Annotated in this window: 55 protein-coding genes and 3 pseudogenes (1 of these 58 cut by a window edge); 23 read left to right on the forward strand and 35 right to left on the reverse strand. The window is 71.1% G+C overall.

What is annotated here, in order from left to right; genetic code table 11:
* Positions 1-72: 72 nt before the first annotated feature.
* Positions 73-951 carry a helix-turn-helix transcriptional regulator gene (locus tag I4Q55_RS45835; RefSeq protein WP_206789252.1) on the reverse strand — a complete coding sequence of 293 codons (879 nt, stop codon included), beginning with the start codon at positions 949-951 and terminating at the stop codon, positions 73-75.
* A gap of 200 nt (positions 952-1,151) precedes the next feature.
* Between I4Q55_RS45835 and I4Q55_RS45840 the strand changes: the two genes are divergently transcribed.
* Positions 1,152-1,949: an SAM-dependent methyltransferase gene (locus I4Q55_RS45840; protein WP_206789250.1), complete on the forward strand. Its 798-nt coding sequence runs from the start codon at positions 1,152-1,154 to the stop codon at positions 1,947-1,949.
* 21 nt (positions 1,950-1,970) lie between these two features.
* Here I4Q55_RS45840 and I4Q55_RS45845 read toward each other — a convergent pair whose 3' ends face one another.
* Positions 1,971-2,351, reverse strand: a complete 381-nt coding sequence (locus I4Q55_RS45845) for a sterol carrier family protein (protein ID WP_206789248.1) — start codon at positions 2,349-2,351, stop codon at positions 1,971-1,973.
* Positions 2,352-2,407: 56 nt separating this feature from the next.
* Here I4Q55_RS45845 and I4Q55_RS45850 point away from each other — a divergent pair, with 56 nt between their 5' ends.
* From I4Q55_RS45850 to I4Q55_RS45870, 5 genes are all read left to right on the forward strand, one after another.
* Positions 2,408-3,118: a type VII secretion system-associated protein gene (locus tag I4Q55_RS45850; RefSeq protein WP_206789580.1), complete on the forward strand. Its 711-nt coding sequence runs from the start codon at positions 2,408-2,410 to the stop codon at positions 3,116-3,118.
* A 98-nt stretch (positions 3,119-3,216) separates the two neighbouring features.
* Positions 3,217-4,023 carry a lysozyme gene (locus I4Q55_RS45855; RefSeq protein WP_206789246.1) on the forward strand — a complete coding sequence of 269 codons (807 nt, stop codon included), beginning with the start codon at positions 3,217-3,219 and terminating at the stop codon, positions 4,021-4,023.
* Positions 4,024-4,216: 193 nt separating this feature from the next.
* On the forward strand, positions 4,217-5,086 hold the full coding sequence (locus tag I4Q55_RS45860; RefSeq protein ID WP_206789244.1) for a lysozyme: 870 nt from the start codon (positions 4,217-4,219) through the stop codon (positions 5,084-5,086).
* 174 nt (positions 5,087-5,260) lie between these two features.
* A complete protein-coding gene (locus I4Q55_RS45865) occupies positions 5,261-6,154 on the forward strand; it encodes a hypothetical protein (RefSeq protein ID WP_206789242.1) in 894 nt (297 codons plus the stop codon).
* Between the two features lie 4 nt (positions 6,155-6,158).
* Entirely contained in the window at positions 6,159-7,238 is a 1,080-nt protein-coding gene (locus I4Q55_RS45870; protein WP_206789240.1) for a pentapeptide repeat-containing protein, read from the forward strand.
* Between the two features lie 108 nt (positions 7,239-7,346).
* Here the strand turns inward: I4Q55_RS45870 and purL are convergent, their stop codons facing one another.
* Entirely contained in the window at positions 7,347-9,653 is a 2,307-nt protein-coding gene (gene purL / locus I4Q55_RS45875) for a phosphoribosylformylglycinamidine synthase subunit PurL (RefSeq protein WP_374194438.1), read from the reverse strand.
* Positions 9,654-10,055: 402 nt separating this feature from the next.
* Here purL and I4Q55_RS45880 point away from each other — a divergent pair, with 402 nt between their 5' ends.
* From I4Q55_RS45880 to I4Q55_RS45890, 3 genes are all read left to right on the forward strand, one after another.
* Positions 10,056-11,690 carry an ABC transporter ATP-binding protein gene (locus I4Q55_RS45880; RefSeq protein WP_206784507.1) on the forward strand — a complete coding sequence of 545 codons (1,635 nt, stop codon included), beginning with the start codon at positions 10,056-10,058 and terminating at the stop codon, positions 11,688-11,690.
* The gene (locus I4Q55_RS45885) at positions 11,687-13,432 is read left to right on the forward strand and encodes an ABC transporter ATP-binding protein (RefSeq protein ID WP_206784506.1); all 1,746 of its coding nucleotides are present in this window, start codon (positions 11,687-11,689) and stop codon (positions 13,430-13,432) included. Before I4Q55_RS45880 ends, I4Q55_RS45885 begins: the two co-directional genes overlap by 4 nt.
* A 66-nt stretch (positions 13,433-13,498) precedes the next feature.
* Complete coding sequence (locus tag I4Q55_RS45890) at positions 13,499-13,927, forward strand: pyridoxamine 5'-phosphate oxidase family protein (RefSeq protein ID WP_206784505.1); 429 nt, start codon at positions 13,499-13,501, stop codon at positions 13,925-13,927.
* 91 nt (positions 13,928-14,018) lie between these two features.
* Here I4Q55_RS45890 and purQ read toward each other — a convergent pair whose 3' ends face one another.
* Positions 14,019-14,696, reverse strand: a complete 678-nt coding sequence (gene purQ / locus I4Q55_RS45895) for a phosphoribosylformylglycinamidine synthase subunit PurQ (protein ID WP_206784504.1) — start codon at positions 14,694-14,696, stop codon at positions 14,019-14,021.
* Positions 14,693-14,932: a phosphoribosylformylglycinamidine synthase subunit PurS gene (gene purS, locus I4Q55_RS45900; protein ID WP_013230759.1), complete on the reverse strand. Its 240-nt coding sequence runs from the start codon at positions 14,930-14,932 to the stop codon at positions 14,693-14,695. The genes purQ and purS overlap by 4 nt, the downstream gene beginning before the upstream one ends.
* Before the next feature lie 155 nt (positions 14,933-15,087).
* Here purS and I4Q55_RS45905 point away from each other — a divergent pair, with 155 nt between their 5' ends.
* Positions 15,088-16,656 (forward strand): GMC family oxidoreductase, encoded by a 1,569-nt coding sequence (locus I4Q55_RS45905; protein ID WP_206784503.1) that lies wholly within the window; start codon positions 15,088-15,090, stop codon positions 16,654-16,656.
* A 28-nt stretch (positions 16,657-16,684) separates the two neighbouring features.
* Here I4Q55_RS45905 and I4Q55_RS45910 read toward each other — a convergent pair whose 3' ends face one another.
* The 3 genes from I4Q55_RS45910 to I4Q55_RS45920 form a co-directional block, all read right to left on the reverse strand.
* Positions 16,685-17,857: an MFS transporter gene (locus tag I4Q55_RS45910; protein WP_206784502.1), complete on the reverse strand. Its 1,173-nt coding sequence runs from the start codon at positions 17,855-17,857 to the stop codon at positions 16,685-16,687.
* Between the two features lie 250 nt (positions 17,858-18,107).
* Positions 18,108-19,604, reverse strand: coding sequence for an aldehyde dehydrogenase family protein (locus I4Q55_RS45915; protein WP_206784501.1), 1,497 nt, complete (start codon positions 19,602-19,604; stop codon positions 18,108-18,110).
* A gap of 35 nt (positions 19,605-19,639) precedes the next feature.
* Positions 19,640-20,785, reverse strand: a complete 1,146-nt coding sequence (locus I4Q55_RS45920; protein WP_206784500.1) for an MFS transporter — start codon at positions 20,783-20,785, stop codon at positions 19,640-19,642.
* A gap of 61 nt (positions 20,786-20,846) precedes the next feature.
* On the opposite strand from I4Q55_RS45920, the gene I4Q55_RS45925 reads away from it, so the two are divergent.
* A complete protein-coding gene (locus tag I4Q55_RS45925) occupies positions 20,847-21,779 on the forward strand; it encodes a DUF5937 family protein (RefSeq protein WP_206784499.1) in 933 nt (310 codons plus the stop codon).
* 44 nt (positions 21,780-21,823) lie between these two features.
* Positions 21,824-22,459 carry an MBL fold metallo-hydrolase gene (locus tag I4Q55_RS45930; RefSeq protein WP_206784498.1) on the forward strand — a complete coding sequence of 212 codons (636 nt, stop codon included), beginning with the start codon at positions 21,824-21,826 and terminating at the stop codon, positions 22,457-22,459.
* Between the two features lie 17 nt (positions 22,460-22,476).
* On the opposite strand, the gene I4Q55_RS45935 is transcribed toward I4Q55_RS45930, so the two are convergent.
* A complete protein-coding gene (locus tag I4Q55_RS45935) occupies positions 22,477-23,424 on the reverse strand; it encodes an SDR family NAD(P)-dependent oxidoreductase (RefSeq protein ID WP_206784497.1) in 948 nt (315 codons plus the stop codon).
* Between the two features lie 92 nt (positions 23,425-23,516).
* Between I4Q55_RS45935 and I4Q55_RS45940 the strand changes: the two genes are divergently transcribed.
* Positions 23,517-24,173, forward strand: coding sequence for a TetR/AcrR family transcriptional regulator (locus tag I4Q55_RS45940; RefSeq protein WP_206784496.1), 657 nt, complete (start codon positions 23,517-23,519; stop codon positions 24,171-24,173).
* A gap of 19 nt (positions 24,174-24,192) precedes the next feature.
* Here the strand turns inward: I4Q55_RS45940 and I4Q55_RS45945 are convergent, their stop codons facing one another.
* From I4Q55_RS45945 to I4Q55_RS45955, 3 genes are all read right to left on the reverse strand, one after another.
* Positions 24,193-24,897 carry a DUF2334 domain-containing protein gene (locus I4Q55_RS45945; RefSeq protein WP_206784495.1) on the reverse strand — a complete coding sequence of 235 codons (705 nt, stop codon included), beginning with the start codon at positions 24,895-24,897 and terminating at the stop codon, positions 24,193-24,195.
* Positions 24,898-24,963: 66 nt separating this feature from the next.
* A complete protein-coding gene (locus tag I4Q55_RS45950) occupies positions 24,964-25,428 on the reverse strand; it encodes an NADPH-dependent FMN reductase (RefSeq protein WP_206784494.1) in 465 nt (154 codons plus the stop codon).
* Positions 25,349-26,353, reverse strand: coding sequence for a phosphoribosylaminoimidazolesuccinocarboxamide synthase (locus tag I4Q55_RS45955; RefSeq protein WP_206784493.1), 1,005 nt, complete (start codon positions 26,351-26,353; stop codon positions 25,349-25,351). The genes I4Q55_RS45950 and I4Q55_RS45955 overlap by 80 nt, the downstream gene beginning before the upstream one ends.
* Before the next feature lie 47 nt (positions 26,354-26,400).
* Here I4Q55_RS45955 and I4Q55_RS45960 point away from each other — a divergent pair, with 47 nt between their 5' ends.
* On the forward strand, positions 26,401-27,207 hold the full coding sequence (locus I4Q55_RS45960; protein WP_206784565.1) for an S-adenosyl-l-methionine hydroxide adenosyltransferase family protein: 807 nt from the start codon (positions 26,401-26,403) through the stop codon (positions 27,205-27,207).
* Here the strand turns inward: I4Q55_RS45960 and I4Q55_RS45965 are convergent.
* The 10 genes from I4Q55_RS45965 to I4Q55_RS46010 all read right to left on the reverse strand — a co-directional run bounded on the left by I4Q55_RS45965 (position 27,090) and on the right by I4Q55_RS46010 (position 36,087).
* Positions 27,090-27,971 (reverse strand): MOSC domain-containing protein, encoded by an 882-nt coding sequence (locus I4Q55_RS45965; protein WP_206784492.1) that lies wholly within the window; start codon positions 27,969-27,971, stop codon positions 27,090-27,092. The two genes, I4Q55_RS45960 and I4Q55_RS45965, sit on opposite strands and share 118 nt — an antisense overlap.
* Positions 27,972-28,025: 54 nt before the next feature.
* Positions 28,026-28,733 carry an MBL fold metallo-hydrolase gene (locus I4Q55_RS45970; RefSeq protein WP_206784491.1) on the reverse strand — a complete coding sequence of 236 codons (708 nt, stop codon included), beginning with the start codon at positions 28,731-28,733 and terminating at the stop codon, positions 28,026-28,028.
* A gap of 46 nt (positions 28,734-28,779) precedes the next feature.
* Complete coding sequence (locus I4Q55_RS45975; protein WP_307793098.1) at positions 28,780-29,520, reverse strand: amino acid ABC transporter ATP-binding protein; 741 nt, start codon at positions 29,518-29,520, stop codon at positions 28,780-28,782.
* Complete coding sequence (locus I4Q55_RS45980) at positions 29,517-30,281, reverse strand: amino acid ABC transporter permease (protein ID WP_206784490.1); 765 nt, start codon at positions 30,279-30,281, stop codon at positions 29,517-29,519. Before I4Q55_RS45980 ends, I4Q55_RS45975 begins: the two co-directional genes overlap by 4 nt.
* Before the next feature lie 6 nt (positions 30,282-30,287).
* Positions 30,288-31,067: an ABC transporter substrate-binding protein gene (locus I4Q55_RS45985; protein WP_206784489.1), complete on the reverse strand. Its 780-nt coding sequence runs from the start codon at positions 31,065-31,067 to the stop codon at positions 30,288-30,290.
* Positions 31,068-31,074: 7 nt separating this feature from the next.
* Complete coding sequence (locus tag I4Q55_RS45990) at positions 31,075-31,839, reverse strand: ABC transporter substrate-binding protein (protein WP_206784488.1); 765 nt, start codon at positions 31,837-31,839, stop codon at positions 31,075-31,077.
* A gap of 1 nt (position 31,840) precedes the next feature.
* Complete coding sequence (locus tag I4Q55_RS45995) at positions 31,841-32,659, reverse strand: ABC transporter substrate-binding protein (RefSeq protein ID WP_206784487.1); 819 nt, start codon at positions 32,657-32,659, stop codon at positions 31,841-31,843.
* Between the two features lie 114 nt (positions 32,660-32,773).
* Positions 32,774-34,201, reverse strand: a complete 1,428-nt coding sequence (gene purB / locus I4Q55_RS46000) for an adenylosuccinate lyase (protein ID WP_206784486.1) — start codon at positions 34,199-34,201, stop codon at positions 32,774-32,776.
* 46 nt (positions 34,202-34,247) lie between these two features.
* Positions 34,248-35,393, reverse strand: a complete 1,146-nt coding sequence (gene dgoD, locus I4Q55_RS46005) for a galactonate dehydratase (protein ID WP_206784485.1) — start codon at positions 35,391-35,393, stop codon at positions 34,248-34,250.
* Positions 35,394-35,409: 16 nt separating this feature from the next.
* Positions 35,410-36,087, reverse strand: coding sequence for an SDR family NAD(P)-dependent oxidoreductase (locus I4Q55_RS46010; RefSeq protein ID WP_206784484.1), 678 nt, complete (start codon positions 36,085-36,087; stop codon positions 35,410-35,412).
* Positions 36,088-36,174: 87 nt separating this feature from the next.
* Between I4Q55_RS46010 and I4Q55_RS46015 the strand changes: the two are divergent.
* The 3 genes and pseudogenes from I4Q55_RS46015 (at position 36,175) to I4Q55_RS46025 (ending at position 38,520) form a co-directional block, all read left to right on the forward strand.
* Positions 36,175-36,769 (forward strand): annotated as a pseudogene (locus tag I4Q55_RS46015) (bifunctional 4-hydroxy-2-oxoglutarate aldolase/2-dehydro-3-deoxy-phosphogluconate aldolase).
* Positions 36,762-37,766, forward strand: a complete 1,005-nt coding sequence (locus I4Q55_RS46020; protein ID WP_206784483.1) for a beta-propeller fold lactonase family protein — start codon at positions 36,762-36,764, stop codon at positions 37,764-37,766. Before I4Q55_RS46015 ends, I4Q55_RS46020 begins: the two are co-directional and overlap by 8 nt.
* Positions 37,767-37,815: 49 nt before the next feature.
* Positions 37,816-38,520 carry a FadR/GntR family transcriptional regulator gene (locus tag I4Q55_RS46025; RefSeq protein ID WP_206784482.1) on the forward strand — a complete coding sequence of 235 codons (705 nt, stop codon included), beginning with the start codon at positions 37,816-37,818 and terminating at the stop codon, positions 38,518-38,520.
* Here the strand turns inward: I4Q55_RS46025 and I4Q55_RS46030 are convergent.
* Genes I4Q55_RS46030 through I4Q55_RS46040 form a run of 3 tightly spaced genes read right to left on the reverse strand, consistent with a single transcriptional unit; the run spans position 38,502 to position 40,369 of the window.
* Complete coding sequence (locus tag I4Q55_RS46030; RefSeq protein ID WP_206784481.1) at positions 38,502-39,116, reverse strand: TetR/AcrR family transcriptional regulator; 615 nt, start codon at positions 39,114-39,116, stop codon at positions 38,502-38,504. The genes I4Q55_RS46025 and I4Q55_RS46030 overlap by 19 nt on opposite strands.
* Positions 39,117-39,150: 34 nt before the next feature.
* Entirely contained in the window at positions 39,151-39,867 is a 717-nt protein-coding gene (locus tag I4Q55_RS46035; protein ID WP_206784480.1) for a hypothetical protein, read from the reverse strand.
* Complete coding sequence (locus tag I4Q55_RS46040) at positions 39,860-40,369, reverse strand: SigE family RNA polymerase sigma factor (protein ID WP_206784479.1); 510 nt, start codon at positions 40,367-40,369, stop codon at positions 39,860-39,862. Before I4Q55_RS46040 ends, I4Q55_RS46035 begins: the two co-directional genes overlap by 8 nt.
* A 137-nt stretch (positions 40,370-40,506) precedes the next feature.
* Between I4Q55_RS46040 and I4Q55_RS46045 the strand changes: the two genes are divergently transcribed.
* The 3 genes from I4Q55_RS46045 to I4Q55_RS46055 all read left to right on the forward strand — a co-directional run bounded on the left by I4Q55_RS46045 (position 40,507) and on the right by I4Q55_RS46055 (position 43,024).
* Entirely contained in the window at positions 40,507-41,529 is a 1,023-nt protein-coding gene (locus tag I4Q55_RS46045) for a low specificity L-threonine aldolase (protein WP_206784478.1), read from the forward strand.
* A gap of 17 nt (positions 41,530-41,546) precedes the next feature.
* Positions 41,547-42,125 (forward strand): HAD family phosphatase, encoded by a 579-nt coding sequence (locus I4Q55_RS46050; RefSeq protein WP_206784477.1) that lies wholly within the window; start codon positions 41,547-41,549, stop codon positions 42,123-42,125.
* An 86-nt stretch (positions 42,126-42,211) separates the two neighbouring features.
* The gene (locus tag I4Q55_RS46055; protein ID WP_206784476.1) at positions 42,212-43,024 is read left to right on the forward strand and encodes an SAM-dependent methyltransferase; all 813 of its coding nucleotides are present in this window, start codon (positions 42,212-42,214) and stop codon (positions 43,022-43,024) included.
* Positions 43,025-43,027: 3 nt separating this feature from the next.
* On the opposite strand, the gene I4Q55_RS46060 is transcribed toward I4Q55_RS46055, so the two are convergent.
* The 10 genes and pseudogenes from I4Q55_RS46060 to purD form a co-directional block, all read right to left on the reverse strand.
* On the reverse strand, positions 43,028-43,216 hold the full coding sequence (locus I4Q55_RS46060; protein WP_091304819.1) for a hypothetical protein: 189 nt from the start codon (positions 43,214-43,216) through the stop codon (positions 43,028-43,030).
* Between the two features lie 97 nt (positions 43,217-43,313).
* Positions 43,314-44,495, reverse strand: a complete 1,182-nt coding sequence (locus I4Q55_RS46065; protein ID WP_206784475.1) for a pyridoxal phosphate-dependent aminotransferase — start codon at positions 44,493-44,495, stop codon at positions 43,314-43,316.
* A 9-nt stretch (positions 44,496-44,504) separates the two neighbouring features.
* Positions 44,505-44,720, reverse strand: a pseudogene (locus I4Q55_RS46070) (transglycosylase SLT domain-containing protein); the annotation flags it as partial.
* Between the two features lie 1,707 nt (positions 44,721-46,427).
* Positions 46,428-46,682, reverse strand: a pseudogene (locus tag I4Q55_RS49935) (WXG100 family type VII secretion target); the annotation flags it as partial.
* Positions 46,683-46,752: 70 nt separating this feature from the next.
* Positions 46,753-47,064 (reverse strand): hypothetical protein, encoded by a 312-nt coding sequence (locus I4Q55_RS46080; protein ID WP_206784474.1) that lies wholly within the window; start codon positions 47,062-47,064, stop codon positions 46,753-46,755.
* Positions 47,065-47,197: 133 nt separating this feature from the next.
* Positions 47,198-47,956: an ESX secretion-associated protein EspG gene (locus I4Q55_RS46085; protein WP_206784473.1), complete on the reverse strand. Its 759-nt coding sequence runs from the start codon at positions 47,954-47,956 to the stop codon at positions 47,198-47,200.
* Positions 47,957-47,958: 2 nt separating this feature from the next.
* On the reverse strand, positions 47,959-49,533 hold the full coding sequence (locus I4Q55_RS46090) for a hypothetical protein (RefSeq protein WP_206784472.1): 1,575 nt from the start codon (positions 49,531-49,533) through the stop codon (positions 47,959-47,961).
* A 9-nt stretch (positions 49,534-49,542) separates the two neighbouring features.
* Positions 49,543-50,109 carry a DUF3558 domain-containing protein gene (locus tag I4Q55_RS46095; RefSeq protein WP_206784563.1) on the reverse strand — a complete coding sequence of 189 codons (567 nt, stop codon included), beginning with the start codon at positions 50,107-50,109 and terminating at the stop codon, positions 49,543-49,545.
* A gap of 16 nt (positions 50,110-50,125) precedes the next feature.
* Positions 50,126-50,506 (reverse strand): hypothetical protein, encoded by a 381-nt coding sequence (locus tag I4Q55_RS46100; protein ID WP_206784471.1) that lies wholly within the window; start codon positions 50,504-50,506, stop codon positions 50,126-50,128.
* 124 nt (positions 50,507-50,630) lie between these two features.
* Positions 50,631-51,905 (reverse strand): phosphoribosylamine--glycine ligase, encoded by a 1,275-nt coding sequence (gene purD / locus I4Q55_RS46105; protein WP_206784470.1) that lies wholly within the window; start codon positions 51,903-51,905, stop codon positions 50,631-50,633.
* A gap of 217 nt (positions 51,906-52,122) precedes the next feature.
* Here purD and I4Q55_RS46110 point away from each other — a divergent pair, with 217 nt between their 5' ends.
* The 3 genes from I4Q55_RS46110 to I4Q55_RS46120 all read left to right on the forward strand — a co-directional run.
* Positions 52,123-53,259 carry a glycerophosphodiester phosphodiesterase gene (locus tag I4Q55_RS46110; RefSeq protein ID WP_206784469.1) on the forward strand — a complete coding sequence of 379 codons (1,137 nt, stop codon included), beginning with the start codon at positions 52,123-52,125 and terminating at the stop codon, positions 53,257-53,259.
* Positions 53,260-53,296: 37 nt separating this feature from the next.
* On the forward strand, positions 53,297-54,232 hold the full coding sequence (locus I4Q55_RS46115; protein WP_307793097.1) for a serine hydrolase domain-containing protein: 936 nt from the start codon (positions 53,297-53,299) through the stop codon (positions 54,230-54,232).
* A gap of 70 nt (positions 54,233-54,302) precedes the next feature.
* Positions 54,303-55,711, forward strand: partial view of an amino acid permease gene (locus I4Q55_RS46120; RefSeq protein ID WP_206784468.1) — the 5' portion only. Its footprint extends 127 nt past the window's final position; 1,409 of the gene's 1,536 nt are visible here — the first part of the coding sequence; the start codon lies at positions 54,303-54,305; the stop codon falls past the right edge of the window.

A 55,711-nucleotide genomic window follows, 5' to 3' on the forward strand; every position in this document is an offset into this window, starting at 1 on the left:
TTAACCGCTACGCCAAGTTACCGGTCGGCGGGCAGTCGCCGGCACCGCCGAACCGGGTACAGGCAAGGGTTTCTAGATCTCCTGGCGGCGCTTCGCGAGCATCGCCCGGCTCCGCTCCGGAGTCTCCGCGTCGACGGCCAGCATGTCGAGCGCGCGGCTGTACTTTTCGATCTCTTCGCGCTTCTCGATGTAGTGCGCGCCCGTCAGGTACTCGACGTAGGCGATGTTCGGCAGTTCCGGCTCGCCGAACCGCAGCAGTGAAAAGGCGTGCTCCGCGGAAAGGCCGCTGCTCTCGTACGGCAGCACCTGGACCGACACGTGCGGCAGCGCGCTCATCTCGAGCAGGAACTCGATCTGCTGCTTGAGGACCTTCGCGCCCCCGATCGGCCGGTGCAGGACCGACTCGTCGAGCACCATCCACACGCGGGGCGCGTCCGGCCTGCTGAACATCTTCTGCCGTCGCATCCGCAGCGCGACCAGCTGGTCGACGCGCTCGTCGGCCATGTCCGGCCGACCGTGGCTGAAGATCGCCCGCGCGTACGGCTCGACCTGCAGCAGGCCCGACACGTAGATCGGCTCCCAGATCTGGATTCGCGCCGCGGCTTCTTCGAGGCCGACGAGGTCGGTGAACCAGTTCGGCATGGTGTCGCCGAAGCGCCGCCACCAGCCCGGCTCGTTCGACTGCTTGACCATGTCGAGGAACGCCCGGCGCTCGGCCGGGTCGTCGACGCCGTACATCGTCAGCAGGTCGGTGACGTCGCGTTCCTTGAACCCGACCCGGCCCAGCTCCAGCCTGCTGATCTTGGACTCGGACCCGCGGATGTTGTATCCGGCCTGCTGACGGGTGATGCCGGCTTCTTCGCGGAGCCGGCGCAGCTGCGAGCCGAGGATCATGCGGCGCGCCGTGGGGCCGATGTTCTGTTCACCTGCGGACGCGTTCACCGCGTTCATTCCCGGCCCTTCCGCGCTCACGTCACCAGGGGGTTCTAGCCCGACTACCGAAAGTACACGTTGGGCCGTCCTGCGCAAAGAGGTGACCCGGTTTACCGCATGCGTGTGGAGTCCTACTCTACGTAGAGTACGAGACTTTCGACACAGAACTTGCGAGGTTCAAGATGCCCGACGCCGCGACCCGGACCGAACGAGTTCCTGTGGGGGTCGACCCGACCCGAGCGAGCATCGCGCGCGTGTACGACGCCTTCCTGCTCGGGAAGGACAACTACGAGATCGACCGGGAGGTCCTGCACAAGGTGCAGAAGGCCGCCCCGGAGGCGCAGGACCTCGCGTTCGAAAACCGCGGGTTCCTGATCCGCGCCTGCCGCTTCCTCGCCAGCCAGACGGGGATCACCCAGTTCCTCGACTGCGGCTCCGGCCTGCCGACCGCCGAGAACACCCACCAGGTCGTCCAGCGGATCAACCCGGAGATCAAGGTCGTCTACATCGACAACGACCCGGTGGTGCTCGCCCACGGCCGCGCGCTGCTCGAGGAGAACGAGAACACCCACTTCGTCGCCGAGGACATCTTCGAGCCGCAGCAGATCCTCGAGAACGAGGTCGTCCGGCAGCACATCGACTTCTCGCAGCCGGTCGCGTTCCTCCAGCTGGGCACGCTGCACCACTACAACGGCCCGCACGAGCGGCCGGCGGAGATCATGAAGGAGTACGTCGACGCGCTGCCGTCGGGCTCGTTCGTGGCGATCTCGCACTTCTTCGACCCCGAGGACGAGGACTCCGCGACCGCCCGCAAGATGGAGGACTTCTTCCTGCACAGCCCGATGGGCTCGGGCACCTTCCGGACGCAGAAGGAGATCGAGGACCTGTTCCCCGGGCTCGAGATGGTGCCCCCGGGCGTCGTGCGCTGCGCCGACTGGTGGCCGGACGGCCCGCGGCTCAAGGAGCTCAACGTGGCCCAGCGGACCATCGCGGGCGGGATAGGCCGCAAGCCGTAGCTCCTGTCCCGGCCCCGTCCGTCAGAGCCGGACGAGGGGGAGCCAGTGGGACAGGTCGGCCCGGGTGCCCGACGCGGACACCCGGCCGGCCGCCACGGCCGTGGTCCAGTCCAGTTGCCCGGTGGCCAGTTCGAGCCACGTGCGCGGGTCGGTCTCGATCACGTTCGGCGGGGTGCCCCGGGTGTGCCGCGGCCCCTCGACGCACTGCACCGCGGCGAAGGGCGGCACGCGCACCTCGACCGTCCGGCCCGGCGCGTCCGCCGCGAGCGCGCGCAGCGACAACCGGACCGCCGCGGCCAGTTCCGGGCGCGCCGGATCGGGCGCATCGCCCTGCAACCACGGGGAAACCGCCAGCACCGCCGCACGTAACTGTCCGGGGTCGACCGAACGCGAAGAGGCCATGGGCAAACAGTAGAGTGGCGCACCAAGACTTGGCAGGTACACCCGAGAACGTGGGGATGACGATGGCGCAGCGGGACGAGGCGGATCGGATGGTTTCGCAGCAGCCCACCGGAAGCGGAGCCGATCGCCCCGGCGGCAGGCACGGCAAGCACAACCGCGCCGCGCGTCGCGACGGCCGGCAGGCGCGGCGCTCCGGCAAGCAGGGAACGACGCCCGAGATCACCGAGGAAATGCGCGCGAACGCCCGCGCCAACCCGAACAGCTGGCTCTACGTCATCGACGAGGCCTTCGACCCGAACGGCCCGGTGCCGTCGTGGGCGGTCGTCGGCGCCTACCCGGTGAACGACGCCGGCGACGTCGTCGCCGACTTCCACCCCAACGACCGCTACCGGCCCTCGCCCAAGGCGCTCGGCTTCCCGGAACCGGCGAACGACCTCGAGCACCTGCTGCAGCTCGTCCGCACCGAGCACCGCCCGCCGTCGGACCTGCCGAAGGTGGTGCTCGACGCGACGCTGTTCGTCTACGCGATGTCGCCGGTGCAGCGGACCGTCATCGGCTTCCACAACACCGACGGCCGGGTCATGGTGCCCGCCTACACGCGCAAGGCGCTGGTGCCGCGCGAGTGGCCGCACGCGCGGGCCGTGCTCGGGCGCGACATCGTCGACCTGCTCGGCGGGCACCCGGTCGCGATCAACCCGCACGACCTCATCACGGCCGTCGTGCCGGCCGAGCACCTGATGAAGGCCATCGCCGACGAACGGCGCTGACCTGCGGGTCCCACTCCATCGAGTGATCATCGACTCGCCGATCCGGCGGCGCCGGTGCATCGTGAGGCTGAAGAAGTCTCACGAGATCGGTGGGGAGCATGAGGGTGAAAAGACGTTCGCTGCCCTTCGCCGCCGTCCTCGCGTCCGTCCTCCTCGTGACCGGGCAGGCGCCGGCGAAGGCCGACGACATCTACGCCGGGGCCCAGGAGCACTTCGCGGGTTCTCAGATCGCCAAGGTCGAGGGCGTCGGCGAAGCCCCCGGCGTGCTGTACGGCGGTGACGACCAGCAGCTCGGGCACGACGTCAGCGGGCACCAGGGTCCGGTCGACTGGCGGGGCGCGGCCGGCTCGGGGGCCAAGTTCGTCTACGTCAAGGCGACCGAGGGCACCGGCTTCGTCAACCCGCAGTTCGCGCAGCAGTACAACGGCTCCTACAACGTCGGCCTGATCCGCGGCGCGTACCACTTCGCCCGGCCGGACATCTCCGACGGCGCGGCGCAGGCGCGGTACTTCCTGGCCCACGGCGGCGGCTGGTCGGCCGACGGCAAGACCCTGCCCGGCGCGCTCGACGCGGAGTACAACCCGTACGGCGAGACCTGCTACGGCAAGGACGCGGCGGGCATGGTCGCCTGGCTCCGCGCCTTCTCCGACACCTACCGCGCGGCGACCGGCCGTCCCCCGACGATCTACACGTCGACGAGCTGGTGGAAGCGGTGCACCGCGAACAACGGCGGCTTCGGCGCCAACCCGCTCTGGATCGCGCGCTACAACAGCTTCGTCGGCGAGCTGCCCGCCGGCTGGGGCGTGCACACGATCTGGCAGTTCGCCGACCGCGGCACCCTGCCCGGCGACCAGAACTGGTTCAACGGCTCGGCGGACCGGCTGCGCGCCCTCGCACTGGGCTGAACGGCCCAGCATTTCCAATAATAGGTGTTAACCTGTCACCAATTAACGATCTTCTTCCCGGGAAAATCACCCACACGTATACCCAATTTCACGGAACTGAGTGACAAACGCCACTTCGTCCTCAACAATCGTGCTCGAGCGGCTACCTGCAGTAAGCCGCTCATCGCGAGGGTATCTGTGAAGGGATCCAACGATGTCCACATCCCGAAGAGGGCGGCTGTTCGCTGCCCTGGTCGTCCCGGCCACGCTGCTCCTGCTCGGCAGCTCAGCCCAGGCGGCGACCTTGTCCCCCGAAGTCGACCCCGTGGCCGCGATCAACGCGGACATCGCACAGCACAACCACGATCTGGGGTCGCAGATCCGGCGCGTCGAAGGCGACAAGTCGACACCGGACACGCAGAAGGCGGCGCAGCAGCCGCAGCCCGGCCAGGCCATCCCCGGCCAGGTGCTGGCCACGGTGGCCGGCATGGACGTCGCCAGCTACCAGGGCAACGTCGACTGGGCGTACTGGTGGAACCAGGGCAAGCGGTTCGTCTGGACCAAGGCCACGGAGAGCACCAGCTACACGAACCCGTACTTCGCCCAGCAGTACAACGGCTCCTACAACCAGGGCTTCATCCGCGGCGCCTACCACTTCGCCACGCCGAACACCTCGAGCGGCGCGGCGCAGGCCAGGTACTTCGTCGCCCACGGCGGCGGCTGGTCGAAGGACGGCAAGACGCTGCCGGGTGCGCTCGACATGGAGTACAACCCGTACGGCTCGACCTGCTACGGGCTGAGCAAGGCGGGGATGACGTCGTGGATCCTCGACTTCCACGACACGTACAAGTCCCTGACCGGGCGCTGGCCGGTCATCTACACGTCGACGAGCTGGTGGAGCCAGTGCGTGAGCGGTGACTTCTCCAGCACGGCCCCGCTGTGGGTCGCGCGGTACGCGTCGTCGGTCGGCACGCTGCCTTACAACTGGGGCTTCTACACCGTCTGGCAGTACACCTCGAGCCCGCTCGACCAGGACACCTTCAACGGTGCCTACGACCGGCTCCAGGCACTGGCCAACGGCTGATCCATCCCCCGACCGGCTCCCGGTCGTGACGGTTTCGCGCCGCCACGACCGGGAGCCGGTTTCATGCCGTACCGTCCGAGCTTGCAGAATGCTGCAGTCACGTCCTGGGGAACCGCACGCGTCCACCGGACGTCGGAAGCGCACGAACCCCCAGCGCCCGGAAGGCATGGACCGATGACCTACCCGCCTCAGCCGGGCCAGCCCGGCCAGCCCGACCCGTACGGCCAGCCGCAGTCCGGCGGCGTCCCGCAGCAGCCGTACCCCCAGCAGGGCGGGTGGGACCCCAACCAGCAGCAACAGCCGTACCCGACGCAGCAGTACCCGCAGGGCTGGGACCCGAACCAGCAGCAGGGGTACCCCGCGAACCCGCAGCCGACGTGGGGCGACCCGTACGCGCAGCAGCAGCAGCAGTCGGCGTGGGCGGACCCGAACGCGCAGCAGTACGGCCAGCAGGCCTGGGACCCGAACGCGGCAGGCCAGGTGTCCGGCTGGGACCCGGCGACCGGCGGCTACTCGCAGGGCTTCGGCGGGCCGCCCGCGCCGCCGAAGAAGAGCAAGACCGGGATGTGGATCGCCATCGGCGCCGCCGTGGTCGTCGTGCTCGCCCTGGTGGGCATCACGGGTTTCGTCGCGCCGGGCTTCTTCCTCTCGAAGGACGACACCAACACGGCCGCGCCCCCGTCGTCGAGCACGTCGGCCAAGCCGTCCCCGTCGAAGCCGACGTCGAAGAAGCCGACGACCTCGGCCACGAAGCCGCCGTCCGGCAGTGACGGCGGCAGCTCGGACGCCAAGGCCGTGCTGCAGGGCTTCATCGACAAGCTGAACGCGGGCGACAACAACGGCGCCGTCGCGCTGGGCTGCGCGGACTCGAAGGAGCTGCTCACCTCGTGGCTCGAGACGTTCCTCAAGCCGCCGCTGCAGCTGCAGCTCGGCGACGTGCCCGCCGACAAGTACCTGGTCGAGGGCGAGGTCACCGGGACGTCCGCCGGCAAGCCGGTCAAGGGCACGCTGAGCGCGACGAACTTCGACAAAAAGGGCTTCTGCGTCAGCACCATGCTGGTGTCCTGAGCCGGTGAAGCTGTGGCGATCGCCGCTGGCGTGGACGTTCCTCGCGTCGGTGGTGCTGCTGCTGGGGGTCGGCGGCTGGCTGCTGGCCGACCCCGCCACCAGCCGCAGTGACGCGCTCAAGACCGGCGGCCTGGCCGGCGGCGCGATCGTGGCGCTGTACGCGCTGTGGCTGAACGACCGCCGCCGCCGGGTCGAGGAGCGGCGGCAGGACATCGAGCGGCAGCGCCACGAACTCGAAGCGCAGCGGGCGGAGCAGGACCGCGAGCGGGTGGCGGACGAGCGGTTCGCGAAGGCGGTCGAGCTGCTCGGCCACACGGCCGACCAGGTGCGCGTGGGAGCGCTGCACGCGCTCGCGGGGTTGGCGCGGAGCCGGCCGGACTACACGCAGACGGTGCTGGACGTGCTGTGCTCGTACCTGCGGCGGCCGTTCGAGCACGCTCGCTACAGCGATCCGCTGAAGGACGGCAGTCCCGAAGAGGAACGCGAACTCACGGTCCGCCTCACGGCCCAGCGGCTGATCACCGAGCTGCTGCCCGGCCGCGACGACCCGGGCCCGGCCTACGACCTGGACCTGACCGGCGCGGTGCTGGAGTACCTGGACCTGTCGGGCAGGCTCGTCGGCGGCCTGCTGCTGCGGCACGCGTCGCTGCGCAGCACCACCAACTTCAGCGGCTGCCGCTTCACGGGCCGCGTCTACCTCACCGCGGCCGGCACCGGCGACGGCCGGCTGGTGGGTTACTTCCGTTGCCGCGGTGCGGTTTTCGAGAGCCACGCGTGGTTCAGTGGCACGGAGTTCGCGGAGACCGCGGAGTTCACCGACACGACGTTCGCCGGGCGGACGACGTTCAAGGACGCGAAGTTCGCCGGCGACGCGGTCTTCTCCGGCGTTGCCGCTTCGGACTCGCTGGACCTGCGGCGGACTTCGTTCGAAGGCCAGACCGATCTGCGGTTCGCCTCGCTGCCCGAGTCGGTTTCGCTGTACAACACGCTGGTGCGGGCCGAGAAGGACGTGCGGTTGCCGGAAGCGTGGAGGCTCGAAGAACTACGCGACGGGGCTGCCCGGATCGTCGCCGAAGCGGGCTGAGCAGCCCCCGTTTTCCACGCTACCGGAGGGCACCGACAGTTTCCGGTGCTCGCTTGACCGGGGTGGGGGGGGGGGGCCCCGCCGGGCGGCCCCCCCCCCCCCCCCGGCTCAGTCGAACAGGGCCGGGAGCGTGCGCTCCCAGGCCTCGCGCAGCTCGTCGAGCGTGAACTCCGTGATGCCCTGCAGCTCCAGCGTGCCCGACTCCGGGTCGACCACGCCGGTCTTGCGCCACGGGAGGCCGCGCGCGGTGCACATCTCGGTGAAGCGGAGTTCTTCCGTGCGCGGGACCGCCACCAGCACGCGGCCGGCGGACTCGGAGAACAGCTGGACGAACGGGTCCTGACCGTCGTCCAGGAACACCCGGGCGCCGCACTGTCCGATGAGGACGGTCTCGACCAGCGTCTGGATCAGGCCGCCGTCCGACAGGTCGTGGGCCGCCGAGATCATGCCGTCGCGGGAACCCGCGACCAGGACCTCGCCCAGCAGCTTCTCGCGGGCCAGATCGACCCTTGGCGGAACGCCGCCGAGGTGGCCGTGCAGCTCGCGGGCCCACGCCGAACCGTCCAGCTCGTCGTGCGTTTCCCCCAGCAGCAGCAGGGTTTCGCCGGCTTCCGCGCCGATGCCGGTCGGGATGCGCCGGGTGACGTCGTCGATCACGCCGAGGACACCGATCACCGGCGTCGGCAGGATCGCCGTGTCACCCGTCTGGTTGAAGAAGCTGACGTTGCCGCCGGTGACCGGGATGCCCAGCTCGACGCAGCCGTCGGCGAGGCCGTGCACGGCCTGCTCGAACTGCCACATCACGCCCGGGTCGGTCGGGGCGCCGAAGTTCAGGCAGTCCGACACCGCCACCGGCGTCGCGCCGCCCGTGGCCACGTTGCGGTAGGCCTCCGCCAGCGCCAGCTGCGCGCCGCGGTACGGGTCGAGGTAGACGAACTTGCTGTTGCAGTCTGTCGCCACCGAGACACCGCGGCCGGTGGACTCGTCGATCCGGATCATGCCCGAGTCCGACGGCTGGGCCAGCACGGAGTTGCCGCGCACGTACCGGTCGTACTGCGACGTCACCCATTCCTTCGACGCCTGGTTCGGCGACGAGATCAGCTTGAGGACGTCCGCGCGCAGCTCGTCCGGAGTGGACGGACGCGGCAGCTTCGCGGAGGTGTCGGCGATCAGTGCGTCCTGAGTGGACGGACGCTCGATCGGCCGGTCGTACACCGGGCCCTGGTGGGCCACCGTGTGCGCCGGGACGTCGACGACGACCTCGTCGTGCCAGGTGATGACCAGGTGCTCGCCGTCGGTGACCTCGCCGATGTCGGTGGCGATGACGTCCCACTTGCGGCAGACGGCCATGAACGCCTCGACGTTCTCCGGCGCGACGACCGCGCACATGCGTTCCTGCGACTCACTGGAGAGCACCTCGGCGGGCGTCATCCCCTTGGCGCGCAGCGGAACGCGGTCGAGGTAGATGTGCATGCCGCCGTCGCCGGCCGCGGCCAGCTCCGACGTCGCGCAGGACAGCCCGGCGCCGCCGAGGTCCTGGATGCCGACGACGAGCTTCTGCGCGAACAGCTCGAGGCAGCACTCGATGAGCACCTTCTCGGTGAACGGGTCGCCGACCTGGACGCTCGGCAGCTTCTTGCGGCCCGACGCCGACTCGTCACCCGAAAAGGTGTCACTCGCCAGGACGGAAACGCCACCGATGCCGTCGAGGCCGGTGCGCGCGCCGAACAGGATGATCTTGTTGCCGGTGCCGGACGCGAAGGCGAGGTGCAGGTCTTCGACGCGCATCGCGCCGACGCACAGGGCGTTCACCAGCGGGTTGCCGGAGTAGGAGGGGTCGAAGACGAGCTCGCCGCCGATGTTCGGCAGGCCGAGGCAGTTGCCGTAGCCGCCGACGCCGGCGACCACGCCGGGCAGCACGCGCTTGGTGTCGGGGGCGTCGGCCGGGCCGAACCGCAGCGCGTCGGCGACCGCGAGGGGCCGCGCGCCCATGGCCATGATGTCGCGGACGATGCCGCCGACCCCGGTCGCGGCGCCCTGGTAGGGCTCCACATAGGACGGGTGGTTGTGGCTCTCCACCTTGAAGGTGACGGCCCAGCCCTCGCCGATGTCGACGACGCCGGCGTTCTCCCCGATGCCGGCCAGCATCTTGGCCTTCATCTCGTCGGTGGCGGTCTCCCCGAAGTAGCGCAGGTGCTTCTTGGAGGACTTGTACGAGCAGTGCTCGCTCCACATGACCGAGTACATGGCCAGCTCGGCGTCGGTGGGCCGGCGGCCGAGGATTTCCCGGATGCGGGCGTACTCGTCATCCGCGAGGCCCAGTTCGCGATATGGCTGGGTGTGCTCCGGGGTCGCCCCGGCGCGCTCGGTGGTGTCAACGGTGCTGGTCACGGTGTCCGTGTCAGGGTTCGCCACGGCCGTCAGGATACGTGCCGGGCCCGGCCACCCCGGACACTGGGCCACCGAAGCCGGACACCCCGCGGCCGCTGTGACCGAGCCGACATTCGAGGCCCGGCCGGAGCGCCCCAATGTGGCCTTCGGTGCGCTCAACGCACCCAAGGTGGCCTTCGGTGCGCTCAACGCACCCAAGGGTGGCCTTCGGTGCGCTCAACGCACCCAAGGTGACCTTGGGGCGCTTGGGTGGCGAGCTTGTGGACAACCCGGGGTGCGCTCGGGGCGCGCGGGCCGGAATTGTCGGTGGGCGCGAGTAACGTTGAAACCGGGGGTCCCCCAAGAGGGCGGGGCACCCGGCGGTGCCCGGCGAGGCGCCCGAAAATCGGTCGCCTTCCTCCCGGGGTCGGCTTACCGTCGAGAATCGTGCTTTCCGCCACGTACCCCTTTCCGCCGCTGCGGCTGCCCGCGCGGCCGACCGCGAGCCGCTTCCTGCTCGCCGTGTTCCGAGCCCGGCTCGGCTCGGTGCTCGGCGCGGCCGCGATCGGTGTCGTCTGGGCGCTGCCCGGTGCGCTGCTGCCGCTGGTCGTCGGCCAGGGCATCGGCGCCATCGGCGCGCACGACGGCGCGGCCGTCTGGCGCTGGGCGCTGGCTGCGGCCGTGCTAGGACTCGTCCAGACGGTCTTCGGGACCTGGCTGCACTTCCTCAACTACGGCCTGTGGCTGCACGGCGCCGGAACCACCCAGCGGACCGTGTCCGCCCACACCACGCGCGTCGGCGCCGGGCTGCGCGAGCAGACCACCACCGGGAACCTCGTCGCCGTCTCCACGACGGACGTCAACCACATCGGCAACACCGTCGAGATGACCGGCCGCGCGGTCGGCTCGCTGCTGGCGTTCGTCGTGGTCGCGGTGTGGCTGGTCTCGACGTCGCCGCTGCTCGGCGTGGTCGCGCTGGTCGGCGTGCCGGTCGCCGTGCTCGGCATCGGACCGCTGCTCGCACCGCTGCAGAAACGCAAGGCGAAGCAGCGCGAGAAGCGCGGGGACGTCAACGCGCTCGGCGCCGACATCGTGTCCGGCCTGCGGATCCTGCGCGGCATCGGCGGCGAGCGGCGGTTCTTCGCCCGCTTCCGCGAGACGAGCCAGCGGGTGCGGCAGGCCGGCGTCGAGGTCGGCAAGGCCGAGGCGTGGCTGGCCGCGGCGGAGGTCGCGCTGCCCGGCCTGGTCACCGTGGTGATCACCTGGCTCGGCGCGCGGCTGGCCGTGGCCGGCTCGATCGGCATCGGGCAGCTGGTGGCCTTCTACGGCGTTTCGGCCTTCCTCATCTGGCCGGTCAACGCCGCGACGGAGGCCGTCGGCTCGATCACCTCCGGACTGGTCGCGTCGCGGAAGGTGGTGACGCTGCTGGCGATCCGCCCGAAGCTCGCGGACCCGGAGACGCCGGTGCCGCTGCCCGAGGGCCCGCTGGAACTGGTGGACACCGAGTCCGGGGTCCGGGTCGCGCCGGGCCGGCTGACGGTCGTCGACTTCGGGGCCGGCGGCGAAGCGGTGGCCGACCGGCTGGCGCGGTTCGCCGATCCGGCCGAGGGCGAAGAAGTGCTGGTCGGCGGGGTCCGGGCGGACCACGTCGCGCTCGCGGAGCTGCGGCGGCGGATCGTCTACGCGCACAACCAGGACATCTGGTTCTCGGGCGTGCTGCGCGAACAGCTGGCGCCGGCGCGGCCGGGCGGCGTCAGCATCACCGAAGCGCTGTATGCGGCCGACGCCGACGACATCGTCGACGCGCTGCCCAACGGCGTCGACGAGGTGATCGGCGAGCGCGGCCGCGAGGTGTCGGGCGGCCAGCGGCAACGGCTGAACCTGGCCCGCGCGCTGGCGACCGACGCCGACGTGCTGGTGCTCGACGAGCCGACGTCGGCGGTGGACGCGCACACGGAGGCCCGCATCACCGAACGCGTCGCCGAGCTGCGGCGCGGCCGGACCACGGTGGTGTTCAGCCAGAGTCCTTTGTGGACACATGTAGCGGACGAGGTCTTCACGGCGAAGGCGGTGACAGTATGAAGCGGCTGCCCACGGCGGCCCGGCGGGACGTCCGCCGCTGGGCCTGGCAGACGGCGAAGGCCCACAAACGCGAGTTCGGCCTGCTGCTCGGCTCGCTGGCCGTGGCCACGCTGATCGGGCTGGCCGGGCCCCAGCTGCTCGGCGCGCTGGTCGACGACGTCGCGGCCGGCACCACGACCGGGCACGTCGACGTGCTGGCGGCGGTGTTCGTCGGCATCCTGCTGCTGCAGGCGGTGGCGCGGAAGATCGCGCGGATGCGCGGCGCGGTGTTCGGCGAGCTGGTGCTGGCCGAGACCCGCGAGGAGTTCGTCGGCACGGCGTTGCAGCTGCCGCTCGGCACGGTCGAGGCGGCGGGCACCGGCGACCTGCTCAGCCGGGCCACCACCGACCTCGGCCGGATCGACCACGCGGCACGGTTCGCCGTGCCGCAGATCCTGGTCGCGGCGGTGACCGTGGTGTTCACGATCGTCGCGATGATCGTGACGTCGCCGCTGCTGTCGCTGGGCCTGCTGGTCGCGCTGCCGCTGCTGGTGCCCGTGAACGTCTGGTACCAGCGGCGGATCCCGGCGGCCATGCAGTGGATGCTCGACCGCTGGGCCGACCTGACCACCAGCGTCCACGAGACCGCGGAGGGCGCGCGCACGACCGAGGCGCTCGGGCTGACCGAGCGGCGGATCGACGCCGCGTACGACGCGCTGGACCAGAGCATCTACGGCGAACGCCGGATGCGGGCGCTGCAGCTGCGGTGGCTACCGTCGCTGGAGATCAGCTACGTGCTGCCGCTCGCGGTGATGCTGCTGCTCGGCCTGCTCGCATACGCACAGGGCTGGGCCGGGCTCGGCGTGATCACCACGATGCTGCTGTACGTGCAGGGCATGGCGGCGCCGCTGAACGAGGCGCTGTTCTGGCTCGAGGACCTGCAGGTCGCGGCGGCCGCGGCCCGCCGGATCCTCGGCGTCCGGTCGGTCGCGGTCGAGGACGCGCCGAAGGTCGACGAGGTGCCGCGCGGGCGGGACATCGACGTCCACGACGTCCGGTTCAGCTACACCGCCGACCGCGAGGTGCTGCACGGCATCGACCTGCGGGTGCCGCGCGGCGAGCGGCTGGCGATCGTCGGGCCGTCGGGCGCGGGCAAGTCGACGCTCGGCCGGCTGCTGGCCGGCATCGCGGCGCCGTCCGCGGGCTCGGTGCGCATCGGCGGGCAGGACGTCTCGGCCCTGGCCGACGACGTGCTGCGCGGCGAGGTGCTGCTGCTGACCCAGGAGCACCACGTGTTCTCCGGGACACTGCGGCAGAACCTGGCCCTGCCGGCCCGCCGGGCGGGTGGTGACTGGACGGACGACGAGCTGACGGCGGCGCTGGCGTCGGCGGGCGCGTCGGACTGGGTCGCCTCGCTCCCTGCCGGGCTGGACACGAAGCTGGGCTCGGGCGAGCACCCGGTGCCGGCGGCGATCGCGCAGCAGCTGGCGCTGGCCCGCGTGGTGCTGGCGGACCCGCACACGCTGGTGCTCGACGAGGCGACGTCGCTGCTGGACACGGGCTCGGCCCGGGACCTGGAGCGGTCGCTGAACAGCGTGCTGGAAGGGCGGACGGTGATCGCGATCGCCCACCGCCTGCACACGGCCGCGGCGGCCGACCGGGTCGCGGTGGTCGAGGGCGGCCGCATCACGGAGCTGGGCCCGCACGAAGAGCTGCTGTCGGCGGGCGGCTCGTACGCCCGGCTCGTGGCGGCGGCTTCGTAGTCCGGAATGTCCGAAGTGCGCGACGTGTTGCTCCCCGGGTAGGCGACCTTCTACCTGGGGAGTGACATGTCGTCGTTCGTGATGACCGCGGCGGAACGCGAAGAGTTCCTGAGTGGCGCGCACGTGGGAGTGCTCGCGGTGGAGCGGTCCGGCCGGGCCCCGCTGGCCGTGCCGGTCTGGTACGACTACGAACCCGGCGGCGAGCTGCTGATCTGGATGGACCGCGACACGGTCAAGGACCGGTCGATCCGCGCGGCAGGCCGGTTCAGTTTGGTGGCCCAGGACGAGAACCCGCCGTACAAGTACGTGACGGCCGAGGGCCCGGTGGTGGCGAACGACGAGCCCCCGACGCGCGAGCAGGCACTACGCATCGCGAAGCGCTACTGGCCTTCCGACCAGGCGACGGCGTACGTCGACTCGGCGCTGGGCGAGAAGTCGGTGCTGGTCCGGATGCGCCCGGAGAAGTGGCTGTCGAACGACCAGAGCAAGAGCTGACAAGAACCGGGGCTGTGGACAACTGAAGTCCACAGCCCCGGAACTGTCGGTGCGCGCCGGTAGCATGACTACCGGGGGGCGCGGCCCGACCTCAAGCCTTCACGAGCGCGTCCACCGCGCTGAAGAACATGCCGAGCCCGTCGTCCGACGGCCCGGTCAGCGCGTCGATCGCGTGCTCCGGGTGCGGCATCAGCCCGACGACCCGGCCGTTCTCGCTGCGGATCCCGGCGATGTCGTTGCGCGACCCGTTCGGGTTGCCGCCGACGTACCGGAACACCACGCGGCCCTCGCCCTCGAGCTCGTCCAAAGTGGACTGCTCGGCCATGTAGCAGCCGTCGATGTTCTTCATCGGGATGAGGATCTCGGCGCCGGTGTCGTAGCGCGTGGTCCACGCCGTTTCGGTGTTCTCCACCCGCAGCCACTGGTCGCGGCAGATGAAGTGCAGGCCCTGGTTGCGGATCATCGCGCCCGGCAGCAGACCGGCCTCGCACAGGATCTGGAACCCGTTGCAGATGCCGAGCACCGGCATGCCCGCGCGCGCCGCCTCGATCACCGGCGTCATGACCGGCGCGAACCGGGCGATCACGCCCGCGCGCAGGTAGTCACCATAGGAGAAGCCCCCGGGGACGACCACCGCGTCGACGTCACGCAGGTCCTCGTCCGCGTGCCACAGCGGCACGGCCTCGCCGCCGGCGTAGCGGACCGCGCGGGCCGCGTCGCCGTCGTCCAGCGTGCCGGGGAAGGTGATGACGCCGATGCGCGCGCTCACGCGTCCACCCGCGTGATCGTCCACTGCTCGATGACCGGGTTCGCGAGGAAGCCTTCGGCGATCTTCTCCAGCGTCGCGTCGTCGACCGTGTCGTCGACCTCGATCTCGAAGTGCTTGCCCTGGCGGATCTCGGTGATCCCGGTGAACCCCAGGCGGCCGGCGGCGCCGAGCGCGGCCTGTCCCTGCGGGTCGAGGATTTCGGGCTTCGGCATGACGTCGACGACGACTCGGGCCACGGCAGGCTGCTCCTTATTCACGCAGGTCGTGGGTACCCCGCGAGCATAGTTCACCCTCTCGACCCCCTGGCGGGGCCCACCGGGAAACCTAGACTGGCCCGGGGCGCGGCGCTGCGCCATGATGAGTCGTTGACACCTCGCCAACAGGAGGCACCGTGGCCGTCCAAGACTCCTACGACTACGTCATCGTCGGCGCCGGCAGCGCGGGCTGCGTGCTGGCGAACCGGTTGACCGAAGACCCGGCGGCCCAGGTCCTGCTCCTCGAAGCGGGCGCGGCGGACACCGCGGACGAGATCCACATCCCGGCCGCGTTCGCGTCGCTGTTCAAGACCAAGTGGGACTGGAACTACGAGACGGTCGAGCAGAAGCACACGGGCAAGACGTCGTACTGGCCGCGCGGGAAGATGCTGGGCGGCTGTTCGTCGATCAACGCGATGATCTACATCCGCGGCAACCGCGCCGACTACGACGGCTGGCGCGATTCACACGGCGCCGAGGGCTGGGGCTGGGACGATGTCCTCCCGTACTTCAAGCGCGCCGAGGGCAACCAGCGGCTCGGCGGGCCGCTGCACGGAACGGACGGGCCGCTGCACGTCGAGGACCGCCGGTTCACCCACGAACTTTCGCACGCCTGGGTCGATTCGGCCGTCGCGTGGGGACTCAAGCGCACCGACGACTTCAACGGCGAGAGCCAGGAAGGCGCCGGCGTCTACCAGGTGACGTGCAAGAAGGGCCGCCGCTGGTCCACCGCGGACGCCTACCTGCGCCCGGCGCTTTCGCGGCCGAACCTGACCGTGAAAACGTGCTCGCCCGCCACCCGCGTCGTCTTCGAGGGCACCCGCGCGGTTGGCGTGTCCTATTTGGACAACGGCGTGGAGCAGACAGTGCACGCGTCGGCCGAGGTCATTCTTTCGGGTGGTGCCGTCAACTCGCCGCAGTTGCTGATGGTGTCGGGCGTCGGCCCCGCCGAGCACCTGCGCGAACTCGGCATCGACGTCGTCGCCGCGCTGCCGGGCGTCGGCGAGAACCTGCACGACCACCCGGCGTGCGGGATCATCTGGTCGACCCGCGACACGACCGACCTGGTCGACGCGGCCTCGCTTTTCGGGTTGGCGCGCTACCAGCTTACGCGACGCGGCCCGTTGACGTCGAACATCGGCGAGGCGGGCGCGTTCTACCCGACCACGGACGGGCTGCCGGCGCCGGACATGCAGATCCACGTGGCGCCGACGTTGTTCTACGACAACGGTTTGCGCGAGCCGACGGTTCCCGGGTTCACGTCCGCGGCGACGCTGGTGGACGTCGCCAGCCGCGGCCGGCTGCGGCTGAAGTCCGCGAATCCGTTGTGGAAGCCGGAAATCGACCCGGCCTACTACGCCGAGCCGCGCGACATGGAGACGATGATCGCGGGCTTGCGGGCGTTGATCGAAATCGGGCAGGTGGGGCCGTTGCGGCGGTTCCTGGACAAGCCGTTCCTGCCGTTGCGGCACGACTTGAGTGATTCCGAGCTGGCGGAGCACATCCGGGAGAAGACGCAGACGCTCTATCACCCGGTCGGGACCTGCTCGATCGGGTCGGTGGTCGATCCGCAGCTGCGGGTGCAGGGGGTGGAGGGACTGCGGGTGGCCGACGCGTCCGTGATGCCGGTGGTGCCGCGGGGGAACACCAACGCGCCGACGATCATGGTGGCGGAGAAGGCGGCGGACCTGATTCGGGGGCGATGAGGGCGGGCCGCGGCCCCCGGTATCCAGTTTAGCGGCGGGTACCGACAGTTCCGCGGGTGCGGAGCCCGGCCACGGCGAGGACCGCCAAGGCCAGCAGCCAGAGCGTCGCCAGCGACAGCGGCATGCCCACGTGACCGAGCCAATCGATCGCGACGCCGGAGTACGGGGGGCCGGCGATCCCGCCGAGCCCCCAGACGATGGCGAACGCCGTGTTGCCCAGCAGCAGGCCGGCACCTTCCAGCCCCGCACCCAGCATGGTGAGCGCCAGCGGGTACCCGGCGAAGGCCAGCCCGCCCCACACCGCGACCAGCGGCCAGAACACCCAGGGCACCCCCACCGCCCAGGGCAGCGCCAGCGCCCCGGCCGCGCCGGCGGACAGCGAAAGGACCAGCACCCTTCGAGGGCCGATCCGGTCCGCCAGCCGGCCAAGCGGGTACTGGAACAGGACCTGCCCGACGAGCAGGACCGTCAGCGACAGCGCGGCCGACCGCGGGGAAAGCCCTTCACCGAGCAAGTAACCGGGCAGGAACTGCAGCGTGACGCCGTCGAACACCGACACCGACACCACCGCCACCAGCAGCACCGACAGCCTGGCCAGCAGGCTCCGGACCGGAATCGCGCCGCTCGACACCATCCGCGGTACCCGGGCCCGCGCCGCCCACAGCGGCACCACCGCGAGCAGCGGGCAGGCGACGGCGACCGCGAGCGGGACCAGCGGATCGGTGCCGGCCACCGCCATGACGGCGGGCCCGACCGCGAATCCCAGCGCCATCACCGAGGTGTAGGCGGCGACCAGCTGTCCCCGTCGCGGCCCGGCAGTGGCCTCGCAGATCCACGTCTCGCCGAGGACGAACATCGTGACCGAGCAGGAGCCGACGGCGAACCGCACCACGAACCACAGCGCGAGGTCGTCGGAGGTCGCGAGGACGGCGAGCAGGACCGCGATGGCGACCGAGGCGGTCACCATCGCCCGCCACGGCGAGACGACCCGCAGCAGGCGGGGGATCAGCGGTGCCGTCAGGACCATGCCCAGCGGGGTCATCGCGCCGTTCGCCCCGACGACGCCCCTCGGCAGGCCACGCTGTTCGAGCAGCAGCGCCAGCAGCGGGTAGGTGATACCGAGCGTGATTCCGAATACCGCGATGACGACGATGGGCGCGGCCACCGCAGGGCTGGGGCGAGCGGGAGCCGAAATCGTCATCGGCGGATGCGGGACGAGTTCACAGTGTGCTCCTTCGGCGGGAAAAGGCACCTTTCGAGTTACCCCGCCGAGAGTCTTACACTTTTGTTTCCGCAGGTCAGCGGCATACGTAGTTCTTCAGCGCTTCGCGCGGAAATCCGGGAAAATCGCGGACCAGATATCGTTGAAACGCAATTCGCGCATTCGTTTCCGCGAATCGACGAAGGCCGCCATCGGGGGTAAACCCGAGGCGGCCTTCGGTGTCGGTCGATCAGCGCTTTCCGTGGAGGATGGTCACCAGCTTGGCGACCAGCGCGTCCGTCGATTCCTTGCGGCTGAACGATGTCAGCGTCAGCGGCGCCGTGAAGCGCTGACGGGCGATCGCCTTGGTGCGGGCGAACTCGCGCAGCCCTTCCGGGCCGTGGATCCGGCCGAAGCCCGAGTCACCCACGCCACCGAACGGCAGCGACGCGATCCCGGCGAACGACAGCGGTGCGTTGATCGCCGTCATGCCCGTGCGCAGCTTCTCCGCCAGCTCCACGCCTCGCGACTTCGAGAACACCGTCGACCCCAGGCCGTACTTCGTGCTGTTCGCGCGCTCCACCGCTTCGTCCATGTCACGGACCTTCGCGATCGTCACCGTCGGGCCGAAGGTCTCCTCCTTCACCGCCTCGGAGTCCTCCGGGACGTCGACCAGCACCGTCGGCTGCGCGTACCGGTCGCCCACCGCGTCCTCGCCGCCGATCACCGCCTTGCCGCCGCGGGACAGGGCGTCCTGGATGTGGCGCTTGATCACGCCCAGCTGGGACGGCATCGTCACCGGGCCGTACTGGGCCGCCTCGTCCGAGCCCGCGCGGACGTCCTTCGACTTCTCGACCACCTTCGCCACGAACTCGTCGTGGACCTTCTCGTGGACGTACACGCGCTCGACGCCGATGCACGTCTGGCCCGAGTTGGAGAACGCGCCCCACACCGTGGCGTCCGCCGCCGCGTCGAGGTCGGCGTCCGCGTCGACCAGCACCGGGTCCTTGCCGCCCGCCTCGATGACCACCGGGGTCAACGTCTCGGCCGCCGCCGCCATGATGCGCTTGCCCGTTGCCGTCGAGCCGGTGAACGCGATCTTGTCGACACCCGCGGCGACCAGCGCCGCGCCCGTCTCACCGAAGCCGGTGATCAGCTGCAGCACCGGGTGCTCCGGCACGATCTCGGCGAACGCGTCGACCAGCCACTTGCCGACGCCCGGCGTGTACTCGCTCGGCTTGAACACCACCGCGTTGCCCGCCGCGAGCGCGTACGCGATCGAGCCCAGCGGCGTGAACACCGGGTAGTTCCACGGGCCGATCACGCCGACGACGCCCAGCGGCTGGTACTCCACCGTCGCCGCCTGGTTCGACATCAGCAGGCCCGCCGAGCGCTTCTGCTTGCCGAGGATCTTCTTCGCGTGCTTGCCCGCCCACGCGATGTGCTCGATGGCCAGGACGCTCTCCAGCTGCGCGTCGGCGATCGGCTTGCCGGTCTCGTCGCGGACCACCTGGCACAGCTGCGGCAGCCGCCGCGTCAGCACGCCCTTCCAGCTCTTGAGCCGCTCGGCGCGCCCGGCGAAGCCCAGGCCGGCCCACCACTCCGCCGCGACGCGCGCCCGTTCGACAGCCGCCTTGACGTCCTCCGCGGTGTGGATCGGGTAGGTTCCGACCACCTCGTCGGTCGCCGGGCTGAGCGAGTCGAAGGTCTCGCCGACCGTCGTCGGCTTCGGCTGGACGGCAGTCATCGGCGTCTCCCGTAGGTCGAGGGGTCAGGCCCAGGTTACGACGTTACTGACACTGTGCCAATAGCTCGTGCGGGCTTCACCACCAGCATTCCACCGGCGATCGCCGCGGCAAAGGCACCGAACACCGGGGCGAGCCACAACGGCAGCACGCCGACCGCCAGCGAGCCGAGCCCGAAACCGCACGCCTGCACGGTGAAACTCAGCGAGAACCCCGCTGACCTGCGGTTTTTCGGCAGCAGACGCTGCAGGTTCACCGACGTCGCCGCCACCAGCGGCCCGGTGCACCCCCCGATGACGGCCACCGACGCGAGCAACCCGGGCCAGCCGAGGTCGGCGGCGAGCACGAGGCCCCCGGCCACGAACCCGCCGAGGAACAGCCGCGGGTCGCCGGTCTTCCCCCGCCACGCGTAGAGCGCGCTGCCTGCGATGCTCGCCCCGCTCAGCACGGCGATCACCACGGGCGCCGCGGTCGCCGGCGCACCCAGGCGCTGGACCAGGGGCAGCGGCGCCACCTCGATCGTCGACAGCAGGAGCCCGACGGTGAACGCGCAGGCCAGCCACGGCAGGTAGGTGATGAGCCGTGCCGCCGGGACGTCGTCGCCGGATTCCGCCCGATCGGGCTCAGCCGCGCGGCGCGGGACGAGCACGGCAGCCGCCACACAGGCGACGGCCATGGCGGCGACCGGGACGAACGTGCCGGCCAGGTCGAGCAGCGCGACCAGCGCCGGGCCGCCGATCAGCACGCCCTCGAGAATCATCGCGTCGACGGAGATCGCGCGAGGCAGCAGCGCGTCGTCGACCGTGTCGGCCAGCAGCGTCCGGAAGCCGCCGGACAACGCGCCCGCGAAGACGCCGGGCAGGAGGACGAGCGCGAGCAGCACGGCGTTCGGCGCGCGGTTCGCGGCCGCCACGGCCAGTACGACGAACCCGACGGCCGTGACCAGCAGCAACGCGGGGAGGCCGCGGGCCGGGCCGACGCGGTCCAGCAGCCGCCCGACCGGCACGGCGCCGGCCATCTCGGCGACGACGAAGACCGACATCAGCACGCCGCCCAGCCGGTAGGACCCGGTCGTGGCGGTGGTCAGCAGGGTGAACGCGAGCGGCGCCATGGTCGCCGGCAGCCGGGCGAACTGGACGCCCGCGGACCAGCGCCAGTACGCGCGGTGGGTGAACAACGACATGCGCACACGCTCGCGCGCCTCGGCCTTGCGGCACACTGATTCGGGTGAGAGCGAATCAGTCATGATCGAGCTGGTCCTGACGGCGGCCGGTGCGCAACGCGTCCGCTTCGCGATCTCGCCGCTGGAGGAGGTCCTCGGCGCGATCCAGACGTTGCTCGGCGTCCGCGCGCACCCGACGCACCTGCCGTGGCTGTCCGGCGTGCCCGACGTTCCCGAGCTGGCCGCGGTCCTGAGCGCCCGGCACTACATCACCGAGTTCCTGAGCCCGCCGCCCGATGGTCCGGAGACGACCGCCGAAGCGCAGCTCGAGGTGGTCCGCGCGACGCCGCCGGCGCAGGTGGCGCTGGAACTGGGCATGGTCGACGCGGACCTCTCCCACCTGCCCGCCGACCCGGCGGCCGCGCGCGACCTGCTCGCCGGCCAGCTCGAGACGGTGTGGAACGCCCTGCTCGCCCCCGAGTGGCCCCGCCTGCGCGAGCTGCTGGCGGCGGACATCGCGTTCCGGACGCGGCAGCTCGGCTCGGGCGGGCTCGCAGGCATGCTGGCAGAGCTCCACCCGCGCGTCCGATTGTCGGGGACGTCGGTGCTGGTCGACGTCCGGGCCCGGGAACGGCTTTCGATCGACTCGCGGGGCCTGCTGCTGATTCCGGCGGTGTTCGCCTGGCCGAACGTGGGCGTGGTGACGGTGCCGCCGTGGCAGGTTTCGCTGCTGTACCCGGCTCGCGGCGTGGCCGCGCTGTGGACTTCGTCCGCGGCCCCGCCGGAACCGCTGGCCGAAATCCTCGGCCGGACTCGGGCGTTGCTGCTGACGACCCTCGACCGCCCGGCGGCCACGACCGAACTGGCCCGCCGGCACGACCTGGCGCCGGCCACGGTTTCGGCGCACCTGACAGCGTTGCGCGGAGCGGGGTTGCTGGCCTCGGAGCGACGTGGACACCGGGTGCTGTACCGGCGGACGGAGCTGGGCGACGCGTTGCTCACCGGGAAGCTCTGAGCGGGACTAGGCTGGAGTTGTTCACTCGCAAAGGAGAACCATCGATGCGTATCGTCCATTTCGGACACGCCTGCGTACTGCTGGAGACCGGCTCCGAGCGGATCCTGATCGACCCGGGCAAGTTCTCCACCGGCTTCGACGGTGAGCGGGAGCTGTCCGCCGTGCTCATCACGCACCAGCACTTCGACCACCTCGACGTCGAACGGCTGCCCGGGGTCCTCGAAGCCAACCCGGGCGCCAAGCTGATCGTCGATCCCGGGTCCGCGCCCGAGGTCGAGAAGCTGGGCCTCGAATTCGACGTCGCCAACGTCGGGGACGCCTTCGCCGTCGGGGACACCTCGATCAAGGCCGTCGGCGGGGAACACGCCGTCATCCACGCCGACATCCCCGTGATCCCGAACATCGGGTACGTCTTCGACGACGGCGCCTTCTTCCACCCCGGCGACTCGTTCTTCGTGCCGGACCAGAAGATCGACGTGCTGGGCCTGCCGACCGGCGCGCCGTGGCTGAAGGCCGGCGAAGCCGTCGACTACCTGCGAGCGGTCGCGCCGCGGGTGGCCGTTCCCATCCACGAGGCCGTGCTCGCCAGCCCGGCCATGCACTACGGCCTGTTCGGGAACCTCGCGCCCGAAGGCACCGAGGTCAAGGTGCTCGACCGGGGCGAACCCGCGAAGTTCTAGGCCACCGGGCGTGCCGGTCACGAACCGACCGGCACGCCGCACAACTCGGCCGCGCGCTGCCACAGCTCCTCCTCCCGCTCCTTGTCGTACGACTCCGCCGACGACGGCACGACCCGGCCGCGGTCGAGGTACGCCCCCGACTCGGCGGGCCGGGACACGGTCATGGCCGCGACCAGCCCGGCGCCCGCGGCCTTCGGGCTGGACGCGATGGGCGTCGCCCACAGCAGCGGGAGCAGCCACCGGAAGCCGAAGCGCTGGATCGCGCCGGCGTCGCGGACGAGGCCCGTGCCGGGCACCAGCCCGGGGGTGTAGGCGTAGACGTCGATGCCCGGAAGCCGCCTCGCGAGCGCGTGCACCAGGTACTGCACGCCGAGCTTGCTCGTCGAATAGGCCCGCCGCCCCGCGGTCACGGTCTCGGCCTCGGCCTCGGGGCCGGTGCCCGGCTTGGCGAGGCTTCGCGGATCGGCCCACCGTGGCGCCGGCACGAGACCCATGTTGTGCCGGAAGTCGCCGAAGTGCGACTCGCTGCCCGTGATCACGACGCGCGCGCCCGGCTCCAGCCTGTCCGCGAGCAGGCGGAGCAGCAGGTAGTTCGCCAGGACGTTGATGCCGAACGTCGCCTCGAACCCGTCCGCCGTCGCCTTCGTGGCCGACGCCGTTTGCACCCCCGCGTTGGCCAGGACACCCGCCAGCGGGGGAATCTCCCGCTCGTCGAGCAGCTTCCGCACGGTTTCCGCGGCCGCGCGCACTTCCGCCAGCGAGCCGAGGTCGCACGGAACCGCCCGGACGTTCGCGTTCCCCGTGCGCGCGGCCAGGTCCCGGGCGAGCCGGTGACCAGCCTCCTCCCCGCGCACGAAGACGAGCAACAGCTGGTCCGGCCGGTCGCGCAGCAGCCGCTCGGCCGCCGCCCGGCCCAGCCCGCGGCTCGCGCCCGTCATGAGCAGCGTCTTCGCCGGTTCGGTCATGGTCCCATCCCTCGTCACTCGATCGGGTACTCGATTCGAATTGGTACTCAGTACCGTAGCGCACTCGATACCGGATCCGCTACCTTGGAGACATGGAAAAACGCCCCTCACTGCGGGAGCGCAAGCAGAAACAGGCTCGTGAGCAGATCGTCGAGGCCGCCTTCGAGTTGTTCGCGGAGCGCGGCTTCACCGAGGTCACGGTCACAGACATCGCGGAGCGCGCAGAGGTGGGGCGGACGACGTTCTTCCGGTATTTCGGCGACAAGCAGGAGGTGGTGTTTGCGGATGAGCAGCAGTTGCTGAACCAGCTGGCGGAGCGGCAGCGGGCGTTGCCCGACGAGGCACCACAGAGTCTTCCGGCGGCTCTGGGGCAGGTTCGCGCCTTGGTGCTCGAGGTGTGCGCGGAAGCGGCCGAAGACGCGCACTACGAGATGCACCAGCGGCTGGTGGAGCAGAACCCGGAGCTCAAGGACCGCAGCGCGCGGAAGCTGCAGCGGTTCGCCGAGCTGGGCGAAGCGCTACTGCTGGAGCGCGGCACGCCCAGGGAGGTCGCGGTGCTGGCGGCGCAGCTCGCCGTGGCCTGCTACCAGGCGGGCAGCCGGCTCGCCGGCACCGACGCGGCCGCGCTCGTTCCGGCGGTCGACGTGGCCTTCGGCCGGCTCGACGTGCTCCTCGACCCGAGCCCGGCGCACTCGGTCACGAACGAGCGCCAACCCCGGCAGGGGCGGTGTTTGACAACTCCAGAGTGAAGCGTGGCCCCGCGGCCGTTCAGGCCGCGATCGCGCGCAGCGAACCGTACGTCGCGCCGAACGCGCGGTTCTCCAGGGCGACGTCCACCGCGTCGAGCAGGGCCTGGCGGAGGCCGGGGCGGGTCAGGTCCGTGGCATCCACCCCCAGCCGGACCAGCCCGCCCCGGCGAGCCGACCGCGCGGCCGCCAGCACCAGCGCGAAGCAGCGCACCGTCTCGGTGCGGTGCGACTGGCTCGTGAACTCCTGGACCCGCGCGCGGCGGACCTCGCCGGTGACGAGGTCCCGCACCGCGCCGAGGTCCGCGCATAGCCGGAAACCGTGCTCCGCCAGTGCTTGCAGTGTGCCCTGGGAGGCGATCCAGCGCGGCGGCGCGAAGCCGTCGGCCGACAACCCCGCGTTGTCCAGCGCGGCCTTCGCCGCGATCAACCGCAGGCGTGCCTCGTGCGCCGGCAGGGTCGCGAACTCCGCCCGCTTGCCCAGGTACACCGTGCGGTGCGTGGGCGTCACGGTGTGGTCGTAGCCGTGCAGCAGCACGGAATCACCGCGGCGGGCGCGGGTACGCACCCACTCCGTCACCGGGCCGTCGCCGGTGCGGGCGGCGTACAGCACCGAGAGCGGCACCTTGCGGCGGTCGAGCTCGGCCGCGAGGTCGGCGCACCGGTGCAGCGTGCGCGGGGTGATTCCCGACAGCGAAACCAGCAAGCGAGCGTCCACGGCCTCCATTGGGACGCACGCGGCTGACACTCCCGTGAACTGCGCAGAACGGGCGGGCGACCGTTGCCGTAAAGCTCAGCCGGCGGCCCGCAGGTGCATGACCGCCACCGCGATCCGGCCGCGCAGGTCGGGGTCGGCCACCTGGCCGTCGGCGACGTCCGCGCGCGAGACCGGGATCCGCGCGCACGCCTCTTCCACGATCTTCGCGCCCGCGTAGGTCAGGACCTTGCGCAAGGAGTCGTGCGCGTCCCGGCCGCCGGTCGGCGCCGCGATCGAGGAGGCGTTGATCCACGCCACCGGCTTGCCGTACAGCTCGCCACCGCCGACCGTCCAGTCGAGGAGGTTCTTGAACGAGCCCGGCAGCCCGCCCGCGTACTCCGGCGTGCAGATCAGGACCGCGTCGGCTTCCTTGATCGCGGCACGCAGGGAAGCGACCTCGGGGTGCAGCGGGTCGCGGTCGTCATCGGGGTTGAAGTGCGGCAGGTCGCCGAGGCCGGTGTACGTCTTGCTCACGGTGAGGGTCGCGACGGTCCCCAACACCGCCGCATTGCCCGAGCCGGCTCGCAGGCTGCCGCAGATCAGCAGGATCACGAGGCCAGTCTGCCAGCGAAAGCCCGGTGATGCGGTGGTACGCCTCGATGTACCGGTCGCGCGTGGCCGTCACCACTTCGGGTGGCAGCGGCGGGAGCGGCGACACGCAGTCCCACCCGGACGCCGGGCCGACGAGCCAGTCACGCACGTGCTGCTTGTCGAACGACGGCTGCGGGATGCCGGGCCGGTGACCGTCGGCGAGCCAGTAGCGGGCCGAGTCCGGGGTGAGCAGCTCGTCCGCCAGCACGAGCCCGCCGCCGGCCCCGATGCCGAACTCGAACTTCGTGTCGGCCAGCAGCAGGCCCTGCTCCGCGGCGCGCGCGGCGCCCCGGCGGTAGAGCTCCAGTGACGCCTCCCGGACCTCCTCGGCGAGCGCGCGGCCGAGCACCGAGACGCACGTGTCGAAGTCGATGTTCTCGTCCTTCTCGCCCGGTCGCGCTTTGGTGGACGGCGTGAAGATCGGCTCGGGCAGCCGCGCCGACTCGGCCAGCCCGCCCGGCAGCGGCAGCCCGCACACCTCTCCGGACCGGCGGTAGTCCGAGTACCCGCGGCCGGTGAGGTAGCCGCGGACGACCGCCTCCACCGGCAGCATGTCGAGCCGTTCGACCAGCAGCGCCCGGCCACGGACGGACTCCGGGATCAGCGGCCCGTCGCAGGCGACGAGGTGGTTCGGGAGGACGTCGGCGAGCTCGCGGAACCAGAACACGCTCATCGCGGTGAGCACGCGGCCCTTGCCGGGGACCGAGGTGGGGAAGACGCGCTCGAAGGCGGAGATGCGATCGGAGGCGACGACCAGCAGGTGGTCGTCGCCCACGGCGAACAGGTCGCGGACCTTGCCGGTGGCGAGCCGCTCGGGGATGGGGAGGGGTGTCACGCGCTGAACCCTAACGGGCACCCTCCGCCACCATGGATGATGCTCGCATGGCGTACGACTGGATCTCGGTGACCACCGACTACGGCCTGCGCGACGGCTTCGTGGCGGCTTGCCACGGCGTGATCGCGCGGCTGGCGCCCGCGGTGCGGGTGATCGACGTGACCCACGAAGTGCCCGCCCAGGACATCCGGCACGGGGCGATGGCACTGGCCCAGACGGTTCCCTACCTGCCGGAATCGGTGCACGTCGCCGTGGTCGACCCGGGGGTCGGCACGGCCCGGCTCGGCGTGGTCGTCGTCGCGGAGGACGGGCTGCTGGTCGGGCCGGACAACGGCCTCCTGCTGCCCGCCGCTCAGGCGCTGGGCGGGGTCCGGGCGGCCTACGAGCTGGCGGAGCCGTCGCTGCGGCTGCCGGCCACGTCGGCGACGTTCCACGGGCGGGACGTCTTCGCGCCCGCGGCCGCGCACCTGGCGCTGGGGGTTGCGCCGTCGGACTTCGGCGACCCGGTGGACGGCCTGGTCGCGATGCCGGAGCCGTTCGTCGCCGCCTTCCCCGGCAAGCTCGTGTCGGAGGTGCTGACGGTCGACCACTTCGGGAACGTCCAGCTGGCGGCGACCCCGGCGGACCTCGAGCTCTCCGGCCTCTCCGGTGCGGTTTCCGTGCACAGCGAGCGCGTGGCGGTGACCACGGTGCTCGGGCGCACCTTCGCCGACGTGCCCGCCGGTTCGCCGGTGCTCTACACCGATTCGGCCGGACGCCTCGCCGTCGCCGTGAACGGCGGCTCGGCGGCGGCCGTGCTCGGGCTCGGGCCGGCCCAGGAGTGCACGATCACCTCGTCGCCGACGGCGACCTGACCCGGCCGCAGCACCGCGGCCTTCATGCCGAAGACGACACCGCCGGTCGGGCCACGCCGGTAGGTCGCGAGGGTGCGGATCGGCTCGGGGCCGGCCTTCGCGCCGGTCTCCTGGTCGATCATCGGGACCGTGCAGCGGACGCACTTCTCGGCGTAACCGAACATCGCGGTGCCCGCTTCCAGCTCCCGGGCTTCGTCCTCCCGGTGGGGTTCGGCCCAGCCGGCGATGACGATGTTGGGGCGGAAGCGGTCCATCGGAACGGGTTCGCCCTGGGCGGCCGCGATCCGCTCGTTCAAAGTGTCCAAAGAGGACTCCGAGGCGAGCAGTACGGCGTGTGCGTCGCCGAACGCGGCCCGGCCCGGGAACTCACCACCGCTGACACGGTCGTGGTCGGGCGTGACGCCGATCAGTTCGGCAGGCCGCCCGAGCAGGTCCGAGAACCACTCGTCGGCCCGGGGATCCTGCCGGACGCCTTCGCCGTGCCAGGTGAGCATCGACACCGGGCGCCGCGGGCCGTCACGCCGGATGGCGAAGACGACGTCTTCACGGCCGGGGGCGGACAGCGCGAGCCTGTCGCCGATCACCTGCGGCCGGACGGTCGCCATGACCGGGTGCGGCCGCTGGGTGAGGATGTCGCCGTCCGGCGTGATGACCTGGAAGACGCGGTCGTGCGCGAGCCCGGTTTCGGTCACCTGGGCGGACGGCACGTCGGTGCCCGCGCAGGACTTGACCGGGTAGTAGGTCAGCCGAGCGATTCTCGCCATCTCCGCAGGCTACTCGGGCCGCGGCCGCCGAAGCGTCTTCTTTTCGGGGCGCCGCTACGCGCGCCGGCCCCAGCGCTCGTCGGCCGGCTCCTCGCCGCGCCGCACCGCGTCGAGGTAGGCCCGGTCAGCGGCGAAGCGGGCCGCCACCTCGGGTCCCGTGGCCACGGCGCCGTGGCCGGGGATCACGACGTCGACGTGCCGGGCAGCCTCCTCGAGCCGGTCGAGTGCCGCCGGGTAGACGCTTTCCTGACCGGGGCGGCGGGGGTCGAGGAGCGGAATCAGGACGTCGGAAAGCATGTCGCCGGCGAGCAGGACTCCGCGGTCGGCGAGCAGGACGGCGGCGTGGCCGACGGCGTGCGCGTCGTGTTCGATGATCTCGCCCGGCACCCCTCCGCCGTCCGCGGGCAGCGGGGTGAGGCGGCCGATCAGGTCGAGCGGGATGCCTGACGCGCTCTCCGCCGCCATCGCCTGCGCCCGCTCGCGGGCTTCGCCGGCCGCCTGGGCACCGGCGGCGGTGGCGTACCGCGGGACGTCGCCGAAGCGGGGGTGCCAGAGCAGGTGGTCCCAGTGCGGATGGGTGGAGAACCCGGCGACCACCGGGATGCCGAGCCGGTCCAGGTCGTCGGCGAGCCCGGCCAGCTCGGCACCCTCGATGCCGGGGTCGACCAGGACGAGCCCGGCTTCCCCGCGCACCACCGTGGTGTTGCTCCAGACCCACTCGCTCTGCCGGACCCAAACGCCGTCGGCCACCTCGTTCAGCATCGGGTCACCGTGTCAGCCGGCGGCGTCCCGCGCAATCACCGAACGCTCAGAGCACCTGCGAAAGGAACCGCTGCAGGCGCGGGCTCTGGGGCTCGTCGAAGAGCTGCGCCGGCGGTCCCTGCTCGACGATGCGGCCCGCGTCCATGAACGCCACCTCGTCGGCGACGCTGCGGGCGAAGCCCATCTCGTGCGTCACCACGATCAGGGTGAGCCCCCGCGACGCCAGGCCCGCCATCAGCTTCAGCACGCCCTTGACCAGCTCGGGGTCAAGGGCGCTGGTGGCCTCGTCGAAGAGCATCACCTCGGGGTCCATCGCCAGCGCCCGCGCGATCGCGACGCGCTGCTGCTGTCCACCGGACAACGCGCTCGGCCGGTACGGTGCCTTGTCCGCGAGACCGACCTCCGCCAGGCGGGCGCGGGCGATCGCCGACGCCTCCTCCTTGCTCAGCTTCTTCACGCTGCGCAGGGGCAGCACGATGTTGTCCAGCACGCTTCGGTGGCCGAAGAGGTTGAAGTGCTGGAACACCATGCCGACGCGCTGGCGCAGGGCGTCGGGGTCGGACCTGATCACCGATTCGCCGTCGAGCAGCAGGTCGCCGGAGTCGGGCTCCTGAAGCCGGTTCACGCAGCGCAGGAGCGTCGACTTGCCGGAGCCGGACGGGCCGATGACGCACGTCGTCTTGCCGCTCTCCACGTGGAGGTCGACCCCGCGCAGGACTTCGAGCGTGCCGAAGCTGACGTGGATGTCCCGTAGCTCCACGCTGGACGAACGCACCGCCGTCGTCACGAGCTGACCTTCCCGCTGGCGACCAGGTCCAGCTCGTCTCCGTCGCCCGGCTCGTCGGCGCGCACCTTGCGGCCGGTCCGGAGCTTCTTGTCGATGTAGTTGACCAGGTGCGTCAGCGGCACGGTGATCACGAGGAAGAACACGCCCGCGGCGACCAGTGGCGACAGGTTGCCCGTGTTGGCCGCGAGGTCCTGGCCGATCCGGAACAGTTCGCGCTGCCCGGACAGCAGCCCCAGCACGTAGACGAGGCTGGAGTCCTTGACCAGCGCGATGAACTGGTTCACCAGCGCCGGCAGCACCCGCCGGACGCCTTGCGGGATGATCACCAGCAGCATCGACTTGGTGTAGCTCATCCCGAGCGCGCGGCTGGCTTCCAGCTGGCCCTTGTCCACGCTCTGGATGCCGGCCCGGAAGATCTCGCCGATGTAGGCGGCGGCGATCAGGGACAGCGCGAGGATGCCCATCGGGTACGGGTTCGTGCCGACGACGTCCCGGGCGAGCGTGCCGAGCCCCTGGCCGATCAGCAGGATCGTCAGGATGGCGGGCAGGCCGCGGAAGATGTCGGTGTAGACCCGCGCGGGCCAGCGCAGCCACCACTTGGTGGACAGGCCCATCACCGCGAGCACCATGCCGACCACGGTGCCGATCAGCGCCGAGGACACGGACAGGATCAGCGTGTTCAGGAGACCGGTCTTCAGCAGGTCCGGCAGGACCTGGGAGATGTAGTCCCAGTCGAGGAACGTGTTGACGAAGTCGTCCATTGTGGACTACTGCCCCGGCTTGAACTCGGCGGGCACGGGCGCGGTGGGCTCGAACTGGTCGTGCACCTTGACCCAGGTGCCGTCCGCGATGACCTTCTTGAGGCCGTCGTTGATCTTGCCGATCAGTTCGGTGTTGCCCTTCCGGAAGGCGAATCCGTGCGGGATGGTCGTGGTGATCGCCTTGGTCACCTTGAGCTTCGCGTCCGGGTTGTTCTTGGCGTAGTCCTCGGCGGTGGCCTGGTCGAACACCGCGCCGTCGATCGCGCCGGTCTTGAGGGCGTTGAGGGCGGCGGCGTCGTTGGGGAACCGGACGGCTTGCGCGGTCGGCGCGTTCGAGCCGAGCCAGCTGTCGGAGACCGTGCCCTGGACGACGCCGATCCGCTTGCCCGCCAACGAGTTCTCGTCGGTGATGCCGGCGGTCTCCTTGGCTTCGATGCCGAGGGCCTGGTAGTTGTACGGCGCCGAGAAGTCGACGGTCTTCTTGCGGGCGTCGGTCTGCGAGATCGCGGAGCTGCCGATGTCGAACGTGCCGTTCGCGACCTGGCCGAGCAGCGCGGAAAACTCCGTCGCGGCGAACTCGAGCTTCAAGCCTTCCTTGGCCGCGATGGCCTTCAGGAGTTCGTTGTCGAAGCCGGTGTAGTTGCCGTTCTCCTGGTAGGCGTTCGGCTTCGAGTCGCTGAGCGTGCCGACGCGCAGGGTCTTCCCGTCGCCGCTGTCCGAGCCGCCGCACGCGGTGAGGGCGGCCAGCAGGGTCGCGGTGAGCGCCGTGACCAGTGTTTTCTTCATGCTTCTCCTAACCCTGGAACCCGGCCGGCACCGGAGCGGTCGGCAGGAACTGCTGGTGCAGCTTAAGCCAGGTCCCGTCGGAGATCACCTGCTTGAGCCCGTCGTTGATCTTGCCCAGCAGCTCGGTGTTGCCCTTCTTCACCGCGAAACCGTGCGGCACGTCCGTGACGAAGCTCTTCACGACGACCAGCTTGGCGTCCGGGTTGTCGGTGACGTTCTTCTCGGCAATGGACTGGTCCAGGATGTACGCGTCGACCGCGCCGCTCTTCAACGCGGTCAGCGCGGCGGCGTAGTCGGGGAAGCGCACGGCCTGGGCGTCGGGCACCGTGCCGGTCAGCCAGTGATCGCCGACGGTCGCCTGGATGACGGCGACGCGCTTGCCTGCCAGGCCCTTCTCGTCGGTGATCGGCGTGCCCTGCTTGGCCTGGATGCTCATCGTTTCGAAGTCGTAGGCCGCGGAGAAGTCGACCGTCTTCTTGCGCTCGTCGGTCTGCGCGATCGCCGAGCTGGCGATGTCGTAGCGGCCCGACGCGACCTGCCCGAGCAGCGCGGAGAAGTCGGTGGCGGCGAATTCCAGCTTCAGGTTCTGCTTGACCGCGATGGCCTTGAGCAGCTCGTTGTCGAAGCCGGTGTAGTTGCCGTCCTTGAGGTAGATGTTCGGCGGCGCGTCGCTCAGCGTACCCACGCGCAGGGTCGCGGAAGCGCTGTCCGACCCACCGCAGGCGGTGAGCGTGAGGGCGGCGGCCAGTGCGGTGACGATCAGCTTCTTCATGTCACGCACCCAGGTTCTTCACGGGCAGGCCGGGCCCGCCCTGCTGGAGTTCCTTCGACAGCGGCGTGTTCTTGTAGAACTGCCCGTAGATGCGGGCGACCGTGCCGTCCGCGATCGCCTTCGCCAGGCCGTCGTTGAGCTTGTTCAGCAGGTCCGTGTTCTTCTTGGCCACGGCGAACGCCGACGGGGTGTCCTTGTCCTCGACGGTGTACCCGAGCTCCAGCGGGACGTTCGGGTTCTGGTCCAGGTACTTCTGCCCGATGTCCTGCGGCACGACCCAGCCGTCGAGGGTGCCGTTCTTCAGCTGCGCGAAGCCCGCGTTGTAGTCGGGGAAGCGGACGACCTGGGCACCGGCGACCTTGCCCGCGAACTCGTCCTGCACCGAACCCTGGACCACGCCGAGGCGCTTCCCGCCCAGCGCGGCGACGTCCTTGAGGTTCGCGCCCTTCGCCGTGACGATCGTGGTGAAGCCGGTGTTGTAGCCGTTGGAGAAGGCAACCGTCTTCTTGCGCGCCTCGGTGCTCGAGATCGTCGAACTGCCGATGTCGAACTTGCCGCCCGCGACGCCGGCGAGCAGGCTGGCGAACTCGGTGCCGACGAACTCGACCTCGAAGCCTTCACGCTTGGCGATGTCGCGCAGCAGCTCGTTGTCGTAGCCGGTGAACCGGCCGTTCTCCAGGTAGATCGACGGCGGGGCGTCGCTCAGCGTCCCGACGCGCAGGGTGGTCGACCCCGGGTCGGAGCCACCGCAGGCGGCGAGGGTCAACGTCAGCGCGCCCGCGGTCAGGACGGCGGCGATCTTGGACAGCGTGGATCTCATCGCTTCTTCCATGGTGAGGACAAGCGCCCGGCAGCGCTCCGTGGTCAGCGATCGAGATTAGGGATTTCGCCCGTTCGAGTGGATTCGTTCCAGTCCGTGGACTCGTGTGTCAGCTCACAGGATCGGCTGCGGCGCGTAGCCCGCGGCCTCGGGGAACCGCTCGAGGATCTGCGCGACGCGCTCGGCCACCTGGGCGACCTGACGCCCGGCCGTGCCGGTGAACGAGATCCGGTCGGCGAGCAGTTTGTCCAGCTCACCGCGGTCGAGCGGGAGGCGCTCGTCGGCCGCGAAGCGGTCGAGCAGGTCGTTCTCCGCGCGGCCTTCGCGCATCTCGAGCGCGACGGCGACCGCGTGCTCCTTGATCGCTTCGTGGGCCGTCTCACGCCCGACGCCGGCGCGGACCGACGCCATGAGCACTTTCGTGGTGGTGAGGAACGGCAGATAGCGATCGAGCTCACGCTCGATCACCGCCGGGAAGGCGCCGAACTCGGCGAGCACCGTGAGGAACGTCTCCAGCAGGCCGTCGAGCGCGAAGAACGCGTCCGGCAGCGCGACCCGGCGGACGACCGAGTCGGAGACGTCGCCCTCGTTCCACTGGTCGCCGGCCAGCTCGCCGATCATCGACAGGTAGCCGCGCAGCACGACGGCGAGGCCGTTGACGCGCTCGCACGAGCGGGTGTTCATCTTGTGCGGCATGGCGGACGAGCCGACCTGGCCGGGCTTGAAGCCTTCGGTGACCAGCTCGTGGCCCGCCATCAGCCGGATGGTCTTGGCCAGGCTGGACGGCGCGGCGGCGAGCTGGACCACAGTGGACAGCACGTCGAAGTCGAGCGAGCGCGGGTACACCTGGCCCACGCTGACGAACCGGCGGCCGAAGCCGAGGTGCTGCATGACGCGGTCTTCGAGCTGGTCCAAAGTGGACTCGTCGCCGAGCAGGTCGAGCATGTCCTGCGCGGTGCCGACCGGGCCCTTGATGCCGCGCAGCGGGTAGCGCTCGATGAGGTTGTCGAGCCGCTCGAAGGCGACCAGCAGCTCGTCGGCCGCCGCGGCGAACCGCTTGCCGAGGGTGGTGGCCTGGGCGGCGACGTTGTGGGAGCGCCCGGCCATGACGGTGTCGGCGTGCTCGACGGCGAGAGCGGCCAGCCGCGCCAGCACGGCGGCGACGCGGGTGCGCACGAGCTCGAGGGACCGGAGCAGCTGCAGCTGCTCGACGTTCTCGGTGAGGTCGCGCGAGGTCATGCCCTTGTGGACGTGCTCCTGCCCGGCGAGCTCGCTGAACTCCTCGATGCGCGCCTTGACGTCGTGGCGGGTGACGCGCTCGCGGGCGGCGATCGACTCGAGGTCGACGTGCTCGAGCACCCGCTCGTAGGCCTCGACGACGCCGTCCGGCACCTCGACGCCGAGGTCGCGCTGGGCCTTGAGGACGGCCAGCCAGAGCTGTCGTTCCAGGACGACCTTCTGCTCCGGCGACCAGAGCGAGACCAGCTCCGCCGAGGCGTAGCGGGCGGCGAGCACGTTCGGAATGCGGGGCTTGTCCGTCACGCCCTCACGATACCTGCGCAGGTCAGCGCGGTAGCGGCCCGGGGTTTCACCACTCGGCGAAGCCACCGTCGTCGTGGCGCCACACCGGCGACCGCCAGCTGTGCCCGGTTTCGTCAGCCCGGCGGACGGCTTCTTCGTCCACTTCGATTCCGAGGCCGGGCTTGGGCGGCCGGGCCGCGTAACCGTCCTGAAAGGCGAAGATCGACGGATCGGCGAGGTACGTGGGTTCCCGGCCCTCGTGGTAGTGCATGCCCACACTTTGTTCCTGGATCAGGAAGTTCGGCGTCGCGAAGGCGACCTGCAGCGACGCCGCCAGCGAAATGGGGCCAAGGGGGCAGTGCGGGGCCAGCGAAGCGCCGTACATCTCGGCCAGCGCACCGATCCGCCGCAGCTCGGAGATGCCGCCGGCGTGCGACGGGTCGGGCTGCACGACCGCGACGCCGGCGTCGAGCACCGGTTTGAACTCCCAGCGCGAATACAGCCGTTCGCCGACCGCGATCGGCACCGTCGACGCCTCGACGACCGCGCGCAGTGCGTCGCCTTGGGTCTCCGGGAGCACTGGCTCCTCGACGAACATCGGCTGGACGTCCTCCAGCATGCGCACCAGCCGGCGCGCCATCGCGGGCGAGACGCGACCGTGGAAGTCGATGGCGAGGTCGCGGTGCGGGCCGAGCACCTCGCGCGCTTCCCACGCGCGTGCCACCGCGGCTTCGGCCTCGGCCGGGGAGGCGATCGCCGTCAGTGGGCCGGCGACGTTCATCTTCACCGCGGTGAACCCGGCCTCGACCTGAGCCGTCACGGCTTCGCGGATGCCGGCCGGGCGGTCGCCGCCGACCCAGCTGTAGACCCGGACGCGGTCGCGGACCGGGCCGCCGAGCAGCTCGTGCACCGGCGCGTTGCGGGCCTTGCCGGCGATGTCCCACAGCGCGTGGTCGAACCCGGCGAGGGCGCTGGAGAGCACCGGACCGCCGCGGTAGAACCCGCCGCGGCGCAGCACCTGCCAGTGGTCCTCGATGCGCAGCGGGTCCTGGCCGACGAGCAGCTCGGACAGCTCGTGCACGGCCGCGCGCACGGTCGCGGCGCGGCCCTCGACCACCGGCTCGCCCCAGCCGCTGATCCCCTCGTCCGTGCTGACCTTGAGGAACAGCCAGCGCGGCGCGACCAGGAACGTTTCGATCGCGGTGATCTTCACCCGGGTCCCCCACTTTCTACGCGGAATCCTTGGCGGCGGACCAGCCGCCGTCGACGGTCAGCTCGGCCCCGGTGACGAACGACGCGGCGGCCGACAGCAGGAACGCGATCACGTTCGCGACTTCGGCCGGGTCGCCGAGCCGGCCCGCCGGCGTCGCCCGCGCGCTGCGTTCGCGGTCCTCGGGCGAGATGCGGTTCCAGGCCTCGGTGAGCACCGGCCCCGGCAGCACCGAGTTGACCCGCACCCCGGGTGCGTACTCGACGGCCAGCTGCCGGGCGAGCGCGACGAGCGCGCCCTTGCTCGCGGCATACGCCGGGTGGCCCGGCAGGCCGAAGTGCGCGTGCACCGACGAGACCAGCACGATCGCGCCGCGCCGGGCCCGCAGCGACGGCAGGCACGCCTTCACGGCGAGGTAGGTACCGGTCAGGTTGACGTCGAGCTGGCGTTGCCACTCGGCCCGGCCGATCTCGTGCAGCGGCCCGGTGCTGGGCGTGTAGGCGTTGCTGACCAGGGCGTCCACTTCGCCGATGGCCGCCCAGGTCGCCTCGTCGCTCACCGAACCCCGGACCGGCGTGACGCCGTCGGGGAGCTCGGCGATGTCGACGCCTAGCACGCGGTAGCCGTCTTCCACGAGTTTCCGCGCGGTCGCCGCCCCGATCCCGGACGCCGCTCCGGTCACCACCGCTGTGGGCATCGCCTCTCCCGTCCTCGGAGCACCAGAATAAATCCTAATTTAAGATTTCACAACGTAGACTGTGCCATCAACCACCGGTGGGAAATCATGACCGACGCGCTGCGCCAGGGCGTCGTCGGAATCGTGCGCACGCGCGACACGGAGTCTGCGGTGGCGGCGGCCCGCGCAGTCCTCGAGGCCGGGCTGCGCTCGGTCGAGCTGCCGCTGACGAACCCGGGCGCGCTCGACGCCATCGCCGAGCTCACGGCCGCCTACCCGGACGCCACGATCGGGGCCGGCACGGTGCTCGACGAGACGTCCGCGGTACTGGCGATCCGCGCCGGGGCGCGGTTCCTCGTGTCACCGTCGGTGGACAGCGCGGTGATCCGGACCGCGCACCGCTACGGCGCGGCGGCCCTCCCCGGTGCCGGCTCGGTGACCGAAATCGTGCGCGCTGGAGGAAGGCGCCGACGCGGTGAAGGTGTTCCCGGCGTCGGCGCTCGGGCCGTCGTGGGTGTCGGACGTACGGGCGGCGCTGCCGCAGGCCCCGCTGGTGCCCACCGGCGGCATCGGCCCCGAAGACGTGCCAGGCTGGCTCTCGGCGGGCGCGGTCGCCTGCGGGATCGGCTCGGCGCTGACCCGCGGCACCGCCGCGGAGATCACCGCCCGGGTCGAGACGCTGTTGAGGAGCGCGCATGGCTGAGCTGGTCTTCGTCGGGTGCTACACCGGCGACGCGGGGAACGGCACCGGGATCACGACGCTCTCGCGGTCGCCGTCCGGCTCGCTGCGCGAAGTGGCTTCGCTGCCGCTGGAATCGCCGTCGTGGCTGGTGCGCCACCCGTCGCTGCCGGTGCTGTACGCGGCCAACGAGACCGCAGACGGCGGCGTGACGGCGTTGGCCATCTCGCCGTCGGGCGAGTTGTCGGTCATCGGCACGGCCGAAACGGGCGGCGCGCACCCGTGCCACCTGGCGGTGACGCCGGACGGCCGGTTCCTGTTGTGCGCCAACTACACCGGTGGCAGCGTGGCGGTGTTCTCACTGACCGGCTCGGGCGAGCCGGCCGCCCGGACCGCGCTGGTCCAGCACAGCGGCAGCGGCCCGGTGGCCGACCGCCAGGAAGCGGCGCACGTCCACATGGCGGTCCCGTCGCCGGACGGTTCCCTCGTGAGCGCGGTCGACCTGGGCACGGACGAAATCCGCAGCTACACGCTGACGTCCTCAGGCGAACTCGAACCGCTGGCGGTGTCCTCGCTGCCGCCGGGCACGGGACCGCGGCAGCTGGTGCGCCGGCCGGGCACGGACCTGGCGTACGTCGTCGGCGAGCTGGCCGGCACGCTGATCACGGTCCGGGAGAAGGCGCCGGGCGCCTTCGAGCTGGTCGCGTCGACGCCGTCGACGCTGTCCTCCGTGAAGCCCAACCTGGTGGCCCACCTGGAACTGGCCGACTCGCGCCTGTACGTGTCGAACCGCGGTCCGGACTGCGTGACGGAGTTCGCGCTGGACGACGCGGCCGCGGTGGCCGACCAGCCCTGCGGCGCGAACCCGCGGCACTTCGCGTTGGTGGACGGGACCTGTTACGTGGCCGCGCAGTCGGAGGACGCCATCACGGCGTTCACGCTGACCGCGTCCGGCGAGGCGGAGCTGCGGTACTACCCGACGGGGTCGCCGACGTTCGTGCTGCCGGTTTCGCTGCCTTGACCCTGCATCCATAATGCGGTCACCACCTGCCTGCTGAGAGGGCCCTCCATTGACCGAACACCGGCCACGCGGGCTGCACGGCCAGACCGTGGAGGCACTGGCCAGCCGGATCCTCTCCGACGAGTGGGGTGAGGGCACCGTCCTGGACCTGCCCGCGCTGCGCGAAGAGCTCGACATCAGCCTGACCGCGCTGCGCGAAGCGCTGAAGGTGCTGGCGGCCAAGGGCATGATCGACGCCCGGCAGAAGCGCGGCACCTTCGTCCAGCCGCGCGAGAAGTGGAACATGCTCGACGCCGACGTCATGCGCTGGCAGACCGCGGCCGCCGACGATCCCGGGTTGCTCGACGAGCTGACCGAGGTCCGGGCGGTCGTCGAGCCCGCCGCCGCCCGGATCGCCGCCGGGCGGGCGACCGAGGAAGACGTCGAGGCGCTGCGGGACGCGCTCGCGGACATGGCCGCGGCAGGCGACGACCCGGAAGCGAGCGTCCAGGCCGACCTCGCCTTCCACCGGCGGCTGATGGCCGCCACGCACAACAACTTCCTGATGCGGATGGAACGGATCATCGCGATCGGGCTGGCCGAGCGCGACAAGGTGGTGCACGGCGCCTCGACCGCGGAAGACCCGGTGCCAAGCCACCGGAAGGTGTTCGACGCGATCGTCGCGGGCGACCCGGCCGCGGCCGAACAGGCGATGCTGACCCTGGTCACGAAGGCCCGCGAAGACCTGGAGAAAGCTCAGCGCGCCCGGTCGTGAGCGGCGGGCTCCAGCGCCGCCTGGAGCATCCGGGCCGCCGCCGCGCGGGGCTCCGGGTCGACCGCGATCAGGGCGTTGACGACGGCGCCGTCGACCAGCGCGACCAGCCGCTCCAGCTCGATGGCGGTGACCGGAGTGCCCGAGCGGGCGAAGATCTCCGTCAGCAGCTCGTTGAGCTGCGCCGACAGCGTCCGCATCAGCGGCCGCAGGTACGGGCGGCGGCCGGTCGCCACCAGCCGCTCGTACCGCAGGAGGACGGCTTCGGCGTCGGCCGCCGGGTCGCCGCTCTCCGGGCCGAGCAGCATGTCCAGCACCAGGTCGACGGTGGCCTGCACGCCGCGGTTGCGGGTCGCGAGCTCCTCCAGCCGGCGGCGGCCGGTCGCCAGCTCGGCGTTCGAGTGGTGCTCGACGGCCGCGGTGACCAGGTCTTCCAGCGAGTCGAAGTAGTACGTCGTCGACGCGAGCGGCAGGCCGGCCCGCTCGGCGACCGCCCGGTGCCGCACGGCGTCGAACCCGCCCTCGACGAGCAGTTTCGCGGCGGCCTCGACGAGCGCGGCGCGCCGTCTCTCCCCCTTCGGGGTGGTCGCAGCGGTCATGGCCGGTCATTCTGCCAACCGGGCGGGCCCGGGCTCAGAAGCGGGGCGCGAGATCGTGCGCGAACTGCTCCACCTGACCCGCGTACGGCGCCGTCGCTCCCGCAGCAGGCACGCTGACCAGCACCAACACCCCACCGGACGCGGTGCCCAGCTGCGCGGTGACCGTGCCGGCGGGCTGGGACTTGAAGACCACCGGGATGCCCCTCGGATACACCGCCGCGGCGACTTCGCCGCCCGGCACCGGGAACCCGGCGGACCGCGACGCCGTCGAACAGGCGCCGCCCGGGACGGCCTGCGCGGCGGAGACGTGGCCGGGGAGCTCGCCAGCGAGGGCAATGGCGAGCTCCCCGTCCACCTGTTCGCACCCGGAGGCGCCTTCGGCCAGCTGGCCGGTCTTCCCGTCCCCGGCACCCCCCTGCTGAGGTGGCTGGGCCGGGAAGTTCGGTGACTCCCCACCGACTTCAGGACGCATCGACCCGTCCCCGGGTTGCATGGCCCCCGGTCCGGAATGCGCGGGCACGCCGCTGTCCGTCGACGCGGTCATCGACTTGGGAGTACCCCCGGAGAGCATCCCGTACGCGCCGAACCCGACGACGACCAGCGCGGCGGCGCTCACCCCCGCGGAGATCCGGTTGCGGCGGCGCACGGTCTGGCGCCGGGATTCGCGGACGACGTCGTCCCGGGTGAACGTCGGCGACGGCGCGTCCGGGGGCGCGGCGGAGAACAACGAGCGCAGCTCCTGCTCATCCATTGGTCTCCACCTCCCGTTCGAGGACCTGCCTCAGGTTCGCCAGCCCGCGGGCGGTCTGGCTCTTGACGTTGCCTTCGCTGCAGCCCAGAGCCTTCGCCGCGCCGGTCACGTCGAGTCCTTCGAAGAACCGCATGACCAGCACCGCCCGCTGCTTGGGCGGCACTTCCTTCAGCGCCGCGAGCAGGTCTTCCCTGGTCGCGACGAGGTCGTCGAGGCCGGGCGTGTCGTCGGTGCGCTCCGGCAGCGTCTCGGTCTGCCACTCGCGCCGCCACGGACGCCGCGATTCGTCGATCGACGCCCGGACGAGCGTCTTGCGGACGTACGCGTCGGTCGCCGCGCGATCCCTGATCTTCTTCCACCTCCGGTGCAGTGCCACGAACGCCGTCTGCGCGAGGTCGTCCGCCCGGTGCCAGTCGCCGCAGAGCATGTACGCGGTCCGGCGCACGGCGTCCCGCCTGGCGGCGAAGTACTCCGCGAACTCCTGCTCGTCGCGCTGGTCCACGCGCAGTCGTGCTCCGCTCTGTTTGTCGTTCGCCCGCGAGGACGGAATCAGGGGCGTCCACGGTTGCACGGACCGAGCAGGTCACACCACTCCGGGCCTCATTGATCCCCACGCCGTGGGTGTGATGTGATCGCAACGTGACCTTCGCCCCGCCCGTACTGGACTTCCGCTCCGACACTGTCACCCGGCCGGATGACACGATGCGGGCGGCAATGGCCTCCGCCGAGGTCGGGGACAACGTCCTCGAGCGCGACCCCACGGTCGCGGCGCTGGAGGAGCGGGCGGCCCACGTCCTGGGCATGGCGGCGGCGCTCTGGGTGCCGAGCGGGACCATGGCCAACCTGATCGCGCTGAGCCTGCACCTGCAGCGCGGCGACCGGTTCCTCGCCACCCGCGGCGCGCACGTGCTGGTCAACGAGCTGGGCTCGGCGGCGTGGCTGGCCGGCGGGATGCCGGACATCCTCGAGCACGACGGCGGCCCGGGCCGCCCATCGCCCGACGCCCTCGCGGCCGCGATCGGACAACCCGGGCCATACTTCACATTACGGACATCGCTGCTCTGCCTCGAGAACACCCACAACGCGGCCGGTGGCGCGGTGACGCCGCCCGACGAGCACGCCCAGCTGCTGTCCGTCGCCAAGGAAGCGGGCCTGACCGTCCACCTCGACGGCGCCCGGCTCTGGCAGGCCGCGGTCGCGCTCGAAGTGCCGCCGGCCGCGCTGACCGTCGGCGTCGACACCGTGTCGGCCTGCTTCAGCAAGGGCCTCGGCGCGCCGGTGGGCTCGGTCGTCGCGGGCAGCACGGCGTTCGTCGAGCGGGCCCGCCGGATGCGGCAGATGCTCGGCGGCGGCGTCCGGCAGGGCGGCGTCCTGGCCGCGGCCTGCCTGATCGCCCTCGACCGCATCCCCGACCTCGCCGAGTCGCACGAGAACGCGCAGCGGCTCGCCGAGGGTCTGCGCGAGCACGGCTGGCCGACCAACGAACCCGACACCAACATCGTGCTCGCCGAGGTGCCCGACATCCCGACCGCGCTGACCTGGCTCGACTCGCTCGGCATCCGCGCGGTGCCGATGGCGGGCAAGGTCCGGTTCGTCACCCACCGGGACCTGAGCGCGGCCGACGTCGAAGAAGCCTTGCGCCGGATGAAATCCGGCGTCTGAGAAACCCTGGGGGAACCGTGAACTGGATCGTGTTCGACTACGGCGACGTGCTCAGCAAGCCGAGCGCCGCCCTGCCCGACCTCGCGGCGGCGATGCGCGCGCCGCTGCCGGAGTTCCTGGCGGCGTACTGGGAGTACCGCCTCCCGTACGACGCCGGCAGCACTCCGCTCGAGTACTGGCAGGCGGTCGGCAACGCCGTGGGCGCGTCCGTCGACGAGGCACTGTCGAACGAGCTGACCCGCATCGACGTCGAAGGCTGGGGACACCTGGAGCCGTCGTCGAAGGCGCTGCTCGAAGCGCTCTCCGAGGCCGGCGCGAACCTGGCGCTGCTCTCGAACGCGCCGGTGGCGTTCGGCGCGTGGGTCCGCGCGCAGGACTGGGCCCGGCACTTCCGCGTGACGCTGTTCTCCGGCGACGTCCGGTGCGTCAAGCCGGACGCGAAGATCTTCCGCCTCCTGCTCGACGAGCTCGGCGCCGAGCCGGCCGACTGCCTGTTCTTCGACGACCGCGAGTCCAATGTGGACGGCGCACGGGCGGTCGGGCTCCGCGCCCACGTCTGGAACGGTGCCGACGCGGCCCGCGCCTGGCTGGACTGAGGGCTCACCCGCACCGCACGGCCGCCTACCCGCCGTGATCTCCATGTCCTAGGCTGAGTGTCCCCACACTCCCCCGGTAGGTGCGCATGGCGAGCGAACGACCGTCGGCCCACGTCGACTTCGAACGGCCGAGCTACGCGCGCGTCTCCGACGCGCTGCTGGGCGGGCAGAACCACTACGAGCCCGACCGCGCCGTGCTGCGGCAGCTGACGGCCATCGCCCCCGAAGCCCCGGCCATGGCACGGGAAGTGCGGCAGTGGCTGGTCCGCGCCGTCCGCTACCTGACCGAGCGGCTCGACGTCGACCAGTTCCTCGACCTCGGTTCCGGCTTCCCGACGGCGGAGAACACCCACCAGGTGGCGCAGAAGTACAACCCGGAAGCGCACGTCGTGTACGTCGACGACGACCCGGTGGTGGGGGCGCACGGCCGGGCCCTCCTCGTCGACAACGACTTCACGCACATCTGCGGCACCGACCCGTTGAACCCCGGCGAGACGCTCGCCGGGGTCGAGCGGTTCATCGACTTCGAACGGCCCGCCGGGCTGGTGCTGTGCGGCGTCGTCGACCACATCGCCGACCTGCAGCAGGCGCAGCAGGTGGTCAAGTCCTACGTCGGCGCGCTGGCACCGGGTTCGTACCTGCTCCTGCTGCACCAGCACAACCCGGACGACGGTTCCGACGCGGCCGCCGTCGCGACGTCCCTGCAGGACAGGTTCGGCCGCACCGGGCTCGACACGCTCTACCGCTCCCGGGCCGAGATCACGTCGTTCTTCGACGGCCTCGACCTGCTCGAGCCCGGGTTGACCGCGCCGCACCTGTGGTGGCCGGACGGGCCGCGCCTGGCGCCGCTGACGCCGGTCAACTGGACGGCGCTGGGCGGTGTGGCGCGGATCCCCTGAGACTCAGTAACGGTTGATGCGCTTGTAGTCCTTCTTGCCGCTGATCGCCTTGTAGCCGGCCGCGCCGAGGAAGGCGATGCCGCCGATGATCGCGATCCACAGGACGGCCTTGAACACGAAGCCGATCACGGCGCCCAGCACCATGAACGCCACCCAGGCGACGATCAGGCCGCCGACGATCTTCCAGAACATGGCTCCTCCGATGCTTCCCCGTGGCCCCGCCGGCCCGATGACTCCACACTGCCACCTGCCGCGGTGAAACTCCCCTCGGAACGGCAACGTTCGGGGTTTATTCAGGGTTCCCCCTGGCCAGCCACGCCCCGAGCCTGCGGACGCCTTCGTCGATGTCCTCGGCGCTGCCGGCGAAGGAGAACCGGACGTACTTGCCGCCGTCGACCGGGTCGAAGTCGACGCCGGGGGTGATGGCGAGCCCGGTGTCGGCGAGCAGCCGCTGGCACCAGCTCAGGCTGTCTTCGGTGTAGGCGCTGACGTCGGCGTACGCGTAGAAGGCGCCGTCGGCCGGGGCGAGCTTGTCGAGACCGATGCGCCGCAGGCCGGCGAAGAGCCGGTCGCGGTTGGCGCGGTACCGCTCGACGTGGGCGTCGGCTTCCGCGTAGGCCTCCGGTGTGAAGGCGGCGAGGGCCGCGTACTGCGAAACCGCGGGCGGGCAGATCGTGAAGTTGCCGGTCAGGACGTCGATCGCGCGGTGCAGCCGCTGCGGGGCGAGCATCCAGCCGAGCCGCCACCCGGTCATCGCGAAGTACTTCGAGAAGCTGCCGAGCACGATCGGCTCCCGGCCGTACTGCCACGCGCAGTCGAGCTCGGCGCCGTAGGAGATGCCGTGGTAGATCTCGTCGCTGATCAGCTGAACGCCGTGCGACGCGCACCACCCGGTGATGGCGGCCAGTTCGCCGGGCGGCAGCACGGTCCCGGTCGGGTTGCTCGGGCTGGCGACGATCAGGCCGTCGATCGGGCCGAGCTCGTCGAGGAGATCTGTCGTCGGCTGGAAGTTGGTTTCCGCGGAGGTGGCGAACTCGACGACCTCGCAGCCGAGGACGGAGAGCAGGTTGCGGTAGGCGGGGTAGCCGGGCCGCGCCATGGCGACCTTGGCGCCGGGGTCGAAGGCGCTGAGGAAGGCGAGCAGGAAACCCCCGGACGACCCGGTGGTCAGGACGACGTCGTGCGCCTGGACGTCGACGTCGTACCGCTTCCGGTAGTGCCCGGCGACGGCTTCGCGCAGCTCCGGGATACCGAGCTGTTCGGTGTAGCCGAGGGTGCTGTCTTCCAGGGCTTTCCGCGCGGCTTCGAGCACGGGCTTCGGCGCGGCCGCGGACGGCTGCCCGGCGGCGAGCGACACGAGATCGCCGTGACTGCGCTGCCGGGACCCGGCCGCGGAGAGGACGTCCATGACGTGGAAGGGCGGCACGCCGGCCCGCAGCGCGGGCCCGGCGAAAGCTCCGAGGTCGGCCATGGGGTCAGGCTAGTAGCCGCGGTAGGCACCACCGTGCGCCATGGCCTTGATGCCGGGCACGTTGTCCAGGCTCCCGTACCGGTCGAAGGAGTAGCGGACACCCGCGATGATGTTGTCGACCGGGTTGTAGATGTTGTCGTGCCCGGGGAGCTTGTGGGCGTTGAAGGTGGAGTCGATGCACTGCATGAGCCCCTTGGACGGGTGCCCCGCGGCGGCGTTCGAATTGCCGGTCAGGAAGATGTGGTCACCTTCCTGAGCAGTCCACGTGCCCAGTTCCGTGGTCACGCACCAGACGTCACCCCGCGCGGCGGCTTCCTTGCGCAGGAAAGCGCCGGTGATGATCGGGTTGTTGAGGTGCACGGAGAACTCGGGGCGCCATGTCTCCGGCTGGTTCTTCCGCTCCACGGGCAGCACCCGGGGCCGGGCGCCGGACAGGTAACCAGCCAGCGCGATCGCGTCGAGGACCGCACCGGGCGCCTGGTAGACGACGACCTGAGGTTGCGAGTAACCGGGCCGCGCGTACCGGGTTCCCTCGGCGTCGGTGATCGCTTCGAGCCACGCCTCGCGCTGCGTGGTTGACATCGCCAGCACCTGAGCGACCGCGTCGGACCGGGGATGCCCGGCGCGCACCAGCAGGTCCTGGGCGTAGTCGTGGTCCAGCCGGAACTGGTGCCGTGGCCCGCACCCGCCGCGATCGTCGACGTACAGCGCGTGCGGCACACCGTCGAGGAGCTTGCGGAGCTTCGCCACCATTTCGGGCTTCGACTGCGCGATCGACATCGTCGGCCGGTGCCGGCGGGACTCGATGTGGCCGTCGCCGGCGATCCACCCGAGGATGGCGGCTTCGGAGACGCTGATGTCGAGGGAAGATTCGGTCGCGGCCGGTGCCGACAGGAGGATCCGGTCGCGTGACCGGACGTCCTCGGTGGTGACGAAGCCGGCTTCCCTCGCGTAGCGGTGATCCTGCTTCGGCGAAACGAAGCCGTGCTTCTTGCGCCGGTGCACCGCGACGCCGTTCGCCGGCTGCCGCACCGCCCGCGGCTCCCAGCCGCACTCCGGGCAGACCACCGGCAGATCGGTGCGTCCGATGCTGACCCGAGGCAGGTTGAGCCAGCGGTGGTTCGGCGTCGTGGTCGCCTGCCAGCGCGTGTTGCTCATCCGGACCAGTTCGGCGTCTTCGTGGTGGACGACCCGGGTGATCCGTGTCCACTCGCTCCGCCCGGTGGCCGGGTTGAAGCCGATCGTCTCGTCGCCGACCTCGACCGCGTCGTGCTTCAAAAGCCCGCGCCTGGTCACGATCAGCGTGTCCAGCGGTACGCAGTCCCAGTTGTTGATGGCGTTGGGATTTCCGCCGGACTCGTGCTGGATGATCGCCCAGATCTTCGGGATGTCCGCGTCCGTGACCGGAATCCCCGCGGCCTGGAGAGCCTTCATCGCCTCCTGGATCCACTGCTGGACGTTGCCCGGGGGCGGCGAGGACGGCGGGCCACCGCTCGGCCCGAGGCCACCGCCGCCACCTCCGCCGCCACCACCACCGCCTCCGCCCCCGTGGGAGGAGCCGTTGCTGTGGATGCCGCCCGTGCTCTTGGGGGCCGAGGCGGAGCTGTTCGGGAGCGGGACCTGGTCGTAGCCGCCCTCGATCTGCTGGGACATCAGCTTCTGGGAGGCCTTGATCGCCGTGTCGGCCTGGGTTTGCAGGCCCGTCACGTCGCTCTCGAAGCCGGCGGTGATGTTGTGGATGTCCGTCTTCGCGGTGGCCAGGATCTGGTCGGCGCTGGGGCTGGGGCCCGGCTTGCCTTCGTCGTGCGCCTTCTTCGCCGCGGCCAGGGCGTTGTTGATGTCGGTTTCGGCCTTGGCGTTGCGGTCGTTGACGGCCTTTTCCGCGGCGAGCTGCTTGTCCCCGACGTTCTTCTTGATCTGGTCGAGGGTCCTCGCGAGGTCGTCGAGGTCCTTGGCGACGTCCTCGAGGTGGGTCTGCACCTTGGTGCCGGCGTCGCGGACCTGGCGGACGTACCTGAAGAACTCGTCGGCCGCGGGCCCGGCCCACACCTTCGCGTCCAGCGCGTCGGTGGAGCTCTTCAAAGAGGCGTTGTGGTCACCGGCGTTCTTTCCGGCCTCGCGGAACTGCGCGGCCGCCGCGGTGATTTTTCCCAAATCGACCTTTTCGACCTGGTCGACCTTCTTCATGAAGGCTTCCCAGTTGTCCGGCGTTCCGGCGCCGCCCCCGTTCAAACCCACTCTGGTGCCCCCTGCTACTTCACTTGTCGACGTGCAGCTTGAGGTCGCTCGCGCCGACCTGGTCGGTCTCGGCGATCAGGCCCGCGGCCTTGCGCATGGCGAACCCCAGCGCCTCCATGTGCTTGCCGGCGGCGTCGAACTGGTTGTGCACGCCGTCCTTGAACTTGCCGACGGCGCCGTGCGCGTCGCCCGTCTCATCCATCCCGCCGAAGGGGCTTTCCTTCTCGTGGTCCAGGCCGGTGACCTTCTGCTTGGACTTCTCGAACTCGTCCTTGAGCTTCTCCACCTGGCCGGCCGCAATGGCCATCGATTCGGTGTCGTAGACAGGCACGGTTCGTCATCCCCTTCGGAAACTTGTCTCCGCCTGCTCGGACGTCGTCATGACCAGGACGGTTCCCGCGCTTACTTTATGACTTTCCGAGGGGCGCGCGTACGGTTCCCGGCCAACTTCCACCCGGCGGGGATCAGGCCTCCGCCACCAGTTCACGAATCCGCGTCGCCAGCAGGGCGTTGTCCGCCGGGGTCACAGTGGCCCACTCGCGGCCGTCGCGGTCGGGGCCGACCTGGAACAGGTAGCGGCCCGCGTCCGTGTCGAAGAACGCCACCACCCGGTCCGCGCGGTGGACCACTCCGTCGCGTGACGTGCGTTCCGCGCCGAACTGGCCGCGGGCCTCCTGGCCCAGCAGCATGCCCGACAGTTCCTGGGCCTGGAACAACGGCACGCCGCGGTCTTCCAGGGCCGTGACCAGTCCCTTCGCGTCGCCCTTCGCCGCCGCGTCGGCGGATTTCACCACGTCGTAGGGGAGGCTGACTGTCTGGCCGATGCCGGGGCCCAGGTCGCCCGCCACCGAGACCGCCGCCTCCGCGAGGCCGTCCTCCGTGGCCGGGATCAGCCAGACCTCGCCATTGTCCACCACCGCGAGCACCGCCTGGCCGCGCAAGCTGACCGCGCGGCCGCGGATCTCGCGTTCGGCCCACACCCACACGTCGATCGCGGACTGCGGGCGCGCCAGCAGGTGCAGCAGGTCGGCCAGTTCACCGGACACCCGCTTGTTACGGGCCAGGCGCCGCTCGGTCAGCGACGTCCAGGCCGACTCGACGAGCTCGAGCCGCTCGGTGCGGGTGGTTCCTTCGCTCGGCACGTCCAGCGCGACGTGCCGGCGGGGCAGGTCGAAGGACTCCCAGAGCACGTCGAACTCGAGGGCCGACAAGACGAGCGACACGGTCAGCGACCGTCCCGGCCGTGTTCGCCGAGCACGTCGGGGGAAACCATCCGCTGGTCGGCGAAGAGGTCCTGGTCGTCGACGCCGTAGCGGCGGACGTGTTCGGCGTCCTCCTCCCGCGGTGCCGCCTCGGACAGGAACTTCGCCTCGCCGGGCTTCTGCTTCGGGCTGATCTGCTCCGACTTCCGCAGCGCGACGGCCTCCTCCTCGGGCAGCTCGCCCACCGGCAACGGCCGGACCGGGCCCTTCGGCTGGCCCTTCTCGCGCCGCTGACGTTCCTTGTCGCCGCTCAGCGCGCCGCCGGCCACGCCGGCCCCGATCGCCGCCGCGCCCGCGCCGATGTCGCCGGGGGTCGCGCCGGGCTTCACCACGAAGCCGCGTTCGCCGGTGAACTGGCCGGGCTGGAGCGGGGCCTGCGGCATCGCGCCGACCGTGCGGCCCTTGGCCAGCAACCCGTCCGGGCCGCGGCCGGCCGAGCTGTCGATGCCGGTCGCACCGCCGGGGGCGCTGCCGCCACCGCCGCCGAGCGACTTGATCGGCGCCGTCGCGGGGGCCGAGCCGGGCGGCAGCGCGCCGGGCGCGCCCGGCGGGACGAACGGCTCGCCGTGGCCACCACCCGCCGGACCGGGGGTGAAGCGGCCGGACGGATCGCCGGACGTGCCGCGGCCCGGGGCCGGGACCCAGCCGGGGCCGGGCGACACCGTCGGCGGCTTCGCGCTCGACGGTGTCGTCGAACTCGGCGTCGTGTGCTGGGCGGCGGGCGCGGCGCCCACCGAGCCGGTCTGCCGCGACTGCCGCACGGGCCCGGACGGCTGCTGCGCCGCGACGCCGTACGCCGGGGTCGGCGGATCGGCGTGGACGGTGTGGGAGACCGGCTGCACCGCCGGCGGTTCGACGCGCACCGACCGGACGTTGTCCGAAGCCGGCTTCACGCCGCCGTCCGGCGTCACCTCGACCGCGGCGCCGGCGACGTCCAGCACTCCCGGCGTGATGCCGGGAGCGGCCAGCTTCAGCGACTCCGGGTCGGACAGCGCCTGCGTCGCGAGCAGGTTCGTGCCGCTCTGCTGCGCGTACTCGTTCAGCGCCTGCTGTGCCTGGGCCTTGGCGTCGTTCGCGGCCTCGACCTGGCGAGCGTGGTCGGTCTCGAAGCCGATCAGGCTCATCAGCAGGCCGTCGGTGAGGGTGAAGCCGCCCGCGCCCTTCCGGACCGTCTCGGCGTCCGGCAGCTTGTACTTGGTGCGGTTGAAGGCCTCGCCCTGCTCGAACACCATTTCCGCGGCGTGCGCGACCTTCGTGGTGGCGTCCTGGGAGAAGCCGGCCTGCTCGGTGAACACCTGGCTCGCCGCGCCGCCGGCCTGGCTCTGCCACTCGACGCCGAGCTCCAGCAGCTGCGCGCGCAGCGTCTGGTCGGTGTGGGCGAGCGCGGTCGCGACGGCCTTCAGCGCGTCGACGGCGGTGCCGATGCTGCCGGTGCCGTCGCCGTTGATCATCCGGGTGATCTGGTCGGCGATCGCGGTGTTGGTCCAGCCGTCGAACCGGTGGTTCTGGATCCCGGCCGCGAGCTCGGAGAATTCCACGCGCCCTCCCTAGTTGCGTGCTTTCAGGGTCTGCAACGCCAGGTCGGCGGCGTGGGCCGACATGTCGCACAGCTGCGGCTGGGTGAGCTTGCCGCGGGTGATGGCGAAGGTCTGGACGGCGAGCGTCTGTCCCTTCGCGACGCCGACGAGCGTCTCGCAGTCGGCCGGGTCGCCGGCCGCGCGGTAGTTCGTCAGCGCCGGGTAGCCACCGATGGTCTTCGGTTCGGTGGTCATGCTGTTCTTCTTGCGGGTGCCGGTGATCCACTGTTCGAGGTCCGCCGGCACCGCGCGGACGTGGTAGGCGTGCACGGGCTCGGCGCCGTCGGCGTCGAACACGCAGGTCGGGCCGTCCTGCTCCGGCGCCTGCCGCGGCACGCTGGTGATCTTCAGCGCGTCGAGCTGCACCTGGGGGAAGATCTCGCACAGTTCGACGCCCTGCAGCGACAGGTCGGCCGGGCGCTGCGGCAACTGGGCCGCCTTGGCGCTCTGCGACGCGGCCGTGGCGGCCGTCTCGACCGGGTACGGCGTGCCTTCGGTGCCCGCGGAGCAGCCGGCGAGCGCCGCCGTCGCGAGCACGCCTCCGGCGATCCGGTTACGCACCGTGCTTGCCGCGGTCACCGAACACCGCCGCCTTCTCCTCTTCGCTGATCTTGTAGTCCTTCGCGGCTTCGCGCAGCTGCTCGACCAGGCGCTTGAGGCCGGCGACGTACTCGCGGACCTGGCCCGCGTAGGAGCGGTCGCCGTCGGCGATGAGGGTGTTCCAGGCCTGGACCGACTGGGTGCTGATCACGTCCGCGGACGGGGAGTCGATCCGCAGCTGGCCGAGCTTGGTCAGCAGCTGGTCTTCGAGCGCGTTGGCCTGCTCTTCGACGATCCGGGCGACGTCGAGGAGCTTGTCCGGGTGGACCAGGACGTCCGCGGCCGCCGGCGCCACCGGGACGGCCGAGCTGAGGTCGTACGAGGGTCCTGACATGCTCTCCCCTGACGTCATACGGACAGTGACCGGCCGGCTCCCGTCGAGGCTACCAACGCGGGTGTGGCGGCAGCCTGAGTTTGGACGAAGAGTGTGCCCGGCCGGTTCCCCCGATCCGTGGAAATCAGGCGCGCTGTTTCGCCGCCGGGGCGCCGACCTCGCCGTTCGCCGCCTTCAACGCGATGTCCGTGCGGTGGTGCGAGCCCGCGAGGTGGACCTTCTCGACGATCTCGTAGGCGTGCTTGCGCGCCGACTTGAGCGTCTTGCCGGTGCCGACGACCGAGAGCACGCGGCCGCCGGCGGAGACGACGGCGCCGTCGTCGCGGCGGCGGGTGCCGGCGTGCAGGACGCCTTCCAGCTCGGCTCCGGTGATGATGTCGCCGGTGCGCGGCTTGCCCGGGTAGCCGTCGGCCGCGACGACGACGGTGACGGCGGCGCCGCCCGCCCACTCCAGCGGCGGGTGCTCGGCGAGCTTGCCGGTGGCGGTGGCGTGCATCAGCCCGGCGATCGGGGTGCGCAGCAGGGCCAGCACGACCTGCGTCTCCGGGTCGCCGAAGCGGCAGTTGAACTCGATGACCTGCGGACCGTCGGAGGTCAGCGCGAGGCCGGCGTAGAGGAGGCCGGAAAAGGGGGCACCGCGGTTCACCAGCTCGTCGGCGACCGGCTGGACGACCGTCCTGACCAGCTCGTCGACCAGGTTTTCCGGCGCCCACGGCAGCGGCGCGTAGGCACCCATGCCGCCGGTGTTCGGGCCGGCGTCGCCGTCGCCGACGCGCTTGAAGTCCTGCGCGGGCAGCAGCGGGACGACGGTGTTGCCGTCGACGAAGCAGAACAGCGAGGCCTCCGGTCCGTCCAAAAAGGACTCCAGGAGGACCGGGTGCCCGCCGTCGAGCAGCATGATGGCGTGCTTGCGCGCGACGTCGATGTCCCGCGTGACGACGACGCCCTTGCCGGCGGCCAGCCCGTCGTCCTTGACCACCCAGGTCGGGCCGAAGCGCGCGAGCGCGGCATCGAGCCGGGCCGGGTTGTCGACGACCTCGCACCGCGCGGTCGGCACGTTCGCGGCAGCCATGACGTCCTTGGCGAAGGCCTTCGAGCCTTCGATCCGGGCGGCGGCGGCGGAGGGGCCGAAGCAGGCGATGCCGGCCTTGCGGACGGCGTCGGCGACCCCGGCGACGAGCGGCACCTCGGGACCGACCACGACCAGGTCGGCGTGCCAGCTCTTCGCGAGCGCCGCGACCGCGGCCGGGTCGGCGGCGTCGACGCCGAGCTGCTCGGCGACGGCGGCGGTCCCGGCGTTGCCGGGCGCGCAGGCCAGGGCCGTGACCGCGGGGTCGCCGGACGCCGCGAGGACGAGTGCATGCTCCCGGGCGCCGGAGCCGATTACCAGTACGCGCACGCCGCACAGCGTATCCGGCCGGGTTCGCGGGGGACATCGCGCCGTCGCCGGGAGCCCGGCGCGGTGGCTCCGCGACAGGGTGGGCGGCTCGCCCGCGAACAGGAGTCCACGCGCCGTTTACCGGTTCGACCGGCCAGGTACGTACTTCGGACGCTTGCGACATCGAGGGTGGCGCGAGTACATCCAGGGCACACCCTGTGTGAAAAGAGGTCACGAGATGAAGCGCAAACGTGTCGGCGTCCTGGCACTGGCCGGGCTGGCGTTGCTCAGCGTCACCGGGTTCGCGATCGGGTCGGCGAATGCCGCCGAGAGCGGGTCCGCCGATGCGGCCGCGCACGGGCGGGGCCACCATGACCCCGTGATCATCGGACACCGCGGCGCGCCCGGGTACCGGCCGGAGCACACCCTCGCCTCCTACGAGCTCGCCTACCGGATGGGCGTCGACTGGGTCGACGTCGACCTCGTGCCCACCAAGGACGGCCAGCTCGTCGCCCGGCACGAGCCCGAGATCGGCGGCACCACCGACGTCGCGAAGCACCCTGAGTTCGCGAACCGGAAGAAGACCGTCGTGCTCGACGGCGTCACCACCACCGGGTGGTTCACGCAGGACTTCACGCTCGCCGAGCTGAAGACGCTGCGCGCCGTCGAACGGATCCCGCAGAACCGGCCGCACAACACGCTGTACAACGGCCGCTACCAGATCGCCTCCTACCAGGAGGTGCTCGACCTGACCAAGCGGCTCGGCAAGGAGCTGCGCCGGACGCTCGGCACCTACCCCGAGGTCAAGCACTCGACGTTCTTCCAGACCATCGGCAACCCGACCGAGCCGAAGCTGGTGGCGATCCTCAAGCGCAACGGCCTCGACCGGCCGGACGCGCCCGCGATCATCCAGTCGTTCGAGGTGTCGAACCTGATCGCGCTGCACAAGCAGGTCCGGACGCCGCTGCTGCAGCTGACGTCGGCGACCGGCGCCCCGGCCGACTTCGTCGCGAAGGGCGACCCGCGGACGTACAAGGACCTCGTGACGCCGCAGGGCCTGCGTGACATCGCGAAGTACGCGAAGTACCTCGGGCCGGAGAAGGCGCAGATCATTCCCCTGGACGCGGCCGGGAACCTGACCCGGCCGACCGCGCTCGTCGCCGACGCGCACCAGGCCGGCCTGCAGGTGCAGCCGTACACCTTCCGGAACGAGAACCCGTTCCTGCCCGCGAACCTGCGCTCGTCGGCCGAGCCGGACGCCTACGGTGACGTCTTCACCGAGGAAGCGGCGTTCTTCCGGGCCGGCGTCGACGGCTTCTTCGCCGACCAGCCGGACACCGCGCTGGAGGCGCTGCACGCGTTCCTCGGGCGGTAACTCTGCCCTTAAGTGATTGGCCGCGAAGGGGGCTTCCGTGGACGCTGTGTCCATGGAAGCCCCCTTTTCCGGCGTCGTACTGGTCAGCCGCGGCGACGAGACGCTGCTCGCCGAAGCGTCCGGGTACGCGCACGTCGCCCACCGCATCGAAAACACCGTCGGCACGCGGTTCGCGATCGCCAGCGGCACCAAGGGGTTCACCGCGCTGGTCGTCGTCGGCCTCGTCGCCGAGGGCCTGCTGAAGCTGGAGACCACCGCGCGCGAGGTCCTCGGCGCCGACCTGCCGCTGATCGATGCCGCGGTGACCGTCGAGCACCTGCTGACGCACACATCCGGGATCGGCGACTACTGCGACGAAGAGGCCGAGCCGCCGCCGAATCCGCTGCTCGCCACGTCCGCCGACTACCTCGCCGCGCTCGACGGCTTCCCGCAGCGCACGCCACCGGGCCGGGAGTTCCGCTACAACAACGGCGCGTTCGTCGTCCTCGCGGTGATCGCCGAACGGATCGCGGGCATACCTTTCGCCGACCTCGTGCGGACCCGGGTGACCGAGCCGGCCGGGATGACGGACACGGCGTTCCTCCGCTCGGACGCGCTGCCGGCCCGGACGGCGACCGGCTACCTCGAAGACGGCCGCACCAACGTGTTCAGCCTGCCGGTCGTGGGCCACGGCGACGGCGGGATCTACAGCTCGGCACCGGACTTCCGGAAGTTCTGGCCCGCGCTCCTCGACGGCAGGCTCGTGCCGAGCGAATGGGTGACGCGGATGCTGCGGCCGCACGCCGACGGCTACGGCCTCGGCTTCTGGCTGCCCCGGCCCGGCGTGGTCCGGCTGGAGGGCGGCGACCACGGCGTCACGTTCCGGAGCACGCACGAGCCGGCGTCCGGGCTCACCGCGACCCTCATCTCGAACGACCACCGAGGTGGCGGGCCCCTGCTGCGGCGGCTGGACGAGTTCTTGACGAAGGCTTGACACCCTCCGGGACCGGGGCTACCTTCGGCGAATTCAATGGTCTGGCCGCATACCTTTCAAGAGGTGCCCGATGGATGTTTCCGACCAGCAGACCACCCCCGACGACGACGCGGCCCGGCTGCACCAGCTGGGCTACGCGCAAGAGCTGAAACGGACGATGTCGGCGTTCTCGAACTTCGCCGTCTCGTTCACGATCATCTCGATCCTCTCCGGCTGCCTCACGCTCTACGGCTTCGGCATGAAGACCGGCGGCCCGGCCGCGATGATCTGGGGCTGGCCACTGGTCGGGCTGTTCGTCATCCTGGTCGGGCTCGGCATGGCCGAGGTCTGCTCCAGCTACCCGACCGCCGGCGGGCTGTACTACTGGGCCGCGAAGCTCGCGCCCGGCAAGTCCGGACCCGCGTGGTCGTGGTTCACCGGCTGGTTCAACCTCATCGGCCAGATCGCGGTCACCGCGGGCATCGACTTCGGAGCGGCGCTGTTCCTCAACGCGTTCCTCGACCTGCAGTTCGGCTTCGAGGCGACACCGGGGCACACGATCCTGCTGCTGGCGATCATCCTCGTGGTGCACGGCCTGCTGAACACCTTCGGCGTGCGGATCGTGGCGATCCTCAACAACGTCAGCGTGTGGTGGCACCTCATCGGCGTGCTGGTGATCGTCGGCGTGCTGATCTTCGTGCCGGCCAAGCACCAGGACGCGTCGTTCGTCTTCGGCAGCTTCGTCAACCAGACGGGCTGGGGCTCGGCGTTCTACGTCTTCGCGCTGGGTCTGTTGGTGGCGCAGTACACGCTGACCGGTTATGACGCGTCCGCGCACATGACCGAGGAGACGAAGAGCGCGGCAACGGCCGGGCCGCGCGGCATCGTCATGTCGATCGTCGTCTCGCTCGTCGCCGGCTGGATCCTGCTGATCGGCCTGACGTTCGCGATCCAGGACTACGACGGCGCTGTCGGCTCGGCCACCGGCGTGCCGCCCGCGCAGATCTTCATCGACGCCACCGGCGCCGTCACCGGCAAGTTCCTGTTGCTGATCTGCATCGGCGCCCAGCTGTTCTGCGGCATGGCGTCGGTGACGGCGAACTCGCGGATGATCTACGCGTTCGCTCGCGACGGCGCGATCCCGGGATCGGGCTTCTGGCACCGGATCAACAAGCGCACGCAGACGCCGACCAACGCGGTGTGGCTCGCCGCGGGCGGCGCGCTGGTGCTGGCCCTGCCGTACCTGTGGAGCGCGACGGCCTACGCGGCGGTGACGTCGATCGCCGTGGTGGGACTGTATGTGGCGTACGTGATCCCGGTGTTCCTGCGCGTCCGCCGTGGCGACTCGTTCGAGCCGGGGCCGTGGACGCTCGGCAAGTGGGGCAAGCCGGTCGGCATCGTCGCGACGGTGTGGGTCGCGCTGATCTTCGTGCTCTTCATGCTGCCGCAGGTTTCGCCGGTGACCGCCGATTCGTTCAACTACACGCCGATCGCCTTCCT

It is taken from the genome of Amycolatopsis sp. MtRt-6 (genome assembly GCF_017308975.1).
Taxonomy (GTDB): Bacteria; Actinomycetota; Actinomycetes; order Mycobacteriales; family Pseudonocardiaceae; genus Amycolatopsis.

Coding starts and splice junctions, on each gene's coding strand:
- I4Q55_RS46030 (WP_206784481.1), bottom strand. CDS start 39,116: ATGACCGCTGCGACCACCCCGAAGGGGGAGAGACGGCGCGCCGCGCTC.
- I4Q55_RS46060 (WP_091304819.1), bottom strand. CDS start 43,216: ATGTTCTGGAAGATCGTCGGCGGCCTGATCGTCGCCTGGGTGGCGTTC.
- I4Q55_RS45845 (WP_206789248.1), bottom strand. CDS start 2,351: ATGGCCTCTTCGCGTTCGGTCGACCCCGGACAGTTACGTGCGGCGGTG.
- I4Q55_RS46010 (WP_206784484.1), bottom strand. CDS start 36,087: ATGCCCACAGCGGTGGTGACCGGAGCGGCGTCCGGGATCGGGGCGGCG.
- I4Q55_RS46020 (WP_206784483.1), top strand. CDS start 36,762: ATGGCTGAGCTGGTCTTCGTCGGGTGCTACACCGGCGACGCGGGGAAC.
- I4Q55_RS45925 (WP_206784499.1), top strand. CDS start 20,847: ATGATCGAGCTGGTCCTGACGGCGGCCGGTGCGCAACGCGTCCGCTTC.
- I4Q55_RS45850 (WP_206789580.1), top strand. CDS start 2,408: ATGACGATGGCGCAGCGGGACGAGGCGGATCGGATGGTTTCGCAGCAG.
- I4Q55_RS45885 (WP_206784506.1), top strand. CDS start 11,687: ATGAAGCGGCTGCCCACGGCGGCCCGGCGGGACGTCCGCCGCTGGGCC.
- I4Q55_RS45835 (WP_206789252.1), bottom strand. CDS start 951: ATGAACGCGGTGAACGCGTCCGCAGGTGAACAGAACATCGGCCCCACG.
- I4Q55_RS46055 (WP_206784476.1), top strand. CDS start 42,212: ATGGCGAGCGAACGACCGTCGGCCCACGTCGACTTCGAACGGCCGAGC.
- I4Q55_RS45890 (WP_206784505.1), top strand. CDS start 13,499: ATGTCGTCGTTCGTGATGACCGCGGCGGAACGCGAAGAGTTCCTGAGT.
- I4Q55_RS45980 (WP_206784490.1), bottom strand. CDS start 30,281: ATGGACGACTTCGTCAACACGTTCCTCGACTGGGACTACATCTCCCAG.
- I4Q55_RS45860 (WP_206789244.1), top strand. CDS start 4,217: ATGTCCACATCCCGAAGAGGGCGGCTGTTCGCTGCCCTGGTCGTCCCG.
- I4Q55_RS45995 (WP_206784487.1), bottom strand. CDS start 32,659: ATGAGATCCACGCTGTCCAAGATCGCCGCCGTCCTGACCGCGGGCGCG.
- I4Q55_RS46110 (WP_206784469.1), top strand. CDS start 52,123: ATGAAGCGCAAACGTGTCGGCGTCCTGGCACTGGCCGGGCTGGCGTTG.
- I4Q55_RS46035 (WP_206784480.1), bottom strand. CDS start 39,867: ATGGATGAGCAGGAGCTGCGCTCGTTGTTCTCCGCCGCGCCCCCGGAC.
- I4Q55_RS45945 (WP_206784495.1), bottom strand. CDS start 24,897: ATGGAGGCCGTGGACGCTCGCTTGCTGGTTTCGCTGTCGGGAATCACC.
- I4Q55_RS45915 (WP_206784501.1), bottom strand. CDS start 19,604: ATGACTGCCGTCCAGCCGAAGCCGACGACGGTCGGCGAGACCTTCGAC.
- I4Q55_RS46100 (WP_206784471.1), bottom strand. CDS start 50,506: ATGTCAGGACCCTCGTACGACCTCAGCTCGGCCGTCCCGGTGGCGCCG.
- I4Q55_RS45920 (WP_206784500.1), bottom strand. CDS start 20,785: ATGTCGTTGTTCACCCACCGCGCGTACTGGCGCTGGTCCGCGGGCGTC.
- I4Q55_RS45940 (WP_206784496.1), top strand. CDS start 23,517: ATGGAAAAACGCCCCTCACTGCGGGAGCGCAAGCAGAAACAGGCTCGT.
- I4Q55_RS45990 (WP_206784488.1), bottom strand. CDS start 31,839: ATGAAGAAGCTGATCGTCACCGCACTGGCCGCCGCCCTCACGCTCACC.
- I4Q55_RS45960 (WP_206784565.1), top strand. CDS start 26,401: ATGGCGTACGACTGGATCTCGGTGACCACCGACTACGGCCTGCGCGAC.
- I4Q55_RS45985 (WP_206784489.1), bottom strand. CDS start 31,067: ATGAAGAAAACACTGGTCACGGCGCTCACCGCGACCCTGCTGGCCGCC.
- I4Q55_RS45930 (WP_206784498.1), top strand. CDS start 21,824: ATGCGTATCGTCCATTTCGGACACGCCTGCGTACTGCTGGAGACCGGC.
- I4Q55_RS45910 (WP_206784502.1), bottom strand. CDS start 17,857: ATGACGATTTCGGCTCCCGCTCGCCCCAGCCCTGCGGTGGCCGCGCCC.
- I4Q55_RS45935 (WP_206784497.1), bottom strand. CDS start 23,424: ATGACCGAACCGGCGAAGACGCTGCTCATGACGGGCGCGAGCCGCGGG.
- I4Q55_RS45855 (WP_206789246.1), top strand. CDS start 3,217: ATGAGGGTGAAAAGACGTTCGCTGCCCTTCGCCGCCGTCCTCGCGTCC.
- I4Q55_RS45865 (WP_206789242.1), top strand. CDS start 5,261: ATGACCTACCCGCCTCAGCCGGGCCAGCCCGGCCAGCCCGACCCGTAC.
- I4Q55_RS46065 (WP_206784475.1), bottom strand. CDS start 44,495: ATGGCCGACCTCGGAGCTTTCGCCGGGCCCGCGCTGCGGGCCGGCGTG.
- I4Q55_RS45970 (WP_206784491.1), bottom strand. CDS start 28,733: ATGCTGAACGAGGTGGCCGACGGCGTTTGGGTCCGGCAGAGCGAGTGG.
- I4Q55_RS45965 (WP_206784492.1), bottom strand. CDS start 27,971: ATGGCGAGAATCGCTCGGCTGACCTACTACCCGGTCAAGTCCTGCGCG.